At 27.9% G+C, this 57,671-nt stretch carries 46 protein-coding genes and 1 pseudogene (1 of these 47 running past the window's edge); 28 read left to right on the top strand and 19 right to left on the bottom strand.

The features are described from left to right. The 3 genes from EG57_RS25215 to EG57_RS0216190 form a co-directional block, all read left to right on the top strand. Window positions 1-1,826, top strand: the 3' portion of a protein-coding gene (locus EG57_RS25215) for a HAMP domain-containing methyl-accepting chemotaxis protein (protein WP_034853656.1). It extends 280 nt beyond the left edge of the window; only the last 1,826 of its 2,106 coding nucleotides appear in the window; its start codon lies beyond the left edge, outside the window; it ends in the stop codon at window positions 1,824-1,826. Between the two features lie 614 nt (window positions 1,827-2,440). Next, window positions 2,441-4,492 (top strand): leucine-rich repeat domain-containing protein, encoded by a 2,052-nt coding sequence (locus tag EG57_RS0216195; RefSeq protein WP_032078229.1) that lies wholly within the window; start codon window positions 2,441-2,443, stop codon window positions 4,490-4,492. Window positions 4,493-4,711: 219 nt separating this feature from the next. Beyond that, window positions 4,712-5,818: an XdhC family aldehyde oxidoreductase maturation factor gene (locus EG57_RS0216190; protein WP_032078228.1), complete on the top strand. Its 1,107-nt coding sequence runs from the start codon at window positions 4,712-4,714 to the stop codon at window positions 5,816-5,818. Window positions 5,819-5,994: 176 nt separating this feature from the next. Here EG57_RS0216190 and EG57_RS0216185 read toward each other — a convergent pair whose 3' ends face one another. From EG57_RS0216185 to EG57_RS0216165, 5 genes are all read right to left on the bottom strand, one after another. Then, window positions 5,995-7,356 carry a sensor histidine kinase gene (locus EG57_RS0216185; protein WP_032078227.1) on the bottom strand — a complete coding sequence of 454 codons (1,362 nt, stop codon included), beginning with the start codon at window positions 7,354-7,356 and terminating at the stop codon, window positions 5,995-5,997. Next, complete coding sequence (locus EG57_RS0216180) at window positions 7,347-8,009, bottom strand: response regulator transcription factor (protein WP_032078226.1); 663 nt, start codon at window positions 8,007-8,009, stop codon at window positions 7,347-7,349. The genes EG57_RS0216185 and EG57_RS0216180 overlap by 10 nt, the downstream gene beginning before the upstream one ends. A 102-nt stretch (window positions 8,010-8,111) precedes the next feature. Beyond that, the gene (locus tag EG57_RS0216175; RefSeq protein WP_032078225.1) at window positions 8,112-8,873 is read right to left on the bottom strand and encodes a lantibiotic immunity ABC transporter MutG family permease subunit; all 762 of its coding nucleotides are present in this window, start codon (window positions 8,871-8,873) and stop codon (window positions 8,112-8,114) included. Window position 8,874: 1 nt separating this feature from the next. After that, a complete protein-coding gene (locus EG57_RS0216170) occupies window positions 8,875-9,636 on the bottom strand; it encodes a lantibiotic immunity ABC transporter MutE/EpiE family permease subunit (RefSeq protein ID WP_032078224.1) in 762 nt (253 codons plus the stop codon). Then, a complete protein-coding gene (locus EG57_RS0216165) occupies window positions 9,636-10,352 on the bottom strand; it encodes a lantibiotic protection ABC transporter ATP-binding protein (RefSeq protein WP_032078223.1) in 717 nt (238 codons plus the stop codon). Before EG57_RS0216165 ends, EG57_RS0216170 begins: the two co-directional genes overlap by 1 nt. A gap of 321 nt (window positions 10,353-10,673) precedes the next feature. Between EG57_RS0216165 and EG57_RS0216160 the strand changes: the two genes are divergently transcribed. From EG57_RS0216160 to EG57_RS0216140, 5 genes are all read left to right on the top strand, one after another. After that, a complete protein-coding gene (locus EG57_RS0216160) occupies window positions 10,674-11,354 on the top strand; it encodes a Yip1 family protein (RefSeq protein ID WP_032078222.1) in 681 nt (226 codons plus the stop codon). Window positions 11,355-11,514: 160 nt separating this feature from the next. Then, complete coding sequence (locus EG57_RS0216155; RefSeq protein ID WP_032078221.1) at window positions 11,515-12,615, top strand: efflux RND transporter periplasmic adaptor subunit; 1,101 nt, start codon at window positions 11,515-11,517, stop codon at window positions 12,613-12,615. Continuing rightward, complete coding sequence (locus tag EG57_RS0216150) at window positions 12,612-13,319, top strand: ABC transporter ATP-binding protein (RefSeq protein ID WP_029159625.1); 708 nt, start codon at window positions 12,612-12,614, stop codon at window positions 13,317-13,319. The genes EG57_RS0216155 and EG57_RS0216150 overlap by 4 nt, the downstream gene beginning before the upstream one ends. Further along, window positions 13,319-14,530 (top strand): ABC transporter permease, encoded by a 1,212-nt coding sequence (locus EG57_RS0216145; RefSeq protein WP_029159626.1) that lies wholly within the window; start codon window positions 13,319-13,321, stop codon window positions 14,528-14,530. Before EG57_RS0216150 ends, EG57_RS0216145 begins: the two co-directional genes overlap by 1 nt. 308 nt (window positions 14,531-14,838) lie before the next feature. Beyond that, on the top strand, window positions 14,839-17,307 hold the full coding sequence (locus EG57_RS0216140; RefSeq protein WP_032078268.1) for an ABC transporter substrate-binding protein: 2,469 nt from the start codon (window positions 14,839-14,841) through the stop codon (window positions 17,305-17,307). Between the two features lie 158 nt (window positions 17,308-17,465). Here the strand turns inward: EG57_RS0216140 and EG57_RS0216135 are convergent, their stop codons facing one another. Beyond that, window positions 17,466-18,617 (bottom strand): methyl-accepting chemotaxis protein, encoded by a 1,152-nt coding sequence (locus EG57_RS0216135; protein ID WP_032078220.1) that lies wholly within the window; start codon window positions 18,615-18,617, stop codon window positions 17,466-17,468. A gap of 453 nt (window positions 18,618-19,070) precedes the next feature. Between EG57_RS0216135 and EG57_RS0216130 the strand changes: the two genes are divergently transcribed. The 3 genes and pseudogenes from EG57_RS0216130 to EG57_RS27485 form a co-directional block, all read left to right on the top strand. After that, window positions 19,071-20,543, top strand: a complete 1,473-nt coding sequence (locus EG57_RS0216130) for a protein adenylyltransferase SelO (protein WP_200880569.1) — start codon at window positions 19,071-19,073, stop codon at window positions 20,541-20,543. Between the two features lie 185 nt (window positions 20,544-20,728). Continuing rightward, window positions 20,729-21,262, top strand: coding sequence for a GNAT family N-acetyltransferase (locus EG57_RS0216125; protein WP_032078218.1), 534 nt, complete (start codon window positions 20,729-20,731; stop codon window positions 21,260-21,262). 290 nt (window positions 21,263-21,552) lie between these two features. Further along, window positions 21,553-21,981: pseudogene (locus tag EG57_RS27485) on the top strand (cache domain-containing protein); the annotation flags it as partial. A gap of 66 nt (window positions 21,982-22,047) precedes the next feature. Here the strand turns inward: EG57_RS27485 and EG57_RS0216115 are convergent. The 3 genes from EG57_RS0216115 to EG57_RS0216105 all read right to left on the bottom strand — a co-directional run bounded on the left by EG57_RS0216115 (window position 22,048) and on the right by EG57_RS0216105 (window position 26,003). Beyond that, window positions 22,048-24,615 (bottom strand): RyR domain-containing protein, encoded by a 2,568-nt coding sequence (locus EG57_RS0216115; RefSeq protein ID WP_032078216.1) that lies wholly within the window; start codon window positions 24,613-24,615, stop codon window positions 22,048-22,050. Window positions 24,616-24,745: 130 nt separating this feature from the next. Continuing rightward, entirely contained in the window at window positions 24,746-25,300 is a 555-nt protein-coding gene (locus EG57_RS0216110) for a flavodoxin family protein (RefSeq protein ID WP_032078215.1), read from the bottom strand. Between the two features lie 34 nt (window positions 25,301-25,334). Beyond that, a complete protein-coding gene (locus EG57_RS0216105) occupies window positions 25,335-26,003 on the bottom strand; it encodes a phenylalanine--tRNA ligase beta subunit-related protein (RefSeq protein ID WP_032078214.1) in 669 nt (222 codons plus the stop codon). A gap of 133 nt (window positions 26,004-26,136) precedes the next feature. Here EG57_RS0216105 and pdxR point away from each other — a divergent pair, with 133 nt between their 5' ends. The 6 genes from pdxR to EG57_RS0216075 all read left to right on the top strand — a co-directional run bounded on the left by pdxR (window position 26,137) and on the right by EG57_RS0216075 (window position 32,503). Beyond that, window positions 26,137-27,531 carry a MocR-like pyridoxine biosynthesis transcription factor PdxR gene (pdxR, locus tag EG57_RS0216100; RefSeq protein ID WP_032078213.1) on the top strand — a complete coding sequence of 465 codons (1,395 nt, stop codon included), beginning with the start codon at window positions 26,137-26,139 and terminating at the stop codon, window positions 27,529-27,531. An 85-nt stretch (window positions 27,532-27,616) separates the two neighbouring features. Further along, window positions 27,617-28,801 carry an alanine racemase gene (alr, locus tag EG57_RS0216095; protein WP_032078212.1) on the top strand — a complete coding sequence of 395 codons (1,185 nt, stop codon included), beginning with the start codon at window positions 27,617-27,619 and terminating at the stop codon, window positions 28,799-28,801. Window positions 28,802-29,035: 234 nt separating this feature from the next. Further along, window positions 29,036-29,734 (top strand): response regulator transcription factor, encoded by a 699-nt coding sequence (locus EG57_RS0216090; RefSeq protein ID WP_032078211.1) that lies wholly within the window; start codon window positions 29,036-29,038, stop codon window positions 29,732-29,734. A 167-nt stretch (window positions 29,735-29,901) separates the two neighbouring features. Then, a complete protein-coding gene (locus EG57_RS0216085) occupies window positions 29,902-30,822 on the top strand; it encodes an ATP-binding cassette domain-containing protein (protein WP_032078210.1) in 921 nt (306 codons plus the stop codon). Further along, a complete protein-coding gene (locus tag EG57_RS0216080; RefSeq protein WP_032078209.1) occupies window positions 30,815-31,570 on the top strand; it encodes an ABC transporter permease in 756 nt (251 codons plus the stop codon). Before EG57_RS0216085 ends, EG57_RS0216080 begins: the two co-directional genes overlap by 8 nt. A gap of 27 nt (window positions 31,571-31,597) precedes the next feature. Continuing rightward, entirely contained in the window at window positions 31,598-32,503 is a 906-nt protein-coding gene (locus EG57_RS0216075; RefSeq protein ID WP_032078208.1) for a sensor histidine kinase, read from the top strand. 33 nt (window positions 32,504-32,536) lie between these two features. Here the strand turns inward: EG57_RS0216075 and EG57_RS0216070 are convergent, their stop codons facing one another. From EG57_RS0216070 to EG57_RS0216050, 5 genes are all read right to left on the bottom strand, one after another. After that, window positions 32,537-33,808 (bottom strand): hypothetical protein, encoded by a 1,272-nt coding sequence (locus tag EG57_RS0216070; protein WP_032078207.1) that lies wholly within the window; start codon window positions 33,806-33,808, stop codon window positions 32,537-32,539. Between the two features lie 3 nt (window positions 33,809-33,811). Next, window positions 33,812-34,564: an ABC transporter ATP-binding protein gene (locus EG57_RS0216065; RefSeq protein WP_032078206.1), complete on the bottom strand. Its 753-nt coding sequence runs from the start codon at window positions 34,562-34,564 to the stop codon at window positions 33,812-33,814. A gap of 18 nt (window positions 34,565-34,582) precedes the next feature. Then, window positions 34,583-35,617: a sensor histidine kinase gene (locus tag EG57_RS0216060; RefSeq protein ID WP_032078205.1), complete on the bottom strand. Its 1,035-nt coding sequence runs from the start codon at window positions 35,615-35,617 to the stop codon at window positions 34,583-34,585. A 2-nt stretch (window positions 35,618-35,619) separates the two neighbouring features. Then, window positions 35,620-36,318, bottom strand: coding sequence for a response regulator transcription factor (locus tag EG57_RS0216055; protein WP_032078204.1), 699 nt, complete (start codon window positions 36,316-36,318; stop codon window positions 35,620-35,622). Window positions 36,319-36,449: 131 nt separating this feature from the next. Next, on the bottom strand, window positions 36,450-38,435 hold the full coding sequence (locus tag EG57_RS0216050) for a serine hydrolase domain-containing protein (protein ID WP_032078203.1): 1,986 nt from the start codon (window positions 38,433-38,435) through the stop codon (window positions 36,450-36,452). Window positions 38,436-38,723: 288 nt separating this feature from the next. On the opposite strand from EG57_RS0216050, the gene EG57_RS0216045 reads away from it, so the two are divergent. From EG57_RS0216045 to EG57_RS0216010, 8 genes are all read left to right on the top strand, one after another. After that, complete coding sequence (locus EG57_RS0216045) at window positions 38,724-40,406, top strand: AAA family ATPase (protein ID WP_032078202.1); 1,683 nt, start codon at window positions 38,724-38,726, stop codon at window positions 40,404-40,406. Window positions 40,407-40,725: 319 nt separating this feature from the next. Further along, a complete protein-coding gene (locus tag EG57_RS0216040) occupies window positions 40,726-41,841 on the top strand; it encodes an ATP-binding protein (protein ID WP_032078201.1) in 1,116 nt (371 codons plus the stop codon). Then, entirely contained in the window at window positions 41,802-44,222 is a 2,421-nt protein-coding gene (locus EG57_RS0216035) for a DUF5682 family protein (RefSeq protein ID WP_032078200.1), read from the top strand. Before EG57_RS0216040 ends, EG57_RS0216035 begins: the two co-directional genes overlap by 40 nt. A gap of 64 nt (window positions 44,223-44,286) precedes the next feature. After that, on the top strand, window positions 44,287-44,649 hold the full coding sequence (locus EG57_RS0216030) for a DUF3307 domain-containing protein (protein ID WP_032078199.1): 363 nt from the start codon (window positions 44,287-44,289) through the stop codon (window positions 44,647-44,649). 78 nt (window positions 44,650-44,727) lie between these two features. After that, on the top strand, window positions 44,728-45,852 hold the full coding sequence (locus tag EG57_RS0216025) for a VWA domain-containing protein (protein ID WP_032078198.1): 1,125 nt from the start codon (window positions 44,728-44,730) through the stop codon (window positions 45,850-45,852). Beyond that, complete coding sequence (locus EG57_RS0216020) at window positions 45,828-47,507, top strand: SWIM zinc finger family protein (RefSeq protein WP_032078197.1); 1,680 nt, start codon at window positions 45,828-45,830, stop codon at window positions 47,505-47,507. The genes EG57_RS0216025 and EG57_RS0216020 overlap by 25 nt, the downstream gene beginning before the upstream one ends. 22 nt (window positions 47,508-47,529) lie before the next feature. Further along, a complete protein-coding gene (locus EG57_RS0216015; protein ID WP_032078196.1) occupies window positions 47,530-47,853 on the top strand; it encodes a hypothetical protein in 324 nt (107 codons plus the stop codon). A 79-nt stretch (window positions 47,854-47,932) separates the two neighbouring features. Beyond that, entirely contained in the window at window positions 47,933-51,493 is a 3,561-nt protein-coding gene (locus EG57_RS0216010) for a DUF4132 domain-containing protein (protein ID WP_032078195.1), read from the top strand. Between the two features lie 72 nt (window positions 51,494-51,565). On the opposite strand, the gene EG57_RS0216005 is transcribed toward EG57_RS0216010, so the two are convergent. Continuing rightward, the gene (locus EG57_RS0216005; RefSeq protein ID WP_032078194.1) at window positions 51,566-52,279 is read right to left on the bottom strand and encodes a DUF2812 domain-containing protein; all 714 of its coding nucleotides are present in this window, start codon (window positions 52,277-52,279) and stop codon (window positions 51,566-51,568) included. A 3-nt stretch (window positions 52,280-52,282) separates the two neighbouring features. After that, entirely contained in the window at window positions 52,283-52,615 is a 333-nt protein-coding gene (locus EG57_RS0216000; RefSeq protein ID WP_032078193.1) for a PadR family transcriptional regulator, read from the bottom strand. A 226-nt stretch (window positions 52,616-52,841) separates the two neighbouring features. Here EG57_RS0216000 and EG57_RS0215995 point away from each other — a divergent pair, with 226 nt between their 5' ends. Together EG57_RS0215995 and EG57_RS0215990 are read left to right on the top strand one after the other, a co-directional pair. Continuing rightward, window positions 52,842-53,669: an AraC family ligand binding domain-containing protein gene (locus EG57_RS0215995; protein WP_032078192.1), complete on the top strand. Its 828-nt coding sequence runs from the start codon at window positions 52,842-52,844 to the stop codon at window positions 53,667-53,669. Continuing rightward, window positions 53,669-54,091: a DUF2000 domain-containing protein gene (locus EG57_RS0215990; protein ID WP_029159655.1), complete on the top strand. Its 423-nt coding sequence runs from the start codon at window positions 53,669-53,671 to the stop codon at window positions 54,089-54,091. The genes EG57_RS0215995 and EG57_RS0215990 overlap by 1 nt, the downstream gene beginning before the upstream one ends. 67 nt (window positions 54,092-54,158) lie before the next feature. Here the strand turns inward: EG57_RS0215990 and EG57_RS0215985 are convergent, their stop codons facing one another. The 3 genes from EG57_RS0215985 to EG57_RS0215975 form a co-directional block, all read right to left on the bottom strand. Next, the gene (locus EG57_RS0215985; RefSeq protein ID WP_029159656.1) at window positions 54,159-54,566 is read right to left on the bottom strand and encodes a bacteriohemerythrin; all 408 of its coding nucleotides are present in this window, start codon (window positions 54,564-54,566) and stop codon (window positions 54,159-54,161) included. Window positions 54,567-54,691: 125 nt separating this feature from the next. Continuing rightward, window positions 54,692-55,345 carry a pentapeptide repeat-containing protein gene (locus EG57_RS0215980; protein WP_032078191.1) on the bottom strand — a complete coding sequence of 218 codons (654 nt, stop codon included), beginning with the start codon at window positions 55,343-55,345 and terminating at the stop codon, window positions 54,692-54,694. Window positions 55,346-55,798: 453 nt separating this feature from the next. Continuing rightward, window positions 55,799-56,200 (bottom strand): YgaP family membrane protein, encoded by a 402-nt coding sequence (locus EG57_RS0215975; RefSeq protein WP_032078190.1) that lies wholly within the window; start codon window positions 56,198-56,200, stop codon window positions 55,799-55,801. Between the two features lie 253 nt (window positions 56,201-56,453). On the opposite strand from EG57_RS0215975, the gene EG57_RS0215970 reads away from it, so the two are divergent. Next, window positions 56,454-57,569, top strand: a complete 1,116-nt coding sequence (locus EG57_RS0215970; protein WP_032078189.1) for an NAD(P)/FAD-dependent oxidoreductase — start codon at window positions 56,454-56,456, stop codon at window positions 57,567-57,569. Window positions 57,570-57,671: the final 102 nt, after the last annotated feature.

Below are 57,671 nucleotides of genomic sequence, written 5' to 3'. Positions count from 1 at the left end.
TAACAATATTGAAAAATTTAGCCGAGTTAAAAAAAACTGTGCAAAATCAAACAGAGCTTGAAAACTACAATAAATTAGAAAAGTCTATAAATGATTACAAATCTGTTAGAGATCGGATTGTAGAACTAGCCATTCAAAATAAAAAAGCAGAAGCGTATGAACTTTTAAAAAAGCCAGGAGGTCAAATTGCAAATATAGCTTCAACTAGTATTGATGAAAATATAAAACTTAATTTGACTACTGGAGCAGAATTAAGCAGTAAAGCTCAAAATTCAGCCAATAAAACCATGTTGATGCTTATTATTATAGCAGTAATTGCAGTAGTTGCATCAATATTACTTGGATATTATATATCAAATATAATAAGTAAACCTATTAAAAAATTACTTAAATCAGCAGATAGCATTTCTGAAGGTAATTTAAATATTAGCATAGATATACATAGTAAAGATGAAGTTGGGAATTTAGCACAAGCATTCGAAAAAATGGTTATAGCTATAAACTCATTAGTGACTGATACTAATGAGTTGGTAGATGCAGCAGTTGAAGGAAAGCTGGATGTAAGAGCAGATGCAGCTAAACATAGTGGAGATTATAAAAAGATAGTTGAAGGAATAAATAAAACATTAGATGAAGTAACAAGGCCTATAAAGGAGTCAGCAGAAGTATTAAAGGAAATGGCAAATGGTAATTTAAATATACATGTTAAAGGAGATTATAAAGGAGAACATGCTAAAATTAAACATGCATTAAATGATACTATAGATTCATTATATTCTTATATAACTGAAATTTCAGAGGTCTTAGAAGAAATGTCTAATTCAAATCTTCAATTATCAATCAATAATGAATATAAAGGAGATTTTAGCAGAATTAAAGATGCATTAAATCTTATAATTGAATCTTTTAATGAAGTATTCACAGAAATAAATCGGGCTGCAGATCAGGTTTCTGGAGGTTCAAATCAGGTTTCAGATGGTAGCCAAGCTCTTTCGCAGGGTGCTACAGAGCAGGCAAGCGCAATAGAAGAACTAAGTGTTTCTATTACAGAAGTAGCAACTCAAACTAAGGAAAATGCAACTAATGCCACTCAGGCTAGCGAACTTGCAAATAGTGTTAAAGATGGAGCTGTACTAGGGAATTCTCATATGAAGGATATGCTTAAATCCATGGAAGAAATTAATGAAGCATCTTCTAATATTTCTAAAATAATTAAGGTTATTGATGATATTGCATTTCAAACTAATATACTAGCTTTAAATGCGGCAGTTGAAGCAGCAAGAGCAGGACAGCATGGTAAAGGCTTTGCAGTAGTAGCAGAAGAAGTGAGGAATCTTGCAGCAAGAAGTGCTAGTGCAGCTAAGCAAACTACAGATTTAATTGAAGGGTCTATCAAAAAAGTAGAAGTTGGAACAAAGATTGCCAATAACACTGCTAAATCCCTTGATGAAATTGTGGTAAGAGTATCTAAGGCATCAACTTTAGTTGGAGAAATAGCAGCAGCTTCGAATGAGCAAGCAACAGCAATATCTCAAATAAATAAAGGTATAGAGCAAGTTTCAAGTGTTGTACAAACTAATTCAGCAACTGCAGAAGAAAGTGCAGCAGCTAGTGAAGAGCTTTCAAGTCAAGCATTGGTGCTAAAGAACATGATAGGAAAGTTTAAATTAAAAGGAGGTAGTTCATTAGCTAATAACAATATATACACATCAGATCATGAAAATAGGAGACAATTTAAAAATAATTCTTTAAATTATAATGAGGCAGCTGCATCTAAAAGTAAGCCTAGAATATCTTTAAGTGATGCAGAGTTTGGAAAGTACTAAAAAATTTTGTATAAAGAATAAAAATTTGAGAAGCATAGGGAAAAGCTGATTATTTTACTTTTCTCTATGTTAAATTTATGAAATATTTTAAAAATATACAGCATATTTAAATAGCATGTTTCAAAAAAAATCCAAAAGATAAAATAGAAATAATAGTTTTTTCAAGGTAAAATATAAGGTTGTGGATAAAGTTGTGGATTATGTGGATAAAAATGTAAAAAATGGATTTTAATGAGATGGTTTTAATTGTATTAAGCTGAGCAATAAGTTTAAATAATCCTTTAAAACTCACAAAAAACTATAAAAACACATATTAAATTATTGTTATAAAAAAAGGAAATGAATAGAAACAATTATATAAAAATAAAACATTTTAAATATAAAATTAAAAATAGGATGAAATTTATGGAAAGTAATAAAAACAAGGTTTATAATACAAGTATATAATGTGTATTAAGAGTTTTGATCTATATAGCTTAAAATTAAGTTAATACAAAATAGTTTAAGTTTTTTCTAAATAAAATAAAAGTTATTTAATTATGTTTTGAATTTAAATTTATAGAAACAATATAAATTGGAACATTAGATAAATACATAGAGTAGGGGGAAGAGCTATGATTAAAAAATTTAGATTATTCATTATATTAGGTATTATGTGTACAAGCCTATTTTTAACCAATACTGTTAAAGCTGCAAAATTTATTGATGATCAAACAGTAGAATCTAATAAAACTTGGACTTTAAAATTTACTGGAGAAGTTGGATTTGATGATTTGACTAAAAATAGTATTACTGTAACTGATAATAATGGGAATAAGGTAGGTGTAGAAATTAAACAAGGTCAGGATACTAAAACACTTTTAGTAACAGCTCCACAAGGTGGTTATATACCAGGAAAAAGTTATATATTAAATATTGGAGCTAATGCACATTCAAAATCAGGAAAACCTTTAAAAAATGAGTATAGACTTCATTTCAATATTAAAAGTAGCTATGTAATTACTTTTAAAAATAACAATTTGGAAAAATTAATAAGAAATAGTATAAATAAACCTATAGGAGATATTTATAAAAGTGATGTTGAAAATATTACAAACTTAGATGCTTCTAGCAGTAATATAGATGATATTACTGGAATAGAAAATTTAACTGATTTACAGATTCTTAATTTATCACAGAATCAACTAAGCCATGTAAGTGTATTAAGGTATTTATCTTATTTACGAGATTTAGATTTATCACAAAATGAAATAAGTGATATTAATGAATTAAGAGGATTAAATAATTTGTATTATCTTAATTTAAATAACAATGAAATAAGTGATATAAGTGAATTAAAATATTTTACTTATCTATATATGCTCTTACTAAATGGTAATGAAATAATAGATATAGAACCATTACAAGGCCTTACTAATTTACAGCAGCTTTCTTTAAAAAACAATAGAATTAGCAGTATAAATGCATTAAGAGGATTGACTAATTTAAATCTTCTTTACTTGGGGCAAAATAAAATTTTAGATTATAATCCTACAAGAGCATATTACAGTAAAATCCTCAATAAGGATTTTGATTTAATAGATTCTACTGATGATAATGTAGTAATCTTTAAGGATGGAAATTTAGAGAAAGCAGTAAGAAGTGAAATAAATAAGCCATCAGGGGGTATTTATAAAAGCGATGTTGAAAAAATTGTGTCTTTAAAGCCTTATGCTGAGGGAATACAGGATATTAGTGGGATAAAAAATTTAACTAATTTACAGTTTCTTGATTTATCGCAAAGCAAGATAAATGATATAAGTGAATTGAAAAATTTAACTAAGCTTGAAACTCTTTTGCTTAATGACAATGAAATAAGTGATATAAGATCTTTACAAAATTTAACTGATCTAAAGCAGCTTGATTTAGAAGATAATAAAATTAATGATATAACTCCATTACAGTATCTAAATAATTTGAGTGAACTTTCCTTAAAGAATAATAGAATTACTAATATAACTAAATTGAAATGGTTAACTAATTTAAAGACTCTTTATTTGTCTAAGAATCAAATATCAGATTATAGTCCTGTAAAGGGATATTATGATAATCTTATAGATAAAGATTTTAATATGTCAGATTCTACTGATTCAAAGGATATAGTTATATTTAAAGATGAGAATTTAGAAAAAGCAGTAAGAGATAAGATAAATAAGGAAGCAGGAGATATTTATATAACAGATGTTAAAAATATTATATCTTTAAATGCTTCACATAAGAACATAAAAGATATCAGTGGAATAGAAAATTTAACAAGTTTGCAAACCCTTGATTTAGGAGATAATCAAATTACCGATATAAGCGTATTAAGTAGTTTAACAAATTTGGAAATGCTAAACTTAAGTTATAATGAATTTAGTGATATAAGTAAGCTAAAAGGATTAACCAAATTGGAGACTCTTAATTTAAATAATAATGAAATTGAAAATATAAGTGCCATACAAATATTGAACAATTTAAAATCTCTTAACTTGTCTAATTGTAAAATAAGCAATATAAATCCACTTAAAGGGCTAAATAATTTAAAAACTCTTTGGGTAAATAACAATGAAATAAGTGATTCTGATAAAGAAGTATTAAAAGAAGCATTATCAAATTGTAACATTTATTATGATAGTGAATCTTAAAAAGGTTTAACCATATTAGTTTAAAATTAAATATCCATTTAATGATATATGTTTGAAAACCACTTTGAAGTAATGTTCAAGTGGTTTTTTATTCTAAATATCCATATTTTGATTTTTGAAATTTTTAAACAATTCTAATAAATTGATATAACATATAAAGGATTTACATGGAATATGTAGAATATTAGCATTAAGAATAATTAATTGGAGGAAATATAAATGAAAAAATTGTATAAAGAAATGATAGACCTTTTAAATAAAAAGGAAAGCTTTATACTTGCAACCATTTTTGATAAAACTGGTTCAGCACCACGTACTGCTGGAGCTAAAATGGTAGTTCATGAAGATGGTTCAATTGTAGGTACTATAGGAGGGGGACGTTTAGAGGCAAATGCTATAGAACTTGCATTGAAATCATTTAAAGCTAGAGAAACAAAAATGCAGTCATTTGATTTAACCAGTAGAGATGTAGAAGCAATGGATATGATTTGTGGTGGAAAAGGTGAAGTATTAATAGATTTTATTGATGCTTATGATGAAAACAATAAAGTGGTTTATGAAGCTGCACAAAAAATTCATGAGAATAGGGAAAAAGCTTGGCTTATTACGATTTTGGATAATGATTCTAATAAAAATAGTCTTAGAAGACAGCAGTGTATAGTAAAACCAAATAAAACTCTTATTGGCAGTATTGATTGTGATCAATATATTCTAGAAAAGCTCATAGCTGGTCCAGCTAAAATATCTATTCATGCTGAAGTAATAGATAACCAGCGTTTCTTAGTAGAACCTCTTAGGCCAGCAGGTACAGTTTATATTTTTGGAGCAGGTCATGTATCCCAAAGAATTGCACCTCTATGTGAAACTGTAGGTTTTAAGACTGTGGTGTTAGATGATAGAGAAGATTATGCTAACAGCAAAAGATTTTCAGAACCTACGGAGCTTATGGTTATTGATTCTTTTAATAAATTACCTGATTTAAATATTAATGAGGATAGTTACTTAGTAATTGTATCTAGGGGACATCTTTATGATAAGATTGTTTTAGAACAGGTACTTAGAAGTGAAGCAAGATATATTGGTATGATAGGCAGCCGAAGTAAAAGAGATAAAATTTATAATGGGTTGCGTAGTAAAGGATATACAGAAGAAGAAATTAAGCGTGTTTATTCACCAATTGGAACTAGTATATGTGCTGAAACACCTGAAGAAATTGCAGTAAGTATTGTAGGAGAATTGATCAAAGTTAGGGCAGAAGGAGAAAATGAAGGTGCTAAAAAGAAAGATAGTGATTCTGGATCTTGTTGTCATTTAAAGGAAGAGTAATAGCGTAAAAAAGCTTAATAATCATGTAGTTGATAAGATTTTAGAATTAATTAAATTTAAAGCTTTTAGTATTAATAAATATGCTGAAAGCTTTAAATTTAATTTTTTTAGGATATATAGTATTGATATTAATAAGTTTAAAAAAGAGATTCTTTTATGAATTTGCAGAAATTTAATTAATCAAGTTCTATAGGCAGTGAAATTATAATTTGCCCACCACCAGTATTTATATCATTTTGTATATTAAGCTTACCATTATGAGCGTTAATTACTTTATTTGCAAAAGATAATCCAATACCATAATGGCCTGTTTGGCTTCGGCTCTTATTATTGGTGTAAAATAATTCTGTAGCTTTTTTTAATGCTTCAGTAGAAAAACCATTTCCAGAATCGGTAATTATGAAATAAGCTAAATTATCCTTTAAATAAGCATCTAAAGCTAATACATCTTTAGTGTATTCAATGGCATTTATAATAATATTCATGAATGCGCGTTTCATTGACATAGAATCAATATTGCACATTAATTCATTAGGTATCTTGTTATTAAAATTAAAACAAATATTGTTATTCCCAATAGAGGAAAGTGTATCTTTTTCAATTATGCTTAAAAATTCATTTATAGTAATCTTTTCTTTATGTAGTATAAAAGTATCATCATTTTTAGATGCATCAATTAAAAGCTGGGTATAATATTCTATCTCACCTGTTGCTTCCATAATTTCATTTGTGAAATCCAATACTTTTTCATCTTTTTGTGTAATATTTAGTAGTTCTGCATTTCCTTTGATAACGGTAATAGGGATCTTAATATCGTGGGCTAGTGCACTAATTTGTTCTCCTTTGTTTTTTTCCTGTTCAAATTGAATTGTTAAAGATTTTTTTAAGCTATAGCGTAAACTATCCAAGGAATCCATAACCTTTTGATGCTCTATAAAGTATGCATTTTGCACTTCAAAATCTAGATCTTGTTTTTCAATCTTTTCAGTAATATAACTGAATTTGCTTAATTCATTTTTTATTCTATTTGAAAACTGTAAAGAAAGAATGTATAGTGTAGTTAATAAGGTGATAATAAAAAGTACTAGTAGAGCTATTTCAGGATAAGGTATCAATTTACTAAGTACAGGATTTTTAAATTGAACAACTAATTGATAATGTATTATGCAGTATTCTTTTGATCGCTCAATTACCTCATAAACATTAATTCCAATTTGAGGGTCCTTAACGCTTAATTTAGCTTTTTTTATTTCTGAGTCACTCATACTGCCTTTCTTTACATTTAAAGTTTGTTTGTCCAAAATAATATAGTTTAAGTTTTCTGGTATTAAGTTAGAAGTTACTTCTTTAGCATTTTTTATGTTTTCTTTAGATTTTTCTACCATCTGTTGTGAATAATTAGAAGGTAGAAGTATGTGTGAATTTATCATATAACTAAAAATAAGAAAAAGGGCTAATAAGGACGATATAAAACAAAATGCTATTTTAAAAATGAATTTAATAACATATGCTTGCATAGATGTTTTTTTTATTTCCACATGTATCCAACCCCCCAAACTGTTTCAATAGGAGAGCAATCAAAAGTTTTAAATTTATTACGAATTAATCTTATATATTCAGTGATTACTGAGAATTGAGTATCACTATCAAGGTCATAAATTGATTCGAAAATTGCCTGCTTTGTAAATACTTTTCCACGATTTAATGCTAAATATTCACAAATGTTATACTCATTTTTAGTGAAATTAATAGTATTACCGCCAATGCTGATTTCCTTTTTATCAAAATCAATTGTAATATTTTCATATATTAATTTTCTAGTAGATTTTCCCCGATTTTGTCTCCTAAGATATGCGTCAACACGAGCGTTGAGCTCCATTACTCCAAAAGGTTTGGATATATAATCATCACCACCAAGAGTTAAGCCTTTAACAATTGCAGATTCTTCTGTTTTTGCTGTTAAAAAAATAATTGGAGAATCTACTGAATTACGTATTTTTTCACAAAGTTTAAATCCATCTATTCCTGGCATCATTACATCAAGTAAAATTAAATCATATTCACAAAAGTTTTCTATAGGAGTATTTTCTGCATTTTGCAATGTAACTACCTCATGATTATTAATTTCTAAAGCATTTTTTATTAATTTTAAAATTCGTTTATCATCGTCTACAGCTAAAATTTTTGCCATGATTTCACATCCTTGTACATTTAATAACTCAGCTTTAGGTTTATATTTTGTATATGCCAAAATTGAGTGAAACTACATAGAATTTATTTTACTAAATTTTAGTTATTTTTGTCTACCTTCCCAAAAATGAAATGAAAGAATATAAATTACAATACAGCAAATTGTCATTACGGTCATAAATGTTAAACTTGTAGTTAGTTCTCTGTATGTATAATTTGATAGTACTTCTCCCGAAAGTTTAAATTCAAACTTAAGTATAAAGTTTACAATTCTCATAGGCCATACCCAGGGCAAGAACATCCAGACACTATCTCCTTGACCTGTAGAGGCTAAAGCAGCAATGATTAAACCAGCAAATCCAGTGACAATACAAACTCCAGTACTAAAATGGTAGGCCAAAGCTAAATATAAACTGTAAAGAAAAATAACACTTAAAAATATGAAAAAACCTGTTTTAAAATATAAGAGATAATTAATATTATTTACATGTATTATACATTTCATTGATATTATAAATAATATAATTGCTAAATATATAGAAGCTAAACTCATGGTAAGAAGCATACACAATTGACTTACAAAGGTAGTTGTCTTACGAGGTAGTTTGCTGAGCATTATTTGACAGTGACCAGCTTGTTTTTCTTGATCTGCAATTAATCCGCAAAGGACTGCAGCAATTAATGGAAAGAAAAAACCAATTATTTTAAAGAAATAATCAAATAAAGCTAAATCATTTAATTTTCCAAATCTATAAAAAGTTATAAAAATAACTAAGAGAAAAGGCAATATAATATGCGTCCATAGAAAAACACCATGTTTATTTTTTAAAAATTCTGCTTTATAACTGTGCCAAAATGTAATCATACTAACATACCTCACTTGTACTAAATGAATAACTTGTAAGAAGGATTAATGTAAAAAACAACAAAATGCTTAATACAATTCCAACTGGAATAACTGAAGAATTTAATAATGCGCTATTTGAATCTAGTGGTAAACAATTAGGATGTAAGTGTAGTAACGGACATTGTAATCTAAGAGGTATACTCCATGGGAATAACCACCATAAAGAAGAGGGAGCTCTGCTTGCACCAAGTTCCAAATTAGCACCATAAGTTAATACTAATAAGATGAAAAAGTTTATTTTTCTACTTAACCATAAGCATAATGGAATTTGCCAAAGTGATGTAATCCAGCTTATGATAATTGATATAAGACAATTATAAAATGGAACAACACTTGCTTCTGTACTGGTAAATGCAATATTTAATATAGTTGTAAGTAGTCCTAAAAATAGGGAAGCTATTAATGTAAAAAATGATAAAATTGCAATTTTAGCTATCCAGCTTTTCTTTAAATCGATTGGAAAAGAAAAAATGGTTTTATAGCCTGTACTGTTTTGCTCAATTTTATGAAACATACCTGTAAGAAAAACAACTAAAAGTGGCATCCAGGATAATGACCAATGATTTATTGAAGTAAAAGCAGATTTACTAGTAAAATATCCCAAACCTAAAAAGTCAAAAATAAGAGCAAGGCTTACACATAACATTGGTATAGAAATTAATAATTTACGAAGTATAGTTTTTTTAGTTTTTAAATTTTCAGCAATTAAATATTTAATCATTATATAATTCCTCTCTTTTTTCTAGTTTCGAGTTCAACGTCCATAAATAAGGCTTCTAAATCTTCACCAGGATTGATTTTGCTTTGGTAGCCTAAAATACCATGACTCATAATTCCCACATAGTCTATAACCTGTTCTACTTCAGCTAAAATGTGACTGGATAAAATTACTGTAATTCCTTGCTCTGGAAAAGACTTTATTAATTTTCGCAAGTCTTGAATTCCTATAGGATCTAATCCATTAGTAGGTTCATCTAAAATCAATAATTTTGGATGGTTTAAAATTGCAATAGCAATACCTAAACGTTGCTTCATTCCCATAGAGAAATTTTTAGCTTGTTTATCGTAAGTATCTGTCAAATCTACAATTTTTAATACTTCACGAATACGTTTGTCTGGTAACCCTAAAAGAGTAGTATGAACCTTTAAATTTTCTTTTGCAGTTAAGTTACCATAAATAGGTGGCTGTTCAATTAAAGAACCAATATCTTTTAAGTCATTACGATTCCATTTGTGACCATCAAATATAATTTCGCCTGAAGTGGGCTTTAACAGTCCTGTTATCATTTTTAGTGTGGTAGATTTTCCAGCTCCATTAGCACCTAACAATCCGTAAATGTGATTTTTAGGAATTGAAATGGAAAGAGAATTTACGGAATATTCCTTTTTGAATTTTTTTATTAATTTTTCAGTTTGTAATAAATAATTTTCTTGCATAATTAACGCTCCTTGTATAATAAGTTTATAGTCAGTTAAATGACTGCTTTTGTTTGTAAAATAAGAATATCAAATAAAAATCAAGATTTTATCAAAAAAGTGAAATTAAATTTAATTACTAGAATAAGATAGATTGATAATTATATTTTTCCATAAATAGTTTTGTTTTACTTTTATGGATGAATTAATTGATTTTTAGGTTCATACTGTATATAATATATATGCACAGTATAAACAGGAAACTTACAAGTATTTACATAATAAATATAAATAGTTAATGCCTGTATTGAACTGAATTATTTTAAATTAGGAGGAGAATTAATGTCAAAAGAAAGTAAAGATGGAATTTTAAAGACTCTTATTGGTGTTGTAATATCGCCAAAAGAAACGATGGAGAAAGTTAATGAAAATCCAAAAGTGTGGAGGTACTTAATCCCCATAACGATTATTCAATTAATTGCTACTATAGTAGAGCTGCCTAAACTTATAAGTTATACTATTTCACAAACTCAAGAAATGACAAATGTTTCTCAAGCTGCACTTCCAATGATAAAAATAGGAGTTGTAATTTCTGGAATAATTGGAGCATTAATTATGCCAGCTTTAGCAGCATTAATATCAAGTGCACTTATTAAGCTTATTGCATCTATTACGAAAGAAAATGGAAGTTTCAAAAACTTATATTGCATAAATCTATTAGCATATGTTCCAGTGCTAATAGGATTAATTTTAGCTGCAATAATAATGATATTTACAGAACCACAAAATGTGAAGAATGTTTCCACAAGCTTTACATTGTTTTTAAGCTCATCAGTAGATACAAAAAGTGGCATTTATAAGTTATTTTCATCTATAGATTTTTTCTATATATGGAGCAGTATATTAGCGGTAATAGGAACTTCAGTCGTATTTAAGATGAAAATTAAGAAAGCTGCAATTATAGTTTTTGTAATTTATATTGTTTCAGTTATTGTTAAATTTTCAATGTTATTAAGGGTTTAACTTAAAGATAGTGTTATTAAGTTAACATAATAGACAAGCTGACATTGCATTTTTATATGATGTCAGTTTTATATTTATTTATAATAATTGTTATAATAAAGACATATTGTATTTTTAAATAATTTGTATATTATATTTAGAAAGGTGAGGAAAAAGAAAAATGGAATCCAAGTTTAAATTTATAAAAAACAAGAAGAAATTAGGTATTATAGCAATTGTGCTAATTATAATTATAATAATTGGAATATCTTCTTATTCAAAAGCGCAAAAAACTCAAATAAAAAGTGTGAATATATCTAAGGTTATCAAGAAAAATATAGCTCAAAGTACAATAGTTTCTGGAACTATACAACCTAATTATAGGAATGAAATAACTTTGAGTAATACTCAAAAGGTGTCAAAAGTGTTAGTGACAGAAGGACAAGATGTAAAAAAGGATGATGTCTTGGTTCAAATGGATTCATCTGATTATAAAAATGAATTAAATAAAGTAAAATCAGAGTTAAGTAATGCTCAAGGTGCAGTGTCACAGGCACAAGTTCCAGGAGGACAGGAAAGAAATGGCAGTGGGTCAATTTCAACAAGTTCTATAAAAGCCCAAGTTGATAGCTTAAATGAAAAAATAGCTCAATGTGACATAAAAGCTGGTGTAGATGGAAAAGTGGTAAAAGTTGATGCAAAAGAAGGTCAAGTTCCACAAACAGGTGATAAGATAATAGTAGACGATGACTCAAAGTATAAAGTTTCTATAGATATGAGTCAATATGATGCTATGAAAGTTTTAAAGGGACAAAAGGCTATTGTTAAAATAAAAGGAAATGACAAAATGAAATATATTGGTTCTGTTACGGATGTTGGTCAAATAGCCCAAACAAAGATGGATGATAAAAATGCACAACAGGAAGCTAAGGTAAATGTTATAGTAACTCTTGATAATGCAGGTACAAGTGACAATATAAAATCAGGATATAAAGCTGATGTAGAAGTTGTATTTAATGAAAAACAAAATGCAATTGTTATGGGTGTAGATAATATAAAACAAGATAAGTCTACAAAAAGAAAGTATGTTTACATAGTAAATTCTGAAAACAAAGTTTCAAAAAAATATATAAAAACTGGAATTGAAACTGATGATGCAGTAGAAATTATAAGTGGTCTTGCACAGAGCGAAAAATATGTAACAAATCCTTCTGATTCACTTAAAGATGGTGATATTGTAAAAGATGCTTCAAAGGCTCAAACAGGAGGGAAGAATAAGTGATAATTAAATTAGAGAATTTAGTTAAAGTATATGATACTGGATCAATAAAACTTAGAGCTTTAAAGGAAATTAATTTACAAATTGAAAAAGAAGAATATGTAGCTATAATGGGTGCTTCTGGATCTGGAAAATCTACTCTTATGAATGTTCTTGGATGTTTGGATAAACTTACAGAGGGAAAGTATTACTTGGAAGATGTGGATGTTTCTTCACTGGATGACAATAGCTTAGCTGAAATAAGAAATAAAAAAATAGGATTTGTATTCCAAGCATTTAATTTACTTCCCAAACTTACAGCTGTGGAAAATGTTGAACTTCCAATGATGTATGCAGGAATACCTAGGCATGTAAGAGAAAAGCAAGCAAAAATAGCTTTAGACAGAGTTGGACTATCTGATAGAATTCGTCACAGACCTAATGAAATGTCTGGAGGTCAAAAACAGAGAGTTGCTATTGCAAGAGCTTTAGCTAATAGTCCATCTATAATACTTGCAGATGAACCTACTGGAAACTTAGATAGTGTTTCAAGCGAGGAAATAATGGGTATTTTTCAAGGGTTAAATGATGAAGGTGTAACCATTGTTATGGTTACACATGAAGCTGATATAGCCATGCATACAAAGAGAAATGTAATTTTTAAAGATGGAACTATAATTTCTGACAGTTTAGTTGCAAATAGGACTATAGTTAGGGGGCAGAAATAATGAATGTGGAAGAAGGTTTTAAATCTGCACTGCAAAGCATAAAGTCAAATAAATTAAGATCTTTGCTAACCATGCTTGGAATAATAATAGGAATATCTTCTGTAATAACTATAGTTTCTATAGGTGCTGGAGCAAAAGAATATATTGCAGGGGAGTTTCAAGGAGCAGGTAGTAATGTAATTAATGTGCATTTAAATCAATCTTCAGACAAATCCATAGAAAAGAAGGATTTCTTTACTATGGAGGATATTGATATTATAAAGGATAAAATACCTGAAGTTACACAGGTAGTTCCAATGCTTTCAGGTAGTGGGAATTTGAAGGTTCAGAATAAATCTAGGCGTGCAGGAATTGTAGCATCGACAGAAGGATATGACAAGCTTTCAGGCATAAAAATGATCAGTGGAAGATTTTTAAATCAACATGATGTAGATGCAAGATCTAGTGCAGCAATTATAGATGAAAAGACAGCTGGAAAGTTATTTCGTGGAACTGATAATGCAATTGGAGAGGATATTGAGCTCACATCGGATAATGGAGAAGTAAATTTTCATATAGTTGGTGTATATAAGGATCCTAATTCAAATTTAGGAGAAGCATCAGATAATGCTTCTGGTGGAGTATTCATACCTATAACAACAGCGGATAGGTTGATTACCAATACTAGTATTAGTTATATGTCAGTAATGTTATCAGATATGAGTAAAGCAGATCAAATAAGCTCTAGTATAATAAGAACTCTTGAAAGTAAACATCAAAGTAAAGGTATATATGTAGCTGAAAATGGATTTAAAGGACTTGAAGCTGTAACCAAAGGGTTAAGTGTTATAACAGCTATACTTGGTGCTATTGCAGCTATATCACTCTTAGTAGGTGGTATAGGAGTTATGAATATAATGCTTGTATCTGTAACAGAGAGAACTAGAGAAATTGGTATAAGAAAAGCAATTGGAGCAAAAACACGTGATATAAAAGTGCAATTTCTTATGGAGTCTGTGATATTATGTCTTATAGGTGGAATAATTGGTACTGTTTTTGGCATAACTACAGGAAAGATTGTTGGAGCATTCTTAAAAATACATATTCCAATATCAATTGGAATAATACTAATAGCATTTTCATTTTCATCAGCAATTGGAATATTCTTTGGATTATATCCAGCCAGCAAAGCAGCAAAGTTAGATCCTATTGAAGCTTTGAGATATGAATAATTTTGTGTAAGCTTGCTATGTAGCAGGCTTATTTTTTTATCAGGAATTTAAAATTTTTTTGGTGAAAAGAAGCTAAAGTATATAAAATTAACATTAGAATAGAGTTTAATAAATTTTCATATATTATTGTGTAATATTAATAAGGAAAGAAGAGTAATATACTAAATTTGTTATAAATACGCGATTATATTGCAAAATTAATTTATTTATTAAGATGTGAAATTTATACTTGAATATTTGAGTATATTTCATGGTATAATTTTCATGTAAACTTTTATTTTTACATCAACAAATGGAGGGAAAACATGATGTTAGGGTGGAGAAAAAATAAGCGAAAATTGACTGAAGAAGATATTAAACAAACGGACGATAATATAAATCAAACATGTGAATTAAATTTATTAAAGCGTAATCAACAGTGCATAGTGACAAGAATAAGTGAAAAAATCAAAGAAACTGATTTTGTGACTGAAAATTTGATATCGTTAACACAAAATATTACTGAAAATGTAGAAGTGCAAATGGAATCTATAGAAAAGGTTGTAAATGAAGTAAATAACTATTCTGCTTTAGCAGAGGAAGTTTTTGCGAGCACTGAAAATTCAAGACAAATAGCAGAAAAAACAATGAGTATAGCTAAAGAAGGTAATAAAGCAGTAGATAACTCTATACAAGCTATGAGTGATATTGAGATGTCAGTTAAAGTTGTTAAAGAAGTTGTAAACGATTTAAGCTTAAAGTCAAAGCATATAAATGAGATGCTTATAATTATAAAAGATATAGCTGATAATACAAATTTATTATCTTTAAATGCATCTATTGAAGCAGCAAGAGCTGGAGAAGCTGGTAAGGGCTTTGCAGTAGTTGCTCAGGAAGTTAAAGAGCTAGCTCAAAGAAGTTCAGAATCAGCAGAGCAGATCTCAAGTACAATTAATGAAATAAATTTTAGTATAGATAAAACCATAGATGCTATGGATAAAAGTATGGGCAAGGTGCAGGAAGGAAATGAAATTGCCAATAATACTAAAGAAGTATTTAATAATATAATAAGTGCTGTTGGTACTACTAGTAATGTAGCAGAAGAAATCAATACTGCGGTTTCGAAACAAACAGAAAGCTTAGAGGGTATTATTAGTTCAACAGAAGAAATGAACAAAACTTCTGAAAAAGTTATGGAAATGATAGAAACGACATCGTTAAATACTCAGTATACAAAAACTGCTTTAGATGTTCTTTCTAATGTGTCAAAAGATCTTCAAAGTATATCAAATAAACTTCTTGGAAAAATTAAAGGAGAAGATAAAAATGAATCGGTAATTAAAACCTTTTTATCTGGAGTTCCAGTAGGATATGATCCACAATTTGTTCTTGATGCACAAACTAGTCAAATTTTATATAATGTTCATGGTGGATTATTATTGATAAGTTCAACAGGTGAGATTACTCCAGGAATTGCTAAGAGTTGGTATGTTAAAGAGGATAGTTTAACGTGGATATTCAATTTAAGAAAAGGTGCTAAGTTTCACAATGGAAGAGAAATAACTGCGGAAGATGTAAAGTATTCTTATGAGAGATTATTAAGTCCTTCTTTGAAATCTCCTAATGCTTGGATTTTAGAACAAATTGAGGGTGCCGAAGAATACTTAAATGGATCGGCTAGAGAAGTAAAGGGAATAAAAATACTTGATAAATACAGAGTTTCTATTAAACTTAAAAGTCCATATAGTGGATTTTTACTTGGTTTGGGTCATTATACTTGTTGTATATTGCCTAGAGAAGACATCGAAAAAGGAAAGTTTACAGGTTGTGGGCCATACATTATAGAAAGTATAGAAAATGATAAATGTATATTAACTTCATTTAAAGATTATTTTGGTGGGATGGCATATGTAGATAAAATTATTGTAGAATTTGAAGGTAGGCAAGCTGCTGATAGATTTATTAATAAACAGTGTGATTTTATAACAGTAGATAATAAAGAACAAATGGATGAATTATCAAAGGCTAAAATTTCAAATATTGAATATAAAAGTATTATGGCAACTTATTATGCAGGATTCAATTTAAGATCTAAATCTATTTTTGTAAGAGACAATGAAATTAGACATGCTTTCAATTTAGCAATTAATAAAAAGAAAATTATTGACGAAGTTTTAGGTGGACTTGGAAAAGAAGCTAGGGGGCCTATACCTCCAGATATGATTGATAATGGATATTTAGAAGATTTAGGATATGATCCTACGTTGGCAAGGAAAATTTTAAATAAAAAGCACCAACTAGTAGGAAATGAAAAATTTAAAGTCCTAGTCAGAGATGAAAGTAGTGAATCTACTTATAATAGAATAACACAATTTATTATAAATGATTTAAAAAGTATAGGAGTTGAGTGCATTCTAGAAAAGGTAAGTTTAGATAAATATCTAATGGCTGATTCAATTAATAAAGTTGATTTATTTATAAGTAGATGGATTTCAGATACTGGAGATGTTGATAATTTCCTTCAACCATTATTTAATCCAGCAAATGTTACGGATTTTACTGGGTATAATAACTCTGAAGTAACAAATATGATGAATAAAGCTAAAAAAGTAATAAATCCTCATAGAAGAATAGAAATATATAAAGATTTGCAGAAAATAATAGTAAAGGATGCTCCATGGATATTTTTACATCATCCTCAAATTGTTTGCGCTGCAAGGGAAGGTATTGCAGGAGTAAGAATTAGTCCTCTTTCAATAGTTAGATATGAAGATATAATTATGGAAAGCATTAAATAGTATGAATAAGTAAAATTTGCAGTTACTTACTGTTTTAGAGATTAATTAAATACTAAAGCCTTCAGTATCAACTAATTAAACTGAAGGCTTTAAAAGTAAATTTCCTTACCTATAATTTTAAAAAAATAATTCCTTTATGATTTCCTAGAAACTTTGTTTTATAAGTCTTTCGCAATATTCTCTAATTCATTTGCCATGGCTGATAATTCTTCAACACTAGCAGAAATTTCTTCTGTAGCAGAAGCTTGTTCTTCACTTGCTGCTAAGGATTCACTACTTTCTTTATCAATTTCATTTATTTTATTTTTTATCTCTTCAGTTAATATTTTAATTTGAGGTACAGTTTCTTTTGATTGGATGGATAGTTGTCTGATTTCATTAGCTACAACTGAAAAACCTCGTCCGATTTCTCCAGCACGTGCGGCTTCTATTGAAGCATTAAGTCCAAGCATATTTGATTGGTTGGCTACTGAGGAAATAAATTCAGAGATAGTATTTATTTTTTCTAAAACTTCACTAACAGAACTTATATGATTGTATAAATTTTGTCCATTTTCATGTATATTTGTTGCACTGGCAGCCAACTGCTCAACAGTCGCAGCTATGCCATTTAAGCTCGTTGATAAATTTCCGGCAATGCCTTTCAACTTGCTGGAAGCACTTTTAGGAACTACAACACCAAGGGTTGCTACTATATTTTTACCTGTATCTTCATCATATAATGGATGATTTGCTACATAAACGGGAACACCATAACGTTCTGAATCTATTTCTCTTACTTGAGCTTTTCCAGAGTGAATAGTTTGATATGCGATATCTGTTTCCTTTAATTCATAACCTACATGCATATTAGGTAAAGTAAACTTTTTAGAGCCTTGAACAAATGCTATTTTATTTAAATCAGATATATATAGGAATGCTCCTTCTGGAAATAGTTCTGCAACTATAGGTGAAAAGTTGGGAAAGCTACTAGCAACAGGATGGAGTCTTGGTAGTACAATAGAAAATGCACCTGCTGGTGTACCTGAATCATCGATAAGTGGTATTGCAACAGTAATTAATCTTTGTCCATATTTTTCTCTAGGTATTTTTTCATTCAAAATTTTTCCTTCATTCATTGCTCTTACAGCAATGGCAGTTTCAGATACAGTGCCACCTTCTTTAAAGATAGCCATATCAAACCTTTGAGAAGCCACTTTCCATTTAATTGTGCGATTTTCAATAAATAGGAACATTATTCCAGAGGAAATTATTTCCGTTTCTATTTGGGAAATTAATTTTAAGACTTCTTCGCATTTAATGTTAATCATATTATCCTCCTTGTTGAGACAATTCTAAACTTAGATAAAATTCTTGATTTTTTTCTTAATTATATCAAAATAATATAGTTGAATACAATATTTTATTATAATATAAAATTAAATAGTAATAAATTTTTATTATAAAACATTGTTTAATTTTGGAGAATATCTTTAAAATTTAATATATTTAAAAAAAAAGGACCTTTTTTATATACATAATCCTTTATAGATATTTAAATTACCTTGTTTGGAAGAAAAGTATTTAAGTCATTATTGTATGAATTTTGCATTTTAAAATACAGTTTTTTCATATAAAGTAAAGAGTAAAATTGTTAAAGAAAATAAAATTCATAAACGCATAATAAGATTAGAAGAAGAGGACACTAAAAATGGATTTACTATTTTTATATCAATGAATTTTAAGGCAGCTGTTAGTAGAGATAGGAGGAAAAGAGAGATATGATAACAGAAACGAAAATAGAAGCAAAAGCAGGATGGAACTTAGACAATAGTTATGCACAATTGCCACAATCATTTTTTACAAGGCTTAATCCAAAACCTGTATCTTCACCAAAGTTAATCATTCTCAATCGTCCACTTGCAAAGTTTTTGGGATTTAACTTTGAAAAACTAAAAGATAATGATGATGCAGCTATATTTTCTGGAAATGAAATTCCTGAAGGAGCTGTACCTATTGCTCAAGCTTATGCAGGACATCAATTTGGACATTTTACAATGCTTGGAGATGGCCGGGCCTTGCTGCTTGGTGAACAAATTACTGCAAACGGACAACGATTTGATATTCAACTTAAAGGTTCAGGTAGAACACCATATTCTCGCGGAGGAGATGGAAGAGCAGCACTTGGACCTATGCTTAGAGAATATATCATAAGTGAAGCAATGTATGGACTTAATATTCCTACAACTCGAAGTTTAGCAGTAGTTACAACTGGTGAAACAGTATTTCGTGAAAAAGAAGAGATTGGTGCAATCCTAACACGTGTAGCTGCTAGCCACTTGCGAGTAGGTACTTTTCAATATGTTTCAAACTGGTGTAGTGTGGAAGAACTTAGAGTACTAGCTGATTATACATTAAAAAGACATTTTCCAGAGATTTATAATGATGAAGATTGCTATTTTTCTATGCTTAAGAAAATAATTAAGAGTCAAGCTTCATTAATTGCTAAATGGCAATTAGTTGGCTTTATTCATGGAGTTATGAATACAGATAATATGACTATTAGTGGAGAAACCATTGATTATGGGCCTTGTGCTTTTATGGACAGCTATAATCCAGAAACAGTGTTTAGTTCCATTGATGTTTATGGAAGATATTCCTATGGTAACCAGCCTAATATTGCTGCGTGGAATTTATCTAGATTAGCTGAAGCATTACTTCCACTTATTAGTGATAATGAGAAGTTGGCTATAAAATTAGTAAAGGATGCTCTTTCAAACTTTGATGATTTATATCATAATAATTGGATAACTGGAATGAGGAAAAAACTTGGAATATTTAATATAGAAGTAGAGGATGAAGCTCTTATTGGTAAACTACTTAGCATAATGGAGAAATATGGCGCAGATTATACAAATACATTTCGTGCATTAACTCTTAATAAATTTGATGATATGATGATATTTGATACTGAAGAATTTGTTAAGTGGCACGAAATGTGGCTGGCAAGGTTGAATAGACAAAATGAGCCAAGGGAATCTTCCTATGAGTTAATGAAAAATAGTAATCCTGCAATAATTCCACGAAATCATACAGTAGAAGATGCATTGGAAGCTGCAATAAATGGAGATTATAGTGTAATGGAAAAGCTCAATGATGTTCTTTCAAGTCCATTTGAATATTCTGTAAAGCAGGATGAGTATGCTAAACTTCCTAAGAAAAGAAATTGTGTCTATAGAACCTTTTGTGGAACTTGATACAGACGTAATGCGAGGCAAGGCTTCGCATTTTTTAAACTGTGAAAGCTGAAATAAATTTTTTTAAAATAAATATTGAATTTTTAATCACATAATTGTATAATTATACATAAATAAATTATAAGTATTACCACATATGGTGGTTGATTTTTTTATTTTAACAAATATGAACTGGGGGTAGATCGATGAAAAATATGGCCTTTGTAGTTAGAAGAGCTACTTTTGAGGATATTCCTCAAATAAAAGAGGTGTCTAAGGAAGCTTTTAAAATGTATGCAGAAAGGGCTGGTATAACAGAACTTGTTAGTCAGCTTAATGAAAGTTATGAGAGCTTAGAAAAAGAAATAAACAATAAGGTTATGCTTGTAGGAATTGTGGATGGAGCTCTTGTTGGAAGTGTAAGAGTTGAAATAAAGTCAGATAAAACTGCTTATCTAAGTAGATTTGCTGTTAAAGAAGACTTTCAAAATAGAGGTATAGGTAAAATTTTGATGAATGCAGTAGATACTGAAATGAAGGAAGCAGGAGTCACAAATTTATATCTTCATACTGCTTCAAGAATGCTATCACTTGTTAGATTTTATTATGGTAGAGGATTTTATATTGAATCAACAAGCAAGGACAGAGGATATATTAGAGCATTATTATGCAAGGAATATAGTAATGAATCTATTGAAGACACAATAACTGCTGGATATGACCACATTGCTGCAGGTTAAAAGCATAAATTGTGTTATAAAGTAGTGATTTTTAGATTAAGGTGGAGTTTGTATATGAGCAATACCTCTTATCTGGCAAGCTTATAAAATATCATTTAGATATTTAACTTGTCTGAGTCTTAGAAGAACTTATATAGAATAAATGTGTTGGTATATAAAATATAGATTTTAAAGCCAACACATTTATTTTTTATATTAAAAGGCCTATAAAAGTGTGAAATAGCAATAATAAGTAAATAAAATATATATTATACAACAAATAAAGAAATTTACATTATAAGTATAAAAGTAATATAAAATATTTTGGACCTTACGTACATGAAAATAATGGTAAAATAGTGTATACAGATGAGTATTCTACAGAACAATACAACTATCCAAGTCAAGAATGGTATACTATAGCGAAGAATTCAAATAAAACTGTAGTGTGGTCAAAACCATAGTATGATGAAACTTCAAAGATTACTATGGTAACAGTTTCAGCACCTTTTTACGATGAAAATAAACAATTTTTAGGAGTGACTACTGGAGATATAACCAGTAGTCAGAAAATGATTGGAAATATTAAAATAACAAAGAAATCTTCAGAGGGTACTCAGAATATAGCAGCATCTACTGAAGAACAAAGTGCACTTATGAAGGAAGTTGCAAATGCTGCAGAAGTATTGTCTGAAATGGCAGTAGAATTAGAAAAAATATTTAGCAAATTTAAGATATAAGCTACAATTAAAAAAGCACTATACCATTATCCACAATTTGAATAATGGTATAGTGCCTTTTTAAAATTAAACGTTAGTATTACCTAAAAATTTTAATCTTTCTAACTTGAAATTTGATTTTGCCAATATTTCTGGCCAAATATTAACCATCTGGTATACTTTATTTTTTCTTTCTTGTGATAAATTACTCCAAGAGACAATGGCTGGATCAGTTTTTTCCTTATTATTTTTAACTTCTCCGTATTTCCATCCATTTCTTTTCCTATAACGACACCAACGCTTATGTTCATCCTTGGCCAAAATTTCTAATTCACTTTCTGTAAATTGGATATATCCTGGACTTTTCTTAACAGAAATGATGTCATAGTTAATTTTAAGCAGTGAATTTGGAATATGCATAGCTTGTTCACGATTAGAATTTCTAAGTTCTTCATTAAGTTTTTCCCATGGTACAAGGAAATCTATGAGATCCATATTTGTATTTTCTTCATTAAGTATTCTATATTTATTATGAATAGCTATTGCAAGATTTTCAATTTTTTCTCCATAAAAAGCATCTTGCATTAAGTGCCTTAAAAATTGTTCTTCATCTACGTGTAATTTAAGTTGTTCTTTAGAAGGTAAGTCACATTGTTCCCAAATTTTAGCATTAGTTAACATACTCATTTCCAGTATTGCTTCCATGGATCTTGATTCGTGTTTATACCTTTTAATTTTTAATAAAGCTCTTAATACACCATTATCAATTTGAGCTTCTCCGTCATCATTTATAAGATGAGGAACTTTTCTTTCAAGTAAAGAACGTAGAAGCATTGCTCTTCTAATTATAAACAATTGATCTTTTTCATTTGTTTGATTTGGTCCTAAAATATTTACATATCCTCTTAACCTACTTGTAAAGTCAGGTCCTTTTGCACCTTTAAAGTCTATAAAGAAATTTTTCTTTTCATTTTCTTCCTTTATATCTTCACCAATAAATTCCTTAAAAGTACTGCTTGTTCCACCAGCAAATACAAATATAGCTTTTCCTATAGGATGTACAGAATCTCCATCTCTAAATATTCCATCCTGCATAGGTGCTAAAAAGTATTTTAACCATCCTAATTTTCCTTCAAAAGTAGAATCAAATTCATCAAAGAATACTAGTGGAATTTTACCCTTTAATGAAAAATCTCTCATTTTATGAAAAGAACTGATTAAATCTAGTGGACTTCTAAATTGAGATAAATTGAAATCTAGTTTTTCAATTAACTCTGGTGCAATACTGTCAGCTATTTCTGTTATACCAAAGGACTTTCCTGAACCTGGAGTTCCGAATACAGATATGGAAAGAGGTCTAACAACATTTTTCTTTGAAATATATTCACACATAAGGTTTTTAATACTTCTATAACTTTCGATTTCTGTTCTATCTACAGTTTGTAAATTTCCAAATTGTGCAATGGGTATAGAATTAAGTACATTTTTAACTCCATTTTTTACTATATTATATGCTATTTCAGCTAGATTAGCAGAACTTTTATCACTAAGTATATACCAATAGTTGTTATTTTCCTTATCAGGTATTTTTACATCTTGGATTAAATCCTTATATATAAAGTCATTTTCATCTTCAATGAATATTGAAGGATTAGGAAATTGGAATTTTTCAACATTTTTTCCAAAACCACTTACAAAGTATTTTTGTGCAGCAACAATTCCTTCATGTATTCCTTCTGATATTAATGAAGATAATTCTTCCTTATTATACATTCCTAAGGCAATACTGCGAGTAAGTCCAGCAACAAAACAAGAGGTAAGCCCGTACATTTTACCTTGATTATCTTTAAAAGAACTTCCTTCAAATTCATAAGGTATAAAGTATAGATAAGCTTCATTTATTCCTTCATCTCTATAATAAATAGCACCTTCAAGGCCTAAAGGAACTATAAGGTGATGACAATTAGCTAGAAAAGCAAGATTAGGATTGTTATGAATTTGCCATAAAAATTCTTGTGCTGTTTTTTCCCAAGAAAGGCTTTTACTTATATTAACTCCCTTTGAACGCAAATCATCTCCATTTATGATAACTATAGTTTTTTCAATATGAGCTTCTTCTAATTGTTTCCAAAGGATACTAGTTCCAATAGGATTATTCATTTTATATAAAACTATTGGAGATTTTTCATGTGTCTTTAATGCTAAGGGCCAAAATTCATCATTAGAATTGAAACCATTATTTTCATCATCTATTACAACTATATCAGTATTAGCATCATCATTATTTATGGGAAGTAGCTTTGGAGTATCACTTAGTGGACCAGTAAATCCTAAAAATCGTTTTATTCTATATACTTTGTCATCACTTTTTTTATCAGCATATGCAGGAAAAAGATCTAATTCAGCTATTGAACGTAGAAAATCCTTTGATAAACTTGCTTCAATATCATCTATTTTAGGTGAATGTATATCTGCATCTACAGCTAATGCCATAAGTTTTGCCAAAAGTAATGATTCACCTGATTTTAATATACTATGTACGTTTAAATGAGTTTCCCAGTTTAAACCTTTATTATTTTGTGGTTCTGTTATCCACTGCAGCGAATTTATGCATATATCTCCAGTTACAACAATTTTTAATTTTTTATTATCCATCATATTCACTTCCTCATTGTAATGTAATTATAAGTATGTATTTATAAATAATATCTTAAATTTAAACAATTTACAACCTTTAAATATGATCTATACAATAATTATTTGTGAAATATAGGTAAAAAGTTTTTTATATGGACTTTCCTAACTCTTCTGCTTTCCAAAGTACATCTGTTTTTTCAATATCACCTTTTTCTTTAACATTTGGTACTGTTAGTACTCCTCTATTTTTCCAATTCATATAGCTTACAATTTGTTTATATGTTATTATTATTCCATCAAATATTTTCATTCCTTCATCTGCACCACATGTAAGCAATATGCTCTCTTTGATTTTTAAATGGTGTTTACAATTTTCTTTCAAATAAGCATTCATCTTATCAATGGCAGCTTTGATATATGTAGGAAAACTAAACCAATACAAAGGCGTGCAAATTACTAACATATCTGCTGATTCTAATGAAGGTATAAGTTCATCAAAATCATCTTGAAAAGAGCAAGGTTTTCCTTTAATCCAGCAAGTTCCACAAGCTTTACAGCCATGAATTTTTTTTCTTGCTGTTTCAAATTTTACAACTTTATGGCCTACTGATAGTGCTCCCTTTATAAAGGCATCAGCCATTCTATCGCTATTTCCATTTTTTCTTGGACTTCCAGTCAATACTAATATATTTTTCTTTTCCAATTTAATTATCCCCCTTTAATATTGTTAAGATTTTCTAGAATATGTTAAGTGAATGAACTTTTGCATTAGGAGAAAAAATAGAAACATATTTAATAATGTCATTTAAATGGTTATGTATAGTAATATCGTTGATACCAGTAGGAGCATAGACACAAAAAAGCACATTTTTTGTATCGTTTGTAATTCTGGTTCTATAATCAGGTCCATTTAGGATACTAGATATAATACCTTTTTGATCTGATAGCATCATATCATTTGCAGCAGTAAATTGTTCCTTGCTAGAAATGCCAATAAAACTTTCAGTTCCATGGGTTAAATTCAATTGAATAGGTACTTCAATTTTATCAAGATCATGTGCTGCAGTTAAAAGCAAGTTTTTTAATTCTGCTATGAACATAGCTTCAACTATAGTAGAAACATTAGGTATAGGATTTGATTTTAACACCACTGATTCTAATTGAAGTAAAACGGGATAAGTTTTTTTAAACTTTTTATAATAATTTTTGTAATAGCACATAGGTTCAGATTTAACAAAATCTTTTCTATCATAATTTTTATATTGTGTTAATAATTGTTCTTTTAATAATAATTTAGTTTTAATAAATTCTGGGTTCGTATTCAAGTTTTTTACATCATTCATTACAAGGATTCCTAATTTAGCATCAGGATAAGCTTTTTTGAAATCTTCAGATTTAGTCAGCAATTTGCAACACTCCTTACAGTTTTATTATAAATTCATATTATGTATGCTATAATCTTAACAGATATAAAGTGGTTTAAATAGATCCACTTTATACAAAATATAGTAGAACCACTTGATTAGGAGATGTTGAATTATGTGGTTGAATATTGATAAAAATATGGAGATCTCCCTCATAAGACAGATTTATCAACAAATTAAATCAATGATATTGGAACAAAAAATATTAGCTGGAGAAAAGCTACCTTCTACTAGATGGCTTTCACAAAATTTAAAAGTGTCTAGAAATGTTGTGCTAGAAGCTTATGCACAGCTTATGGCAGAAGGGTATGTTGAAAGCAAAAGCGGATCGGGTACTACTGTATCAAAAGGTATTAATTTTAAGATAGATAAAAAGGTGGAAGAACATTTTAAAAGCTTTAAATATGAGGATGATGATAACGTAATTAAATTTCGTTCAGGCATTCCTGCGCTTGAAATGTTCCCTAAGAAAGAATGGGGAAGATTGTTTAATAAGGTATACAGAGATATACCTTTTTCAAGTTTCGGATATTGTAATACAGAAGGAGAAATGGAATTGAGACAAGCACTTTCAAAATATCTTTTTAGAATGAGAGGAATTAACTGTAAGCCACAACAAATAATGATTGTTTCAGGTTCCACACAAGGATTATCTTTGATATCAAACTTATTATATAATAGAGAAAAGGAAGCTATTGTGGAAGACCCTGTTCATTATGGATTATTAAAGGTTATTTCATCTTGTGGATACTTAATAAATCCTGTTCCAGTTGATAATAAAGGTATAAGGACAGATATGATTAAAACAGAAAATGACGTAGGATTTGTTTATGTTACACCTTCGCACCAATTTCCACTGGGAGGTGTACTTCCTATTCAAAGACGTATTGAACTTATTAAATTTGCTGAGAAAAAAGATTGCTATATTATTGAAGATGATTATGATAGTGAATTTCGTTATGAAGGTCAGCCAATAAGCTCACTTTATGAGTTAAATCCTAATAGAGTAATATATATGGGTTCTTTTAGTAAAATTTTAGCACCAGCTTTAAGGCTTGGATACATTTTGCTACCTGAAGCATTAATACCTGAGTATTTAAATTTAAAAATGTACTCAGATGTACATACTGAATCCATATCACAACTTGTGCTTGCAAAATTTATTAATGAAGGAAAACTTGAAAGACATATTTTAAAAATGAAAAAGGAGTACTGTAAAAAGCGTCAGGCACTAATAAAAAGTTTAAATTATAATTTTGCAGGTGAATATACAATAGAAGGAGAGGCTGCTGGGCTACATTTAGTTACACAGTTTAAAAACATTTTATTTACAGAAGATATATTGAAAAAAATTTATAAGGAAAAAGTAAAAGTATATCCAGTTGAAAAATATGCTATTCATAAGGGAAGGCATAATAATAAGATTAGTTTAGGATATGGACATCTTAGTGTTGAACAAATTGAAGAAGGAATAAAACGAATTAGAAGGGCTATCAAGAAAAAAATATAAAGTACACAATAATATAAATATTCACCACTTATATTTTAAGAGAATATATAGATAATAACTAAAGAATAAAAAGTGGGTGATATTTATGTTTAAGTATTTCAATCCTGAATGGGTAGAAATAAATATAGATAATGTAATTCATAATATTAGAGAAATAAGAAGAGTTGCTAAAAGTAAAGAAATAATAAGTGTAGTTAAAGCTGATGCCTATGGACATGGAGCTGTAGAGTTAGCTCCTATATTACTTGAAAATGGAGCAGATAGGCTGGCAGTAGCACTTCTTTCAGAAGCATTACAATTGAGAAAAAGTGGTATTAAGGCACCTATTCTCATTTTTGGATACACTCCTTTAAAGTATGGTAAGGATATTAGTCATAATAATGCCGAAGATATAATAAACAATGAATTAGAAGTAACTGTGCTTTCTTATGATTATGCAAAGAAGTTATCCAAAGTGGCTAAGAAACTAAATAAAAATGTAAAGATTCATATAAATGTGGATACTGGTATGGGAAGAATAGGATTTTTACCAACAACCCAAAGTGTAGAGGATATATATAAAATAAGTCAATTGCCTAATATAATAATTGAAGGGCTGTATTCACATTTTTCAACGGCAGATGAAAAAGATAAAAGTTACAGCAATAAGCAATTTAAAAGATATTTGGATTTTTATAAAAGGCTTGAAAAGAAAGATATAAAGATTAATATAAAGCATATGGCTAATAGTGCAGCATTAATAGACTTACCTTATACTCATTTGGATGCAGTAAGACCAGGAATAGCAAATTATGGTTATTACCCTTCAGAAGATGTTAATCATGATATTATAGATTTGAAGCCAACTATGACATTAAAATGCAATGTTGTTGCAAGTAGAAAACTTAAAGCAGGTTCGTATATAGGTTATGGAAGAACCTTTAGAACAGAAAGAACAAGCAAGATAGCTACTCTTGGCATAGGATATGCTGATGGATATGATAGACGACTATCTAATGTTGGTGAAATTGTTGTAAAAGGAAAGGTAGCTCCTATAGTAGGTCGTATTTGTATGGATATGTGTATGAGTGATGTAACAGATATTGATGATATTAAAGTTTCAGATGAAGTAATATTAATTGGAGAAAGCTCAAGTGAAAAGACAACAGTAGAGAATATGGCAAAGTTAACAGGTACTATACCACAAGAAATAACTAGCAATATAAGCAAAAGGGTTCCACGTCATTATATAAAGGACAATAAGTTAGTGAAAATAGTATATAGAGAATGATCTCGAAGGAATAGTGTATAGCTATTCCTTTAAAATTATTCTTAAAGGTAATATTGATATTTACCTAGGTTAGTAGAAAATTCATTTATTACATATGAGATAAAATCTTAGTTTTATTAATAAGATTAGAATATTATTAAATTTTTTCAATTATGTAAAAATAATCTATGATAAAATGTATATGTAAGTTATAAAATAAAAATAATTTTATATTTATTGGAATGGGAGAACAGTATGGATAAAAGAGCTAAAATTTTAGTAGTTGAAGATGAAAATGATATTAATAAATTGATTTGCAGTATTCTTGAAAATAAAGGATATAATGTTATACCAGCTTTTTCAGGTACAGAAGCTTTAATGCGTGTGGAAAACGAAAAATGGCATATGATTTTACTAGATTTAATGATTCCAGGAATTAATGGAGAAGAAGTTATATTAAAAATCAGAGAAATCACAAAAGCACCAATAATTGTGGTAAGTGCAAAGACATCTAAGAAAACTAAATTAGAATTATTAGAAAAAGGAGCAGATGATTTTATTTGTAAGCCATTTGATCCGGATGAAGTCGTGGCAAGGGTTAAATCTAATTTAAGAAGATATTTGGAATTTTCCACAGGTGAAGAAAAGAAAACTAATATTTTAGTATATAAAGATATTAGTTTAAATATAGAAAGTAAGGAAGTAAAAGTTGGACAAACATTAATAACATTAACTGCAAGAGAATTTGATATATTAGAGTTATTACTAAAAAATCCTAGTAAGGTGTACAGCAAATCCAATATTTTCGAGAGTATATGGGAAGAAGAATTTTTAGGCGAATATAACACTATAAATGTGCATGTGAGCAGATTAAGAACTAAGTTATGTAATGCAGGTGATGGTAAGGATTATATAGAAACAGTTTGGGGAATGGGATATAGATTAAGAAAATAGAAATCAAGTGATTCTTAGACTCAGGTGGAGTTTGTCAGTGAGGAATGTTTTGTTATAAAAGATGCAAAATTAAAAAATTTAATACTTTTGAAATGTTTTAGTAAGTTTTTCTTATAAAACATTGTTTATTATAAAAGCATGATTTATAAGAAGGAGGAAGCTTAAAAATGAATGAATATGCAATTAGATCTAACAATATTACAAAAATATATGGAAAGAATAAAGTGTTAGACCATGTGTCTATGAATATTAAGAAGGGTGACATATATGGCTTTATAGGGAAAAATGGTGCTGGTAAAACAACGATGATTAGAGTACTTGATGGACTTGCAATACCTGATGAAGGACAAGTTGAATTATTTGGACATAGTGAAGAAAAAGAACTTATAAAGGAAAGAAGAAGAATTGGTACATTAATAGAATCACCAGCTATTTATCTTAATATGACTGCTAGGGAAAATCTTGAACTTATTAAGATTCAAAGGGGGATACCTGGAACTAAATGTATTGATGAAGCTTTAAATTTAGTAGGTCTTGAAGATGTTGGCAAAAAGAAAACCAAGAATTTTTCTTTAGGAATGAAACAAAGGTTAGGAATTGCTATGGCACTTTTAAGCGATCCAGAACTTTTACTTTTGGATGAACCCATAAATGGATTAGATCCAATTGGAATAAAAGAAATAAGAGAACTTTTAATTAAACTGAATAGAGAAAGAGGAGTCACTATTTTAATATCAAGCCACATATTATCCGAACTTACTCAGATTTCAAATAGATATGGCTTTATAAATAATGGAAAGTTAATTAAAGAAATGACAGCTATTGAGTTTTCAAATAAATGCAAAACTTATCTTCATTTAAAAGTAAGAAATGCTTCAGATGTTTCCATTATTTTAGAAGATGAAATTGGAATAAAAGATTATGAAATTTTTCCAGACAATATCATAAGAATATATGATGAATTTGATTCAGAAAAAATTACATTAACATTAGCTAAGCACAATATAGGAATTAAAGAAATACTGACAATGGGTGAAACATTGGAGGACTATTTTACTAAATTAGTTGGAGGCAAGGATAATGAGTAATTTAATTAGAGGAGAATTTTATAAGTTAAAAAAAAGTAAATATTTTATTGGAATGATAATTATATCAATAGTAATTTCAATTCCTTTTATTAAGATATGGAGTGGAGATATACAAGAAAATACAATGCTGCAGCATGGAATATATTCAATAGAGTATACATTTATATTCATATTATTTAGTAGTTTTCTATTTGCTTTACTAGCTGAAGATTTTATAGCTAAAGATTTTAAAAATAAGAATATAAATAAAAGTTTTACTTATGGATATGGAAGAAAAGAAGTTATATTAAGCAAATTAATAGTATTTATAATGTTTTCTTTATTCTTAGAATTAATTTACACAGTAATTTTAGTCATATATGCTTCAATGAAATATGGCTTTTGGGATACTTTAGATACTAATGCTATAATGTATTTGTTTAGAATGATCAGTATTGGAATAATATACAATGTAGCTACAATAAGTGTAATAGGTGTAGTTGCTGTAATAACAAAAAGTAGTTTTTTTACATTTAGTTCACCTATCATATTATTTTTAGTTTATTATTTATTCTCTGAGTCATCACTTGTTTCTAAAAAGCTTTTTGTAGTGATATCATACATTCACCCTTATTTAAGAGGAATACGGGCAATGGGAAGATTTGCACCTATGTTGGACATTATAGCTGGAGTAGCTTCGTCAATTTTAATTTTAACTATAGCTATTGCAGGAAGTTTGTTATATGGAAAGTATGAGGATATTAAGTAAAATATTAAATAAATTAGGAGAAAAGGTATGTACTTATTAGTTGTTATTTTGGTTATGCTTTTAATAATTATATTTTCTGCAGTAATGTGCATTAAGTTATTTTCATATAAAAAACAAATAAGGGATATTTCAAGTCAAATTAAAGAATTTAAAGATAGAAAAAGCAATAAAAAAATTAATATTGAAATAGCTGATAAGTACATAGAAGAACTGGCTTTTGAAATTAATAAGTACTTAGAGTTATATAAAAGGCATGAACAAGAAAAAATAATATTTGAGGACACATTAAAGCAGGGGATATCTAATATGTCTCATGATTTAAGAACACCTTTGACTTCAATTATAGGATATTTAAAACTTCTTGAGGAAGATGAAATAGATAAAGAAGAAACGCTAAAGATACTTAAAAATAAAGCTAATAAATTGAACATACTTATAAATGATTTTTTTGAATTAGCATCAATAGAAAGTGAAGATTATGAGTTAAATATGGAAAGAATAAATATAACTAATATAGTACATGATGAAATATTATCATTTTATGAAGCCTTTGAGAGTAAAGAATTTGAACCTAAGGTGTATATTTTAGAAAATCCAGTTTTTATAATGGGAGATAAGGAAAGTATAGAAAGAATAATAGGCAATTTAATTTCCAATACTTTAAAATATGCAGATAGAGATATTGAAATAAATTTAGAAAAGCACAATGATAAGGTTGTTTTAAAAATATCCAATATATGCTTAAGCATTGATAAAGAAGATGAAATACATATATTTGATAGATTTTACATGGCGGACAAGGTAAGAAAGGGACAAGGAACAGGACTTGGATTGTCTATTGTAAAAAGTTTAATGGAAAAAATGAATGGAACAGTAAAGGCAAAGATTGAACAAAATAGAATTTCTATAATATGTGAATGGAAATGTGTATGAGTGATATAATAGGTACTATATTTTTAATTTTACTTAAATTAATTTTAATTTGTGTTTAGTTATTATATATCCAAGCAATTGAATAATAAAATAACATATTAATATTTTAACTGTGTTTACTATAAAATATATATTTATATTCAAAATGTAAATATATAAAATACTGGCAAGTACTGTTAAAAACACATGTGAAAAGAATATTATTCTAAGTTTACATACTAGAAGGGCATTTATTTCTTCATCAATTAATCCAATGCTATATAATTTGATTTTTTTAGATTGCCAATTATAGAGATCTATTTTCATTTTAAAATATAGTATATTAGCAGAAGTAATAAAACTTAATAATACAATAAAAATATATATTAAATTAAAGGAGGAACCTTTAAAAAAATCATAAACAATAAAAAACATTTTTATATTAGGTAGATCATAAATTCTGTGACTAATAATAAATGTGATATTTAAGAAGGCAATAAAGAAAATTGTAATTTTGTTATCTTTTAAAAAACTTTCTACTTCATTTATTAATAAAAGTTTCTTATAATAAAAATTTTTGCTTTTTCTCATATAAATAATAAATACTTTTGTGAAAATTAAGGATAATATATAAACTATCACAATGCATATTAAACAATAATCAATATAGTATTTAAAATGAAAGTCCACTATATTTCTTTCACTAAAGTTAATATAGATTATTATTAAAGTGAATAGTAATGTTTTTAACAGCTTTTCTTTTTTAGAATGTACTGCATGAAAAGTCCTGTCATTTGATGTATTTGATAATGGTACATTATCAACAAATTTAAATGTCCATAAAATGAATATGGTAGTAAGCAGAGCACAGTATCCAATAGTAACTATGCAAATAATTTTTTTGATTTGAAAATTAAAAGTGTGAATTCCTGCTAATTTAAATATGAAAAGTACAATGATTTTTGAAAATACAATTCCTAAAGTTAATCCTACAGAAACGTATATGATAAAAATTAAAGCATTTTCTATAAGAATTAGTATCTTAAGTTCATTACATGTCATACCTAAAGTCAAAAATGTTGTGAAATCCTTTTGTCTGCATTTCGTAAAAGAAATATAAATAAACATACTCCACAATGCTGTATTAAACACGGCAATTGATGGCAGTATAAAAATACTTTCTTGTGTAGATACTATTGCATAGGAATTATATAGTGTCAATTCAACAAAGAAGAATACAGCTGAGAGGATCAAACAAAGTATATATACAAAATATTGATCAGAATTTAATTTTATAGTTTTTTTAAGCATTTCTCTAAAATTCATATGTCATTCACCACTAATCACTGCTAGAGTATCCAATATTCTATTGAAAAAAGCACTTTGATCTCCCTTACTGTATATATCTGCAAATATTCTGCCGGATTTTAAAAAAAGCACACGTTTGCAGCAGCTTGCAGCATATATATCATGTGTAACCATAAGAATTGTTGTCTTCTTCTCTTCGTTCAGCATTTGCAGATGTTCCATAAAGTTCTTGGAGGTATTTGGGTCAAGACTGCCTGTTGGTTCATCTGCTAAAATAATGCAAGGATCATTTATTAAAGCCCTGCAAGCAGCTGATCTTTGTTGTTCCCCTATGGATACATTATATGGATACTTGTCTCTTATGTCATATATATTAAAAAGTGTAAAATATTCTTTTATTTTTTTATCAATATCTGAAGCTGATACACCTTTAAATATGAGAGGAAGAGCAGCATTTTCTGCAAGGGTGATGTTGTCGAGGAGATTAAAGTTTTGAAATATAATTCCTAAATTTTCACGTCTAAAAATAGATTTTTCTTTTTTACTTAGGGAAGTTATGTATTTATTCATTATTTTTACTGTTCCACCATTAGGAGCATCAATGCCTGACAATATATTAAGTAGAGTTGTTTTACCACTTCCTGATTGTCCCATAATAGCAGTAAATTCTCCACCTTCAATACTTAAATTTAAACCGTTTAATATATTAGTAGGGTTAATCTCTAAACTTCCTCCGTATACTTTAACAATATCTTCAGCACACAAAACTTTCATTGTATCACTCCAATGTATTTAAATTTTTGACGGGTAAATAATTGAAACTGTAGTTCCTTCATTAAGCTCAGATTCTATGAAAATATTATGATTCAATTTTTTTGATACTAATTTACATATATATAAACCTATGCCTGTAGCATCATGTACTTTTCTGCCATTTTCTCCAGTGAAAAATGGTTCAAAAACTCTTTTCATATCATAGCTGGGAATTCCAACACCCTCATCTCTAATTGTTAACTTAGTTTTATTATCATTTATGTAGATATTAAAATGTATATACTTTTTTTCTTTATTCACTGCAGAATATTTAATAGAATTTGATATAATTTGTTCAAGTATAAATTTGTTCCACTTTTTATCTGTAATAATAAGTGATTTCTTATATTGAAATTCTATTTTAGGAAATACATTGTTGTAGATAAAATGGCTTTTTTTACTGTTAATGACTTCTCTTAATAATGAAATCAAGTCTACTGTTTGCGGTTCATAATCCTTTGAAAAATCGCTTAATCTACTAATATTTAAAACTTGCTCCAAACCATTTCTAACTTTATTATTTTCTTCCCTTATATCAAAAAATAATTTTAATATATCTACTTCATTTTTGAGATTGAAACTTGTATATTTAGTTGATTTTTGTATAATAAGATCAATTAGTGAAGCTGGAGTTTTTATGTTATGAATCCATTGAGACAAAAAGTATTTATTTTCTGTGTCTTGTGCATAAATTGAACTAATTTTATTTGTATAATTTTCATGAATTTTAAGTATAGTTTTAGCAGCTTCTTTCTGTTCATTTGTTCTTGAATTTAAATTAAAATATCTATTTTCTATACCCTCATTAAGATTTCTATTAAATTTATAATACTTAACCCATTCATTTAATATTATAAATATGTATAAAATTATAGACAGTAAAAGAGGATATAATAAATCAATTTGAGCACCTAACAAATAAATGTAAAGAAGAATTAAAATTGTATTAAGAAAATACCCAATAGTAAAGGAAAGTTTATCTTTTATAAAATTTACTAATACTTTTTTATTCATATTTATTCCTCATGCTTACAATTACATTGAAATATATATCCTATGCCTCGTTTTGTTGATATAACTCCATTGGCATCTAAATACTTCAGTTTGTTTCTTATTCTTGCTATATTAACAGTTAAAGTGTTATCATCTACAAAAGTAGTGTCATCCCAAAGTTCTTCCAAAAGTTCCTCTCTGCTTACTATTTTATTTTCGTTTTTTATAAGTATATTTAAAAGTTTGAATTCATTTTTACTAAGTTCAATTTTAATATCGTTATAAAGCAGATCAAAAGTATCCTTATTGAGTTTAATACCTCCAATGCTTTCAACCATAGTTGATTCAACTGCATATTCACCATAAACTCTTCTTATTTCTGCCTGTATTTTAGCAAGTAGAAAGTCAAAGTTAAAAGGTTTTACAATATAGTCATCTGCACCTAATTCAAGACCTCGTATTTGTTCTTCATGACTATCCCTTGAAGAAATAATAATTACAGGCACTTTTGAAGTTCTTCTAAGAGTTTTACATAATTGGAATCCATCATAATAGGGTAAGTTTATATCTAAAAGAATTAAATCAGCTTTTGATCTTTCTAATTCTATTTCTATATTTCTAAAATTTTGTATATGAATAGTTTCATATTTATATTTTTGAAGATACTCGGCTATAAGATTGTCTAGCTTAATATCGTCTTCAATAACAAGTATCTTATACAAAACTGCTTCCTCCTTTTTTAAGCTTAGATATAATATGGAAATCTTACTATAATATATCACAATTTTATTTTAGAAGAAAGCAGCGCAGTCTTTCAGAAATCATTGGAGTATTTTCTGAAATTTATTTTTAATTAAAATTTGAATCCTAAAAGGTTCCAATAATTTAGGTAAAGACTAAAAATCAAGAATATACAGGAAATTACTATAGTACGTATATTTGTACTGAAATTACTTTTTTCTTTATTCCAATTTACACATGTTGAAATTAGCAGTCCAAAGCTAAGTATGGTAGTTATTATTGGAATAACAAATAAATACTTAATCATATTAGGTAACTCTGGTAAAAGCGGAGATAAAGAAAGCATGCTTTTAGTCATACCAAGTAAAAATAATAAATTTAGAATAGATATAGAAAATATAATATATCTATAGTGTTTAAAATACTTAGGTTCTTCAGTGATTTTTTTCTTAGATTTCAATAAAATCATTATAATAGACATAAACAAAAACAATATTGAAAAAAGCGCAAAAATTATTTTGTGTAATACAGGATTTTCATACCATTGGATTTTTTCATAGGCAGTTGCAGAACTAGAATTAATTATATAAACATTTCCAGGTTTATCTGACTTAAAGGTAAATGTATCACCTTTTTCCGTATTTATGAAGACCAAAGGTTCTATTTCTTTATAAGTACTTTCTATATTGTTATATTTTACGATTAATGCATCTTTTGTACTTTTTATCTTTGCACATGGATACAGTAACATCATTAATTTTCCAATATCTTTTTTTGAACATCTAGTAAGCATGTAAGTTCCTTCAAATTTTTTAAAATTACTTTTTTCAAATTCAGCTTCAGTATTTGTAGTGAGTTGAGATTTAGACTTAGGATAGTACCTATTCATAAAATGTTGGGATGCAATATCACATACAGCCCCTCCTTCTTGACCATTCGTTGAGATAAAAAATCCTAAATTGCTACCAGGTATTAAATACAACATACTATGAAAGCCATATTCACTACCCCCATGCATTAGTACTTTTACACCATTTATATAATTTTCTGAGAAACCATAACCCATACAAGGAATGCTCATATCTGTTGGAAAATGGTTTTTATGCATATCAGATATACTGTCTTTATTTAATATAGTTGAATTTTCATAAGTACCATTATTTAAATGTGCAATCATAAATTTAGCCATGTCATCTGCTGTAGATTTTAATCCTGCTGAGGGTAAAAAAGTTTGTCCATATAAAGGTACCTTTTTATAGATTCCATTTTTATAATCATATCCTTGAGACAGGTTAGCTAAGGTTTTTTTATCAAAAATGAAACTAGTATTATTCATATGTAGAGGCTTTAATAAGTTATTTTTCATATACTTAGCAAAAGGTACGCCAGATACACTTTCAACTGCATAGCCAGCTACAGCCATGCCATAATTACTATATTGTGGTACTATACCAGGCTCGCGAATTAAAGGACGAGAATGAGATACCAAGTTATCCTTAAGTGACTTTTCCTTAAGATAACTTTCTGTTTGAGATTCACCAACAAACTTTTCATCAAAACCAGCTGTGTGAGTTAGAAGATTTTCAAGTGTTACAGGTTTTGAATATTTGCTTTCAATTTTAAAATTCTTTAAATATTTATTTACGTCTTCTTTTAAATTTATTTTACCTTTTTGTTTAAGCTGCATAACAGCTGTGGCAGTAAAAAGTTTTGAAATTGAAGCTAATCTAAAAACTGTTGTTTTAGGATCAACAGATGTTTTTTTATCTAAATCTGAATATCCATATCCTTTTTCAAAAATAACCTTATTATCTTTAACAACAGTAAAAACCGCTCCAGGTACATTAAATTTCTTTAACTGTTCATTAAAAGTGTGATCTGCAAAATTTTCGATGTTATCCTTAGTTAAAGTTTCTCTATTATCTTCATTTAATAAAAGTATAGAATTTTTGGGGTTATTATCTTTTGCAACAACAGTTTGCTTGGCATTTAAAAAATGATATATGCTAACTGCAGGAAAACAGAAAATAGGGAAAACATAGGCCACAAAAGTAAATATAATTATAAATTTTCGTATACAACTTATAATTTTTTTCATAGTATAACCTCCTTAAGTTTTTTTCATTCATATGTTTTGTGTAAATCTAAAGGTTTTAAATGTAAATAGAGTTACTTGTATCAGACAAGTAAATTCTATATAAATTAAGAAAAAGAACAAATTGATTTATATTAAAAAACCTTACAATTTTGTAAGGTTTCGCATTAATGAGAGAAATGTAAAAAGAATAAATCATGTTATGAGTCGTCTTTTAATAGTGTATGAAATTGTATATAATAGAAATAGTATATTGATGAAAGTAAGTGATGAAGAGAGAAGGTGAATTAAATGAAAAAAAATATACAAGTAGGGACATCGGATTTTAAAAAGTTAATAGAAGGTAATAACTACTTTGTAGATAAAAGTTTATTAATAAAGGAATTTATAGAAAATGGAGCAGATATAATATTGACACCAAGACCAAGAAGGTTTGGAAAGACATTAAATTTAAGCATGCTTAAATATTTTTTTGACATAAGAACTAAGGAAGAAACTAAAGATTTATTTAAAGGTTTAAAAATAGAAAAGGAAAAGGAAATAATGAAGCTTCAGGGAGAATATCCTGTTATCTTCATTACTTTTAAAAATGAAAAATATATTTCTTATGAAGATTTTAAAGATGGTATTGAATTCCTTTTATCTAGCTTATATAAAGAACATGACTATTTGCTAAAAAGTGATAAATTATCGGAAATAGATAAAAAAGAATATATGGAAATGATGGAGAGAAGAGCTTCAATAGCCTCTTTATGCAATAGTATTAGCTCCCTTATGGGGTACATGAATAAGCATTATGGAAGAAAGGTTATGCTTTTTATAGATGAATATGATGTACCAATACAAGAAGGATATTTGAGAGGATACTACAATGAAATGATAGTTCTAATAAGAAATGTATTAACAGCAGCCTTAAAAGATAATCTATATGTTGAAAAATCTTTAATAACAGGTATCCTTAGAGTAGCAAAGGAAAGTATTTTTTCGGGTCTAAACAATTTAGAAGTAAATACTATTTTAAGATATAATTTTAATGATAAATTTGGTTTTACACAAAAGGAAGTAGAAGAACTAGTTAATTATTTTGGTGCTGCAGAAGATATGGAAAGTATAAAGAAATGGTACAATGGCTATGTTTTTGCTGGGGAAATAATGTATAATCCATGGTCAGTTTTAAATTATTTAAAAAATATAAGAGATGGATTTATGCCATATTGGATTAATAGCAGTAGCAATGATCTTATAAAAAGGCTTCTATTAAAAGGAGATAAAGAAATAAAATTAGATCTGGAGTATCTTATTGAAGGAAAATCCATAAATAAGGTAATTGATGATACTATAGTCATGGCAGAAGTTGAAGATTCCAACCAAAATATCTGGAGTTTTTTACTTTTGAGCGGATATTTGAAAGCTGTAAGGACAGAACTTATAAGAGGAAGATTAAATTGTGAACTTGAAATTCCAAATGAAGAGGTTCATATATTTTATGAAAATTTAATAATAAAATGGTTTCAAGAAACTATGACTAGTCAAAAGTATGAATTAATGTTAAATATACTTATAACTGGCGAAATAGATATTTTTGCAGGAATATTTAAGCAGTTTGTAATTAATAATCTAAGTTATTTTGATGTGTCAGGAACAGAACCTGAAAAAGTATATCATGCTTTTGTACTTGGAATGCTCATATCACTTTCAGAAAATTATGAGGTTAAATCTAACAAAGAAAGCGGATATGGAAGGTATGATGTAATGCTAGTTCCAAAGGATATATATAAAATTGGAATTGTTATGGAATTTAAGAAAATAGATGACTTTTTAAGTACGACAATAGAAGAGGCAACAAAAGCTGCCTTAAAACAAATAGCTGATATGAAATATGTAGACGAACTTGTTAATAGAGGAATAAAGAATATAATTAAGCTTGCCATTGTGTTCAAAGGAAAAGAAGTTCAGGTTACTAGAGGAAATTAAGCAGTTGTATAAAAAATAGATGGTTTTAATTTAGAGATATAATTAAAGTTTAATTGATAAACGTATTGGAAAAATTCAGTACGTTTTTTTCTGCTTAAGTGGTTATTTACGTTTTTATATTAAAAACAATGTTGATTTAAGTTAATATTATAAAGTTTTGTAAGTTGCAGAACATGCACATAATAGTTGCTGCAGTGTAAAATTACATTAATCTAAACTATAATCAAAAATATCCGATATATGAATATGGTAAATTTTAAGATAATATGAAGAAATATATGTTTTAACATATTATTTGATAAAATGTAGGAGGGATTGTATGGCGGAGAAAATGTTAAAACCACCTGTAGAGGTTTTATATAAGGAAGAACTTGCAGCTTTAAAGAAAAATGATGATGGCATTAAACCTAATAATTGGATTTTGTCACCAAAAGCTGTTAGAAAATTCATACTTGGAAGTTCTGAACCTTTAACTTATAAGAATAAAACTATACATATAAATAAAAAATTTTTTGGAAATGATTCATTAGTTGAAAGGTGCATTATAACCCTTGCTGGTAATAGAGGATTGATGTTAGTTGGAGAGCCAGGGACTGCAAAGACTATGTTATCTGAATTTTTATCAGCAGCAATATGTGGATATAGTAACAATACGGTTCAAGGAACAGCAGGTACCACAGAGGATATGATTAAATATTCCTGGAATTATGCCATGCTTTTAGCTAAAGGACCAACTTTAGAAGCATTAGTAAAAGCACCATTATTTGTTGGAATGGAAAAGGGTATTATTACAAGATTTGAGGAAATAACAAGATGTCCTTCTGAAATTCAAGATAGTTTAATAAGCATATTAAGTGATAAAGTATTAAACATACCAGAACTTGGAGAAAGTGAAGGCCTTTTATTTGCAAAGCCTGGTTTTAACGTAATTGGTACTGCTAATACTCGGGATAAAGGTGTTAATGAAATGAGTAGTGCCTTAAAGAGAAGATTCAACTTTGAAACTATATTTCCTATAAAGGATGTTTCTCTTGAGGCTAAGATTATAACAAATGAAGTAAAGAAACTTACATCTCAGAATAATGTAGAAATGCAAGTTGAGGAGGATGTAGCAAGTCTCTTAGCTTCAACTTTTCATGAATTAAGAGAAGGAATATCTTCTAATGGAATAAGAATAGACAAACCTTCTTCAGTAATGAGTACTGCAGAAGCTGTGTCTGTTTATTATCAAACTATAATGAACTCTTATTATTATGGGGATTCTAAAATAAGCTTGGATTCTATGGTCCAAAACATTATGGGTGCTGCTTTAAAAGAGAGCAGAGATGATCTTGAAAAATTAAAAAATTATTTTAATGTTGTTGTAAAATCAAAAGCTGTAGAAGGTGGTAGTTTATGGGAGAAGTATTACGAAGCAAGGAAATGGATAAAATAGATGAACTATTTAAAAAAGCTTTTAATTTAAATTCAAAGCTTGTATTTTTTCCTGTAAGACATCACAGTCCTGCATGTTCTTATCATTTAAAGAGTACTATTGAGGAATATAATCCAGATATTATATTAATTGAAGGGCCTATAGATGGGAATAGGGTAAAAGATATTTTATGCCATGAGGAAAGTAAAGCACCTTTTGCAATTTATTATTCTTATTCTGATTCAAAAGAGCTTGTAGATGGTACTAAAGGTAAATATAGATGTTATTATCCATTTTTAGATTATTCACCAGAACTTGTAGCATTGAGACAGGGAAGAGAAAGAAAAATAGAAACGCAGTTTATAGATCTTTCCTATAGTGATATTTTAATAAACAGCATTGAAGGAAAGGGTCTTTTGAAAAGGCAGGATAAATTAAATTACAATGATGATTATTTTTTAGAAAGAAGTAAGTTTTTAAAAAGTATTTCTGAAAAAGAAGGTTGCAGAAATTTCAATGAGCTTTGGGAAAAGTTATTTGAAATTCAAGGACTTAATATGAACAAAGAAAAATTTGTATACAATTTACTTTCCTATTGTTATTTTTCAAGAGCTTATAGTAAAGAAGAAGAACTTATAGAAGAAGGATGCTTAGCAAGAGAAATTTTTATGACTTCTAAAATACAAGAAGCTCTTAAAAGTTATAATAAGATTTTAGTTGTTACGGGAGGCTTTCACACTTCAGGGATAATTGAACTTTTAGATAAGGATAATAAGATGAAGCTTTCTAAAATTGATGAAAAGGATAAGGGAGTATATGTTATGCCTTATTCTATGGAGGCAGCAGATCAATTAAATGGATATGCCAGCGGAATGCCATTCCCTAGTTTTTATGAAGGAATATGGAATAACATTGAGGAAAAATGTGAAACGCCTTACAATAATTCTGTACTTTCAAATATTATTGAAAGCGGTAAAAAGGTAAGAAAAAATGATGGATGTCTTTCTACTTTTGATGAAATATGTGCTTTTGATATGTGCAGAGGACTTGCCAGCTTAAGAGGAAAATCACAAATAGGAGTTTATGAACTTATAGATGCTGTAACTTCTTCATTTATAAAAGGTGATTTGAATATATCTACAGAAGAACCATTAAAAATTTTGTATAAACAGCTTACAGGTAATAAAATTGGTAAGCTTTGTGACTTAGCTGATGTACCACCTCTTGTAAATGATTTTAAGGATAGTTGTTCAAAATTCAAATTAAAGGTAAATACAACTATTGGTCAGGAGATTGTTCTTGAAATATTTTCATCTAAGAGATATAGAGAAATAAGCTGCTTTATGCATAGAATGAAATTTATGGATACTAACTTTTGTAATCTTTTAAAGGGTCCTAATATTTTACTGAAGAAAAATGTTAATTTAATAAGGGAAACCTGGAATTATAAATGGAGTACTTCTGTGGATTCTATTCTCATTGAAAACTCAGTTTATGGAGGAACCTTAAAAGAAGCTTGCACTTCCCTTATAAAAAAGGAAATATCCGAAAGTGCAAAAAATTCATCTAGTATTTCTAAAATGCTGGTGCAGGCATTTAACATGGGACTTGATGAAATTTTTAATTTCACCATAAGTTCATTAAAAAAGAATATTACAGAGGATGGAAGTTTTTATTCATTAGTGGAATGTTTGTATTATTTAAATCACATTTATGAAGTAAGAGAATTGTATTTAATGGATTGTATGAATGAAATAGAAAATATGATTTTTTATGCTTATAGTAAAATATGCATATTGATTTCAGACATGAATTCCATTAATGAAGAAGAAACCGTAAAAGCAATAAATTGTTTAAAGGAAGTATTTAATATTGTACTTAACAGAGAAATTAAATTGGATAGTAATCTTTTTAAAGAAGCATTATTTTCACTATTAAGAAAGGATTCTATAAATGCTGGAATTGAAGGGGCTGCATATGGGATATTATATGGATTTGGCGAAATGAAAGTAAATAAAATAGCAAAAACTTTAGAAGGATATATTATGGGGACTAAAGATGAAGCTTTAAAAGCACCTTTATTTTTAAATGGGTTATTTTCAACAGCTAGAGATTTGATTTTTGTTGAGGATTCAATTTTGAAATCTATTGACAAATTTGTAGGCAATGTTTCAGAAGAAGAGTTTATAAGGATTGTTCCAAATCTTAGACTTGCTTTCAGCTACTTTATACCAAGGGAAATAGATGAAATAGGAGAAAAAGTAGCACAAGCTTATGATACTTCTAAAAGTCATTTTGATAAATTAACAACTGTTTCGCCTGAAATTTTGAAGTTTGGAGAAGAAACTGATAAATATGCAGTTAGTAAAATGAAGCAAATGGGAATAATATCAAGTGATTGATATATTCATAAGTGAAATTCAAAAAAATATAACTTATACACTATATGTAACATGAGGTTTAATGATGAAGACATACTTTATACTAATATTTTTTCACTTATTTGGAGATGTGGTTCTTCAAAGAAGTTTGTTTATAAGAAAAATTTTTAAGTGCAGTGATTTTGGAATACTAAAAAGGCAGAATGTAAAGTTTATAGTTATACATGTAATTTTATATACTTTATCAGCTTCTTTAGCATTTTTATTTTTGAAGTTATTTACTGTATACAACATTTTTATAGTTTTTATCAGTCATTTTATTATTGACTATATTAAATGCTATAAGATTTCATATATACATGGGTCTTTAAAATATTATGTAGTTAATCTAATTGATCAATTGCTGCATATAAGTATTTTAATTCTAATTGCAGGCTATAATGGATAATTGTATTCTGTCCTATAAAATGAAAATAAATCTTGCTTTAGAGAAAATATAATAATTAAGTAGGAGGTGGAGAGTCTAGTGAGCAATATAAGCAGATGGAGATTAATACTTGGAAAATATTCAGAAAATCAAATTTCCTTTGAAAGTGGTAATTCAAGTATTAATTACATGGATATGGACAATTTATTAGATTTTTTATATTCTAGGGAATATAGCGAAAAAGACGGTGTAAGAAAAAGTAAAGGTCCGGGCAGCTTATCAGCTTCAGATTTAACTGTACCAAAATGGATAACTAAGATAAGAGAACTTTTTCCAAAGGAAACGGTTGAAGTCCTTGAAAAGCATGCTATTGAAAAATACAATCTAACAGAGCTCTTAACAGACAAAGAAGTTCTTAAAAAGTTGGAGCCTAATAAAGAACTTCTAAAAAATATACTTCAGATGAAGCGTCTTATGAAAGGTGAGGTTTTAAATACTGCAAAGACCATTGTAAAAAACATTGCAGAACAAATAACTAAAGAGCTTGAAAATGATGTTAAGAAGTCCATTACAGGAAGGATAAATAAAAATAAATCCTCTATAATTAAATGCTCAAGAAATATAGATTTTAAGAAGACTATAAAGAGAAATTTAAAAAATTACGATTTAAATGAAAACAAAATTATTGTAGATAAAATATATTTCAATGAAAGAGTTAAGAAATTTAATCCTTGGGATGTGATAATCGCAGTGGATGAAAGTGGATCTATGCTTGATTCTGTAATTCACAGTGCAATAATGGCTGGAATATTTGCAAAGCTTCCGATGCTTAAAACAAATCTTGTTATATTTGATACAGAAGTGGTGGATTTAACTGGATACATTGATGATCCGGTGGAAACTCTTATGAGTATACAGCTTGGTGGTGGTACTAATATAAGTAAGGCATTAACTTATTGTGAAGGTTTAATTGAAAATCCACATAGAACTATAGTAATTTTAGTTACGGATCTATATGAAGGAGGAGGTTATGGAAACATGTACGCTAGGGCAAAATCCATTGTTGAAAGTGGGTCAAAGTTGATTGTACTTACAGCACTGGATATGGAGGCATCACCTTCCTATGATAAAAATGCTGGCTTAAAAATGGCTTCTCTTGGAGCAGAAGTTGCAGCAATGACGCCGGGGGGGTTATCAAATTGGATAGCAAAGATAATTTCTTAAAAACCTTTGGAAAATTCATTAAAACTATAAATAAAGAATATCTTGTAGGAATAAGCAATAAGGGTATTACAAATAGGGCAGAAAAGGATTTAGCTAAAGTTTCAAACTTTGAATATGAAACAAAAGATGAAGGCATTGAGTTTAAAATTGATGATATAACTTGTCTTATAAGTGAAGATATTCAAAAATACCAATGCAGCTGCCCATCAAGAAGTATATGCAAGCATGTTATTATGTGCTATTTATATTTAATTGAAAACCAAAAAGAAATATTTAAATTAGAAAATAGTGAAGATGAATATAAGGAAGATAACGAAGAATTTTTAAAATTAAAAGAATTTAAAATAGAGGATATAAAAAATAAAATAGGAGAAAAAAGCTTAGAAAACATAGTAAAAAGAATAGAATACGGAATAAACTTTACAATAAAAGAAGGTTCTATTATAGAAGTTGATTTTAATGATGAAGGCATATTAGTTAAGCTTTTAGATGATATAGAAAATTCAATTTGCAGCTGCAAGTCAAAAGAACTTTGTGTACATAAAGCTGAAGCTTTAATTTTATATAAACTTGAAAAAGGGTATTTGAAACTTGAAAAACTCAAAGACTTTATTGAGAATGAATTGCTTTTTAATAAAGATGAGATGAAAAAGGCGGCAGTAAAGTTAAGACAGACTATTGAAGACATATTTATAACAGGTCTTTCAAGAACTCCTATAACAATTTTGGACAAGCTAAATAGCACTGCAGTTATATGTCATAATTATGAGTTGCCTAATTTTGAAAAAAGCATAAGGGATATAAGAGAGGAGTTTTTACTTTATTTTAATAAAAATGCCTCTTTTACTGCAAAAAATCTGTTAAACAAACTAACTAATCTTTATACTAGGACAATTTCCATGGAAAATATAGAAGATTTAAATAAATTAAGCTCATTAGTTGGTGAATTTAAAAGTTCTTATTATGAAATTCCTCCAGTAGAGCTTCATGGTTTTGGTGCTGAAAAGTGGAAGAGTAAATCAGGCTATGAAGGAATTACTTATTATTTTTTAGAAAACAAAAGAAAGCAAATTTATACATATACTCATGCAATTCCTACATATTATGACAATGTAAAAGTTAAAAGAAATTTTAATGAAGCTGCACCATGGGAACTAAATTGCAGTGTACAGGAATTGTCTAAAATAACTTTTAAGCTTGTTCATGGCAAAATAAATTCTGCAAATAGAATTTCTTCCAGCAGTGAATCAAAAGGAACAATTATAGATAAAAGTTATTTTTCAAAATTAAATGTTGAAAATTTTACTTATGATAACTGGCAGCAGCTTTTAGAAAAGATATTTTTAAATGAAAATGGGAAAAATGAAAATTATAACTTAGTATTTTTAAGTATAAATGAATTTGGAGAGGCTAATTTTGATAATATAACTCAAGAATTTTCACTCCCAATATATGATAAAGAAAAAAATGTTTGCAAAGTAATTGTTAAATTTTCTAGTGAAGGTAAAAAAATTATAAGAACTTTAGAAAGGTTGGTAAAATATAAAAAAACTCATTTATTTATGGGAAAGGTTTATATAGATAAAGAAAAGCTTATGTTTTACCCAATCAGCTATTATGATGATGCAGGAGAAGTTGAAAACTTAACAGTATAGCAACTATTGGATGGTGATATATATGAATGAGAAAGAAGAAATACTTGAAATATTAAAGGAAGTCGAAAAGGCTTTACAAGAAATTTTTTTTAGCGGATTTAATTCACCAGGTGATTTTACTTTAAACGAATTTTTAAGGTTAAGTCTGCTGATGGAAAGTTGTGGAATGACCTATGGTGCCAAGAAGTTAAAAAATATATGTGATAAACTTTCAAATAAAAGACATAACTTTAATTTTGATTATGAAGAAACCATGAAAAATTATTCAGAGTTAAATGAGTATTGTTTAATTTGTAGTAAAAAATTATATATGTTAAATCTAAAAGAAAAAATAGCAAAGATTTGATAGTTAAAAGCTGTACTTTAAAAAAGTAGTTTTTGATTATTGAGTTAATAAGCTGTATATGAAATGGAGATGATGTTTTATGAATATGAAAGAACACTTATTAAATAGAATAATGGATACACTTGAGGAACTTAATGTGTCTGAAAATGTGGTAGAAAAATTAGAAGATTACCTTGAAGATGAAATTGATGAAAATGAATTTTTAAATATATTGCCTGAAATAAAATTTTATTCAATTTCAGATGATAACCTTAAAAAAACTGTCCATGCACTTAGTTCCGTCAGAAAATATAAAAATAATGATTATATGAGAAAGTACATAAACATGTTATTTAAAATGGGTGGTCCAAGTGCCAGTCTTATAGTAAATAAATCCTATTATTGGTTTTCAGAACTCAATGCAAAAGAATTTATAGATGCTGGAATTGAAAAATATATAGTATTAATATTATATATAGAACCCTTAACTTATGACTTCAATAGATTGGAAAGAAGGTATTTTAAAATAATATATGATATTTGCAATGAAAATCCTGAGGTTTTAATTAAGGCAGCTGGTTTAGTAAAGACAAATCAAAAAATGTTGCTTTATTCAATATACTGCAGCTGTAAAATGGTAGAAAAAGATTATAGATATGCAGAATTTTTAAAAGTCATAGAAGATGATTTTACAGATTCAATAGACAATCTTTATGAAAATAAGATGCCAGAGGATTTAGTTAAGAAAATTCAAGATTTTATAAACGGAAATGATCATAAATTGCCTGAAAGTATTATAGATAAGGTTAAAACTTATAAATTCAACAATTATTTGTTTAAATTCTTAATAGGACTTTCATCATTAAATGCAAGTAGATCTGCAACTTTAAAGAAAATTTTTAGATTTTTCACAATGGTGGATTTTAAATTTGCTTTAAATTCAGCTTATGCTATTATGCCTGTAGCAAGCTGTTATTCTGATACAGTAAATAATTTTGACACAATATTTGAAATACCTTCAAAGTATCATATAGCATGGTATGCAGAAAAATTTACAGGTAATGAAAATGCAACAAAAGTGTTAAGTGAAAGGCTTAAAAAAGATAAAAAAACTTTTGAAGATGCTATAGGTTTGTGTGAAGGCATTGCAAAAAATTATTTAATTTCATTTATGCTTGATGATGATAAAAAAATGGATTATATAAAAAGTTTGGAAAATGATTGTGTAAATATATTTTCAGAGATTCTAAGAGAAGATGATGTAGATGAAGGAGATATAAGTATAGTAGAAGCATTTTTGAATGGTACAAGCGCTTTTGAAGAAGTTAAGAATAGAATTTATTCAATAAATCCTAAGGAATTAAATTCTTGGAGAGTAAATAGTGACCTCACATATTTGTTTTCTATTTTATGTAAAAAAATAGGATGTAATGTTGATATATATGAGCGTTCAATTGTAATTTTATCTGTACTTAAATATCAAAGATATATTTTAAATCTTGCATCTGTACATGATAAACAAAGTGGTAATCGTTATAGTAAAGAAAAGTTTCAGTTAATATTTGATATTTTGAGAAAATATAATGTATCTGTAACTATGAAAATGAAGATTATTGATAAGATACTAACTAGTTATGATTATGAAAATAATATAGCAAATGCAATGACTGATGTTTTAAAAGATATTATAATACAGGATGGAAAAGAAGTTATTCAAAATATAAAAAATATTTCAGCAGATTCAAGATGTACATTTATAGAATATATATTTAAAATTAAGTCAGAGGAAAATATGAAAGCAATTTTTGATGAGTTTGCTAGTAGTTCAAAAAAAGTTAAGGAAAAGATTATAGAACTATTTACAAATGATTTAAATAATATTTCTTATATAGATGATATCATTAATAAATTAAAGTCTCAAAAGCAGGGTGAAAGAGAAATTGCCATAAAAATATTCTCAAAATGGTATGATAAAAATATTAGCCAAGAAATAAAGAAGCTTATTAAAGATTCTTTAAGTTATGCTTTAGAAGTTGAAAAAAGTCAAAAAATAAGAACTTTGCTTATGGAAGTTTTAGGTATTGAACAAGAAGGTGAAGAAAAAGAATTAAAAGATGATGATTTAATTAAAAATTTGTTAAAGGGCAACAAGAAAAAGTCACTTTCATGGCTTGAATTTGAATCATTGCCAAAGGTTAGATTAAAGGAAAATGATAATTATTGTGAAGAGGATTATTTAAAAGCTATTCTACTTTGTTATTCTGCATCCAGCAATATAGGAATAAGTGTAGATGGAGATAGATTTGCAGAAAAATTAAATGAATTTGATATGAAGTTATTTGCAAATGAAGTTTTTGATAGATGGTTTGAAAAAGGTGCTGAATCAAAAAAGAGATGGGTGCTTGGATTTTCAGCGGTTCATGGTGGAGATGAAATTGTTGTAAAATTAGAAAAGGATATAAATAACTGGGCTAAAAATTCAAGAGGGGCAATAGCTAGTGAAGCTGTAAAGGCTCTTGCTTTAAATGGAAGTTCTAGTGCACTTTTAATAGTTGATGGTATTTCAAGAAAGTTCAAGTATAAACAGGTAAAGAAGGCAGCCTCAGAAGCTCTTGATTTTGCTGCAGAGCAAATGGGAGTAGACAGAGAAGAGCTATCTGATAAGATTGTACCAAATTTGGGCTTTGATATAAATGGCGAAAGAATATTTGATTATGGAAGTAGAAAATTCACTGTAAATCTTACACCTGATCTTTCTATTGAAGTATATGATGAAAACAAAAAGAAACTTAAAAATTTACCTTCTCCAGGTAAAAGAGATGATGAAGAAAAGGCTAAAGAAGCACATAGTGAGTTTAAAACCTTTAAAAAGCAGTTAAAGACAACAGTTTCAATACAAACTACAAGAATGGATCTAGCACTTTCTAATGATAGAAAATGGACAAAGACTACATGGATGAATTTATTTGTTGAAAATCCAATCATGCATCAATTTGCTATAGGACTCGTTTGGGGAGCATATAAGGATTCAAAGCTAATAAACACATTTAGATATATGGAAGATGGAAGCTTTAATACCAAGGATGAAGATGAATTTGAACTGCTTGATGATTGCAGCATAGGACTTGTACATCCACTTGAGCTTAATGGTGAAGATTTAACACTTTGGAATGAGCAGCTTGAAAATTATGAGATTGTTCAACCTATAGGGCAGCTCAATAGAAAGACATTCACTTTAACAGAAAAAGAAAAAAGTATGAATTATGTAGATAGATTTGGTGGGAAAATTGTAAATGGACTTTCACTTGCTGGCAAGCTAATGAACTATGGTTGGTATAGAGGTTCAGTTCAAGATGCAGGTGGGTATTATGAATTGTATAAGGAAGATAAAAATTTAAGCATAGGAGTAGAATTAAGTTTTGAAGGCTTATATGTGGGAGATGAAAATGAAGATACCACAATTTATATTTTAAGATTTTATAATTCTGGTACAGTGGAAAGAGGAAGCTATATATATGATGAGATAAAGAAAGAACACTTACTTTCTTTAAGTAAGGTTCCTAAAAAGTATTTTAGTGAAATATTACATCAAGTTGATAATGCGCTTTCATCAAGTACACTTGTAAATGAAAATTGGAGAAAGGAAATTAAGCTTGATTAAAATGGAGTTTATCAAATTCTAATATAAAGCTGGTAAAATACAATTTAAGTATTTTGCCAGCTTTAACATTTTCTATTTCATAAAACAGCTAAATAATATTAACAGAAAGGTAATTAAGACTATAGGATAAAATACTATACCACTAATACTTATAATATCAAGGAACATTAAAACTGTTAAAGATATTAGTATTATAAGCATAATTATTGATAATTTGTCTACTATTTTGTGTCTTTTACTAGAAGAATAAACTCTTTCGGTTTCATTTGTTTTTTTATAATAAGCAATACATAGTAATGTTGTAATAACAGCAAGTATTGCTGAGGGCAGTAAAAGAATAGCAAAAATTATTACATATATATTAGGTATATGATTATATTCAGCAAGAAACATTAAAATGATAAATAAAATAGAACATAACAAAGAGGGTATTGCTACTTTCTTCATAGATTTATATTGGTTTATATATTTTTCTGATTCAGTATTATTATCAGTATAAATTGGTTTTGTTCCTTCGGGAGCACTGAATATATGAATCATATTTGCACTGGAACATACATGGTGCCATCCTGCTTCTTTAAAATATGAAAAATATTCTTCATCGGCATTATTTCTATAATCTAAAGCATATTGTAATTTTTCTGGGTTAGCCTTTTTTAATTTATATCCTAAAAAAGCAAATTTATATAAAATCCAACCTTTACTAGCATATTCAGATAATATTTTCATTTCCTCATGTTCTGCAAATGCTGTTCCTTTGCTCATAACATATTTAGTATCTGACATATTTTATAACATCTCCTTATAATTAAATACTTTTTCAGCAATTTCAATCATTTTTCTTTTTCTCTCAATTTCATTTTTTAGAAATTTAATGCCTTTATCTGTAGTAATATAAATTTTTTTTTGTTCTGATTCTTCTGTAAGTTTTATTAATTCTGCATCAAGAAGTTTTTTTATACTTGTATATAATGATGCAGGACCTATTGAAAATTTGCCTTCAGACATTTCTTCTATGGACTTCATAATTAAATAACCATGTTTAGGATTTATTAAAGAAAGCAAAATGTAATAGTAAGCATCTGTTAGTTCACCCATTTTTAAAGAATCATTTCTAGCCACAATTATGTTCACCTCCTATTATATATCATTAAATGATATATCGTTAAATAAACTATATCATTTAATGATATATATGTCAATAAATGATATAGTTTTTTATGTATTAAAAGAATGTACTGTGATTTTATATTTTCTTATTTAAGATGGAATTTAGTCAATATTATACAAGAAACATTGAACTTGTTTATGTTATTCTATAAAAAACAAAAGGAAAGGAGGAACATAAGTGCAAAAAGAAAATCGGACTGTTTGTTTTGATATAGATTTGAATATAGAAGCTTATAATTTTAAAGGTATTAAGCAGAAATTTCCCAATCATTTTCATGAATATTATGTTATAGGTTTTATTGAAAGTGGTAGGCGGCAGTTATTTTGTAAAAATAAAGAATATGTAATTGAAAAAGGAGATTTGGTATTATTTAATCCTGGTGATAACCACACATGTCAGCAAATTGATGGTGGAACACTTGACTATCGATGTATGAACATAAATAGTGAGGTAATGAAAAAAGTGGTGTTTGAGATAACAGGAAAAGATTATGTGCCATATTTTAAAGAAAATGCAGTTTTTAATAGTGATATTGTACCTTCTTTACAGGAATTGTATCTTATGATTATGAATGAGGAAAGAGATTTTAAAAAAGAAGAAATTTTCCTATTTATAATTGAACAGTTGATAACTGAATATGCTGATGCAGTTACTGTAGACACTTTAAAGGAAACAAATTCAGAAGTTAAAACTATATGTGATTTTTTACAAGAAAATTATATGGAAAGTATTACATTAAACAAATTGAGTGAATTAACAGGATTAAATAAATACTATTTATTACGTTCTTTTACAAAACAAAAAGGAATAACACCATATGGTTATCTTGAAAGCATTCGTATTAGTAAGGCAAAAAAGCTTTTAGAGCAGAGAATTGCACCAATAGATGTTGCCATGCAAACTGGATTTACAGATCAAAGCCATTTTACAAATTTTTTTAAAAAATTTATTGGTTTAACACCAAAGCAATATACTAAAATTTTTATACAAGAAGGAGATAAGTAATGAATGAAAAAGATATCAAATGTGTTATAGTTATAAATGAAAACCTTCCACTAGGAATTATCGCAAATACTGCATCAATATTGAGCATTACACTGGGAAAATATGTTCCAGAATTGGTAGGCGAAGATGTTGTTGATGCTTCAGGAAAAACACATTTAGGCATTACAACAATACCTGTACCAATCTTAAAAGGTAACAAAGAAATGCTTAAAGATTTAAGAGAAAAACTTTATAATACTGATTTTCAGGACATGGTGGTAGTGGATTTTTCTGATGTTGCACAAAGCTGTAATGTTTACAGTCAGTACATTGAAAAAGCATCAAATACGTTAGAAGAAGAGCATACTTATTTTGGACTTACCATATGTGGAAACAAGAAAAAAGTTAATAAACTTACAGGAAGCATGCCTTTACTTAAGTAATAAATACATTTGAAAATGTATAAAAAAGCTATGAAATTACAATATTATAATTTCATAGCTTTTTTAATTAAGCTAGGGTTCTAGCATATTGAACATAATCCATATCTCTAGCTAATATGTGTCCTGTGATCCATTTCATGAAAAATTCCAATATATTCATTAGATATTCATCTTGATTTTCATCCATTTTTTTTAAATTTTCATCTCTAAGTTTTTTGATGAATTCCTCATGCTGTACCTTGTGACTTAGAAATTTTTTATAACCTATACTTAATTGGTATTCTTCTTCTGTAGAAAAATGGTATTCACAATAATCAAGTAATCTATTTATTATTTCTACAACCTTATCATATTTATCTAGAATTATATCATTTTTTAAAAGAGCATAAGATTCATTTGCAATTTTAAATAATTCCTTGTGTTGTGTATCTATGACTTCTATTTTTGTTTCATATTCTTCTTTCCATTCAAACATTATGTATGCCTCCTTGAAAATTTTATTAGTTATTTATTATGATATATATAATTATAACAGAATTAGAAAATAAATCAATAATTATTATTAAATAATTTTAATTATTGTTAGAAATAAATTATTTTTTATTTAATGATAATTCCCATTAGAGTAGAGAGGTAAACAGCTTGCATAGTAGTAACTATAACACCTTTAACATCATTAATGTTTACTGCCATTCCTTCAATATCGCAACTTGTGAAATCTATTCCTTTGAGACTTGTAAAATTCATTTGAGTTTCAAGTAAATTGCATTCTTGAAATTCAACTTTTGAAAATATTGAATTTTGAAAGTCTGAAGAACGTAATTGGCATTGAGAAAATGCAACTTGTTTAAGGTTAGAATAATTAAAAAATGCATATTCACCATTGCAATTTTCAAAAATAACATTTCTTAGAGTAGATTCACTTAAATTAGTACCAATGATCTTACAATTTATAAATTCTACTTTATGGAGTGAAGCTTCCATAAAATCAACATTTGATAAATCACAATTTTCAAATATTACATCTACCATTTCTATACGTCTAAAGGTTATATTATTAAAAACTACATTTTTAAATAGTACTTGTTTAAAATTGATTCTGTCTGCTTCATAATTTTCTAAAGAACAATCAATAATCTTTCCAAGAGAAAATATAGCCTCATCTATTATATTCTCGCAGAATAACTCTATGTTATCTAGGTCATTATCAAGTTTAGGTTTTTGAATTTTTGTGTTTATTTTTTTATCTTCCATAGGTATGTACCTCCACTTTAGTTTACAAATTTAAATTATAACAAATTAATGTTAAGAATTAATTTGTTATGTATAATATAAGACAAATTTCTAGTTAATACCTCTATTAATTATATTTTAAAATTCGCATTATGACTATGCATATTGTAAAAATAATTAATAGCATTCTTTAAGAAAATTTAGTATGAGCAATTAGGCTTAAAAGATATAATGTGTGATTTAGTAGAGGAGTTGTATATGAATATTATGGATAAGATAGCATATCTAAAGATGGAGATATAAAATAACAATTAAGAAAAAGCTATTTCAATTAGGAAAATTGCTAGAAAATGGTGATGATTAATGAAAAAACTTTAATGCGTTGATAATTAGTATGAAGAATAGTTTTACCAACGCATTTCATTATTAAACTCTACAGTATTAATAAAATTTAAAACATAGTTATTAAAATTTTTAATATGGAAATTCAAGCAGATTTTTAAGTGCTTCCTTTTCATAATTGATTTCTGAAGAAGTTCTTATACCTAATCTTCTGAGCATAGGCACTGGAGGACACCATCCATAAAGAGCATGATGTAATAAAAGACATCCTACCATTCCTGAAATAGCAAACCATCTTTTATTTCTTGTAAATCCAAGTATTGTACTCAAAGCTACAATGGATGCTGCATTAGCCTCTAATAATCTTTCAATATCCCATTCTTCATCAAGTTCTTCTATCCTAGATAAAATTTCTTCATCATCTTTGCCAATGAAATGTGAAATGTTTTCAAAAGTTTCTCTTTTAATTTCATTATTAATATCTTTATCAGTATTTAATTCCACTCTCTTTGAAGTGGATGGAAAATGAAACATAATAATAAACCTCCTATAGTTTATTTTTATAACAAATAGTTATAGTTATTATGTACAGAAGTAAAATAATAATTACATCAAATAAATATATGGAATTTTTGTATGTGCATATATAAATCATAGATAATGTATATAGAAGTAATAATAAGATTGGCAAATATTTTTTGAAACAGATTAAATTTTTTATAAAATATAAGTATTATGTATAGAAAAATTGTAAGAACAAAAACTATATGGAATGGAGGTGTTTACTATGGAAGTTGCTATTATGGGAGCAGGAATGTCTGGATTATCTTGTGCCATAATGCTGGAGAAGCATGGAGTAAAGCCAACTATTTTTGAAAAAAGAAATCGTGTAGGGGATAGATTTGTTAATGGTGAAGCTACATTTAGCATATTGAATAGGCCTATTAAAGATGAACTTAAATATCTTAAAGAAAATTATGATATATATTTGAAGCCTACAGATATGGTTAATAAATTAGTAGTTCATTCTAAGAGTGAAGTAGGAGTTATTGATGGAACTATAGGTTATGTAAATATTAGAGGGAGACATGAAAATTCTTATGAATGTCAATTGGAAAGACAAGTTAAATCTAAAATAAATTTTAATTCAAATTATGAATATGAGCAATTGTGTAAAGAATTTGAATATGTGATATTAGCAACTGGTGATGGAGCATATGCTTGCAAATTAGGAAACTACAGATGTGATTTAACATGTACTATAAAGGGAGCTACAGTTGAAGGGAAATTCCTTACAAATATTGCTCACGTGTGGTTTAATTATGATGTAATACCAAAAGGATATGCATGGTTAATACCTTTTTCAGAAAAGGAAGCCAATTTGGTTATTGCTTATCCTGATTATCCCAATAATATAAAGTTAGATATAAATACAATGTGGGAAACATTTTATAATATGGCATGTAGAGATTTAGATGAAAATTTTAGGATAACTGACAGGTTTGAAATTACAAGATATATGATGGGTATATGTGATAAGCCTATAATTGAAAATACATATTTTGTTGGAAATTGTTTTGGAACAATTTCACCAGGACTTGGATTCGGCCAGATCAATTCAGTGTTAACAGGAATTTATTCGGCTTACGATTTATGTAATTTGGATAAGTATGAAAAGCTTGCAAAACCCTTGTTTCAAAACTATGATAATTCAATTAACTTAAGAAGATTTTTGGAAAATCTAAGTGATGATAATATAGATTTAATAACTAAAAATTTGGATAATAAATTATTAGATAAACTAATTAATAAAATAATTAGTAATGAAAGTAAAGTTGAGGTGCTAAAAATTCTAACACCTGCTATGAAAATGTGGAATAGTTATAAAAATGAAAAATTATAATTTTACAATTTAAGCACATTGCGACGCAAAGATGCAGTGAAAGTTTGGATTTTAACTTTTACTCCGTGATATATGATAAGTGTTTCATCACGGCTAAATGTT

It is taken from the genome of Clostridium drakei (genome assembly GCF_000633595.2).
In the GTDB taxonomy this organism is placed as follows: Bacteria; Bacillota; Clostridia; order Clostridiales; family Clostridiaceae; genus Clostridium_AM; species Clostridium_AM drakei.
This window is presented reverse-complemented; position numbering and strand designations above follow the sequence as displayed.

Excerpts from the sequence above, each read along its gene's own strand:
- EG57_RS0216195 (WP_032078229.1), top strand. The coding sequence starts at position 2,441 with ATGATTAAAAAATTTAGATTATTCATTATATTAGGTATTATGTGTACA.
- EG57_RS0216190 (WP_032078228.1), top strand. The coding sequence starts at position 4,712 with ATGAAAAAATTGTATAAAGAAATGATAGACCTTTTAAATAAAAAGGAA.
- EG57_RS0216180 (WP_032078226.1), bottom strand. The coding sequence starts at position 8,009 with ATGGCAAAAATTTTAGCTGTAGACGATGATAAACGAATTTTAAAATTA.
- EG57_RS0216175 (WP_032078225.1), bottom strand. The coding sequence starts at position 8,873 with ATGATTACATTTTGGCACAGTTATAAAGCAGAATTTTTAAAAAATAAA.
- EG57_RS0216170 (WP_032078224.1), bottom strand. The coding sequence starts at position 9,636 with ATGATTAAATATTTAATTGCTGAAAATTTAAAAACTAAAAAAACTATA.
- EG57_RS0216165 (WP_032078223.1), bottom strand. The coding sequence starts at position 10,352 with ATGCAAGAAAATTATTTATTACAAACTGAAAAATTAATAAAAAAATTC.
- EG57_RS0216160 (WP_032078222.1), top strand. The coding sequence starts at position 10,674 with ATGTCAAAAGAAAGTAAAGATGGAATTTTAAAGACTCTTATTGGTGTT.
- EG57_RS0216155 (WP_032078221.1), top strand. The coding sequence starts at position 11,515 with ATGGAATCCAAGTTTAAATTTATAAAAAACAAGAAGAAATTAGGTATT.
- EG57_RS0216145 (WP_029159626.1), top strand. The coding sequence starts at position 13,319 with ATGAATGTGGAAGAAGGTTTTAAATCTGCACTGCAAAGCATAAAGTCA.
- EG57_RS0216140 (WP_032078268.1), top strand. The coding sequence starts at position 14,839 with ATGTTAGGGTGGAGAAAAAATAAGCGAAAATTGACTGAAGAAGATATT.
- EG57_RS0216135 (WP_032078220.1), bottom strand. The coding sequence starts at position 18,617 with ATGATTAACATTAAATGCGAAGAAGTCTTAAAATTAATTTCCCAAATA.
- EG57_RS0216125 (WP_032078218.1), top strand. The coding sequence starts at position 20,729 with ATGAAAAATATGGCCTTTGTAGTTAGAAGAGCTACTTTTGAGGATATT.
- EG57_RS0216115 (WP_032078216.1), bottom strand. The coding sequence starts at position 24,615 with ATGGATAATAAAAAATTAAAAATTGTTGTAACTGGAGATATATGCATA.
- pdxR (WP_032078213.1), top strand. The coding sequence starts at position 26,137 with ATGTGGTTGAATATTGATAAAAATATGGAGATCTCCCTCATAAGACAG.
- alr (WP_032078212.1), top strand. The coding sequence starts at position 27,617 with ATGTTTAAGTATTTCAATCCTGAATGGGTAGAAATAAATATAGATAAT.
- EG57_RS0216090 (WP_032078211.1), top strand. The coding sequence starts at position 29,036 with ATGGATAAAAGAGCTAAAATTTTAGTAGTTGAAGATGAAAATGATATT.
- EG57_RS0216085 (WP_032078210.1), top strand. The coding sequence starts at position 29,902 with ATGAATGAATATGCAATTAGATCTAACAATATTACAAAAATATATGGA.
- EG57_RS0216080 (WP_032078209.1), top strand. The coding sequence starts at position 30,815 with ATGAGTAATTTAATTAGAGGAGAATTTTATAAGTTAAAAAAAAGTAAA.
- EG57_RS0216075 (WP_032078208.1), top strand. The coding sequence starts at position 31,598 with ATGTACTTATTAGTTGTTATTTTGGTTATGCTTTTAATAATTATATTT.
- EG57_RS0216070 (WP_032078207.1), bottom strand. The coding sequence starts at position 33,808 with ATGAATTTTAGAGAAATGCTTAAAAAAACTATAAAATTAAATTCTGAT.
- EG57_RS0216065 (WP_032078206.1), bottom strand. The coding sequence starts at position 34,564 with ATGAAAGTTTTGTGTGCTGAAGATATTGTTAAAGTATACGGAGGAAGT.
- EG57_RS0216060 (WP_032078205.1), bottom strand. The coding sequence starts at position 35,617 with ATGAATAAAAAAGTATTAGTAAATTTTATAAAAGATAAACTTTCCTTT.
- EG57_RS0216050 (WP_032078203.1), bottom strand. The coding sequence starts at position 38,435 with ATGAAAAAAATTATAAGTTGTATACGAAAATTTATAATTATATTTACT.
- EG57_RS0216045 (WP_032078202.1), top strand. The coding sequence starts at position 38,724 with ATGAAAAAAAATATACAAGTAGGGACATCGGATTTTAAAAAGTTAATA.
- EG57_RS0216040 (WP_032078201.1), top strand. The coding sequence starts at position 40,726 with ATGGCGGAGAAAATGTTAAAACCACCTGTAGAGGTTTTATATAAGGAA.
- EG57_RS0216035 (WP_032078200.1), top strand. The coding sequence starts at position 41,802 with ATGGGAGAAGTATTACGAAGCAAGGAAATGGATAAAATAGATGAACTA.
- EG57_RS0216030 (WP_032078199.1), top strand. The coding sequence starts at position 44,287 with ATGAAGACATACTTTATACTAATATTTTTTCACTTATTTGGAGATGTG.
- EG57_RS0216015 (WP_032078196.1), top strand. The coding sequence starts at position 47,530 with ATGAATGAGAAAGAAGAAATACTTGAAATATTAAAGGAAGTCGAAAAG.
- EG57_RS0216010 (WP_032078195.1), top strand. The coding sequence starts at position 47,933 with ATGAATATGAAAGAACACTTATTAAATAGAATAATGGATACACTTGAG.
- EG57_RS0216005 (WP_032078194.1), bottom strand. The coding sequence starts at position 52,279 with ATGTCAGATACTAAATATGTTATGAGCAAAGGAACAGCATTTGCAGAA.
- EG57_RS0215990 (WP_029159655.1), top strand. The coding sequence starts at position 53,669 with ATGAATGAAAAAGATATCAAATGTGTTATAGTTATAAATGAAAACCTT.
- EG57_RS0215985 (WP_029159656.1), bottom strand. The coding sequence starts at position 54,566 with ATGTTTGAATGGAAAGAAGAATATGAAACAAAAATAGAAGTCATAGAT.
- EG57_RS0215980 (WP_032078191.1), bottom strand. The coding sequence starts at position 55,345 with ATGGAAGATAAAAAAATAAACACAAAAATTCAAAAACCTAAACTTGAT.
- EG57_RS0215975 (WP_032078190.1), bottom strand. The coding sequence starts at position 56,200 with ATGTTTCATTTTCCATCCACTTCAAAGAGAGTGGAATTAAATACTGAT.
- EG57_RS0215970 (WP_032078189.1), top strand. The coding sequence starts at position 56,454 with ATGGAAGTTGCTATTATGGGAGCAGGAATGTCTGGATTATCTTGTGCC.